Genomic DNA, 57,671 nt, shown 5'->3' with positions numbered 1-57,671 from the left:
CGACAGCTGTTTCTCGAACCAAGTCTTTAACGCGGCGATTATGGGCAGCGAGTGCTCCCTGCGCGCGGCCAGCCGGATGTCCGGCGATGAGCCGCGCACCATGGCTTCGATGGCGTAAAGCTGTGCGATGTGCCGAACGGCGGCGTCGGCGATCGGCGATTTGCTGGTACGGGCCAATTTGACGAAGCGCCGGCGCAAATGGCTCCAGCAATGCACGAGCGTCCACGGCCCTTGCGGTCGAGCGACTTCGGTCAGCCGGTCATAAGCGTCATAGGCATCGCATTGCAGGAAGTGTCCGCAAAAGCCATCCAGGAACTGCTCCGCAAAGGCACCGCTGCGACCGGGGGCATATCGGAACAGCACGATCGGCGGACTTGGGCCGCTGTGGCCGCGGTCGTCGGAGACGATCGCCCAGAAGTACCCCTTCTTCGTGTGGCCTCGCCCGGGATCGAGCACCGGCGCCGTGGTTTCATCCATGAACAGACGATCCGCCATGGCTAGGCGCTGGCGCATGTGGTCCGCGATAGGCTGAAGATGGAAGCAGGCGCGGCCGGACCAGTTGCCCAGTGTCGCCCGATCAAGCCGGATGCCCTGACGCGCATAGATTGTCATTCGGCCTGCAATATTGGCTCTGACTCATATGTGGAACGGCCCGGGCTGCAAGATCTTTCGCTGGTTGAACAAGGGATGGCGGTGCGGTCATATGTTCGGCCTGTGAAGCGGCGCCTGGCCGCTGGCCACGATGATATCCGCAGAAGCAATCGCCCAATCAATTTCTCGCGCTCGAAGCGCAGTGAGTCAGGCGGTCTGATTGCTACCGGGAATGACGTTATTCGGGGTTCATCCAGATTTGCACCTTGCCTCCTCGGCAGCTTTCTTCTTCCGCCGGAGACTTCTTAAGATTAGGTTTCAGCATTGCACGCGACGCATGATAGATGCCGCCTCTGACCAGCAAGGCCCAGATGGTGCGCGCAAGCTATTGGCGAACTCCACCGCTATGAGCTTGACGGCCCGTCTTTGCAGCATGGTCCGAATCCAGAGTGGGACTTTCAAGCCTCGTTTAGCAAGCTTGATGATAGAGGTCGCACCAACGATCAAGAGCGTCCGTAGGTGCCGATTTCCACGCTTTGATATCGCGCCGAGCCTTTCTTTTCCGCCGCTCGACTGTGCCCTCGGTGTGAGCCCCGTCCAAGCCGCAAAATCTCGTGCGGTCGCAAAACTGCGAGCATCCGAGACCGATGTCCGAACGGTAGCGGCGATGAGAGGACCGACCCCCGGAATGCTCATCAGGCGCCTGGCATCGGGGTCCTGTCTGACGGCAGCCAAAATCTCGCTGTCGAGCTTCTCTATGCGGATTGTAAGCAACTCAATCTGTTCAGCGAACTGGATCAGGCAAAGCGGGCGGCGCCGGGGATCCTATTGTCTTTTTCGTCCCGGAGAAGCACCAGGAGTTTTGCGATGCTTGCCATGCCTGTGCCGGCGATAATGCCCAATTCGGCCATATGAGCACGTAGGGCATTTGCAGTCTGGCTGCGCTGCCTCATCAGCAGCTCTCGCGTTCGCAAAATCATGCTGGCCGCTTGTTGTTCGGCAGTCTTCACCGGTATGAACCGCATTGTCGGGCGGGTGACCGCCTCACAAATGGCTTCAGCATCCGCCACGTCGGTCTTGTTTCGTTTGACGTAAGGCTTCACGTAGGCTGGCGGCATCATGCGGACAGCGTGGCCCAGCGCCGCGATCTCGCGTGCCCAGTGATGGGCACTCGTACAGGCCTCCATACCTACCAAGCAAGCTGGAAGGCTCCGAAAGAAGGGCAGAACCTGCGATCGCCGCAATGTGCGACGAACCAAGACTTTCCCGTTTTCGGCGATGCCGTGAACTTGAAAGATCGACTTGGCCAAATCCAAACCCACCGTGATAATCTTCTCCATGGAACGGTCCTTCCTTTGTGGCGCCTCTCTACGCGACCACGTTAGGCACTTTTGATGCCGGTTCGAAGGGCCGTTCCACACCATCACTTTTGATGAAGTTCAAGCGTCGGCTCGCGTTGGTTTCACAAAGGAATCAATATGATGCAGCGAGCCCTACGTCCGTCGGCTCTGGTCCCTCACGGGTTTGACGTGGAAAGCGCCTTTTGTGATGGCGCTACGACCGTGATCACCGTGCGTCCCACGAGCGGGACGAGTCTCTGTCCCGGATGCGGGACCAGTTCTGGGCGGATCCATAGCCGATATCAGCGGCGTTTAACCGATCTGCCGCTTGCGGGGCGGCAGGTTCGCCTGGTGGTCGTGGCGCGCCGCTTCCGCTGCGTTACTGTTCTGTGCGGTCGGCGTATTTTCACTGAGCGCTTCGACGACGGCGCTCTGGCACCGTGGGCGCGGCGAACGACCCGGCTCGATCTGATCGTCCATCACCTTGGCCTTGCCTTGGGTGGCCGCCCGGCGGCGAGTTTTGCCCGTCGACTTATGCTGCCCGTGAGCAACGACACATTGCTTCGGGTGGTTAGAAAGCGCGGGTGTCCGCCCTTTGCTGCGCCGAGCGTTATCGGCATCGACGATTGGGCCTGGCGGCGCAATCAGCGGTACGGAACGATTATCTGTGACCTCGAGCGGCGACGACCGATCACTCTCTTACCCGACAGAGAGCCAGCCACTGCGCAGGCCTGGCTCGCGGGGCAGCCACAAATCGCTGTGGTCGCGCGCGACCGCGGCGGCGGTTACGCCCTTGCTGCGGCCAAGGCACTCCCGCACGCCACCCAGGTCGCCGACCGTTGGCACCTCATGGAGAACGCCAGCCACGCCTTCCTGGATGCGGTACGCAAATCCATGCGCCAGGTCCGGATCGCGGTCGGCTCCGCCACCATAAATCCCAACTTGTTGACCGCCGCCGAGCGCATTCAATATGAGGGCTATCTTCGGCGAGAAGACACCAACGCGGCAATTCTCAAACAGGCTGAGACGGACGTCTCCATAAAGGAGATCGTACGGCTCACCGGCCATAGCCGGGGCCTCATCCGCAGGGTATTGCGAGGTCAGCGATCCGACGTGTTCAGGGTGCGCGAGAGCTCGCTCGAGCACTACCTGCCATGGCTCGAAGTTCAGTGGGCCGCTGGCCATTGTAATGGCGCCGACCTTTGGCGTCGCCTCAAGGCGCAGGGATTTAGAGGCTCGGTGCGAGTCGTTGCCGAATGGGCGACACGCCGTCGGCGTGCCGAAACGCCCGATGCTCAGAGCCTGCAGCGGGTACCATCCGCGAGAACGATCGCCCGCCTGATGACCAATGGCCGCGATACGCTATCAAAGTCAGAGACCGTCACCATTGCGGCGATTGAGCAAGGCGTTCCTCTCCTGGTGGAAGCTCGAGAGATCATAGCCACTTTCCATGCGATGATCCGCAAGAAGGCCCACGGAGAGCTTGAACCATGGTTGAAACGAGCATGCGCAAGCCTCGTCATGTCTTTCGCCAATGGCGTCATCAAGGACAAGGCCGCCGTCAGCGCAGCGATCACGACGTCCTGGTCCAACGGCCAGACCGAAGGCCAGATCACCAAGCTCAAACTGGTCAAGCGCCAAATGTACGGACGCGCTAAGCTCGACTTACTGCAGGCTCGGCTAATCGGCGCCACTTGACCAGTGCTGCACCAAAATTGCTCAGAGCGCATTGCCTCACTAAAAATGTTACCGGACAACTTCCCTGTCGAGTCTGGGGCGGAGCTGCCGAATCAGTTCGGTGGCGGCTATGGCAGGGAAGATCAGCATGCGCGCAAAGCGCGAGATCACATCCGCGCTGGCCGAGCGTTATCGGTCGAGCGGGCGGCTCGAGAAGGGACGGATCCTAGACGAGCTGTGCGCCGTCACGGGCTGGCATCGCAAGCATGCGGTACGTGCACTTCGGCCACGCGAGACAGTTGGGCCGGACAAGGTCGAGGCACCGCAAGAGCGCAAGCGTAGATATGGCGCGACGGTCAAGGATGCGATGACAGCGCTGTGGGAGGCGTCGGATCGAGTGTGCGGTAAGCGGCTCAAGGTGATGATCCCGACCTTGCTGCCTGCTCTCGAGCAACATGGCCGATTGCAGCTTGGCCAGTCGGACCGTGATCGTGTTCTGGCCATCAGCGCCGCCACCATCGATCGCCTGCTCGTCGATGTGAAGATCGCAGCGAGCGGCGGCAGACGGCGCCGTGCCGGATTCTATTCGGCAATCCGGCGCGAGGTCCCGATCCGCACGTTCAATGACTGGAACAGCCCGGTGCCCGGCTTCTGCGAGGTCGATATGGTCGCCCATGGCGGCACGTCGGTGGCTGGCTCGTTCATCCAAACCCTGACGATGGTCGATGTCGCCACCGGCTGGACGGAGTGTCTGCCGCTGCTGACGCGGGAAGGTTCGCTGGTCGTCGAGGCGATCAACCGCGCACAGACCCTGTTCCCGTGGCTGTTGCGCGGCGTCGACTTCGACAACGACAGCGCCTTCATGAACGATGTCGTCGTGCCATGGTGTCGCGAACAGAAGCTCGAAGTGACGCGCTCGCGCGCGTACAAGAAGAACGATCAGGCGTTCGTCGAGCAGAAGAATGGTGCCGTCGTCCGCCGCCTCATGGGCTATGGCCGCTTCGATGGCGTCGAGACGGCGCGTATGATGGGCCGCCTCTATGCGGCGGCACGCCTCTACGTCAACTTCTTCCAGCCGTCGTTCAAGCTGAAGGAGAAGCGTCGCGAAGGGGCTAAAGTGATCAAGCGCTATCATCTCCCATCGACGCCCTATGAGCGTGCATTGGCGCATCCCAAGGTGACCGCGGCCGTGAAGAAGCGGCTCCGCGATCAGTATCGCTCGCTCGATCCGGTCGCGCTGTTGGCGGAGATTCGCGCAACCCAGGAGGAACTAGGTAATCGCGTCGATCGTCGTGCCGGACAGGCGCGCGGCCTGCAACCGGCTCACACTAGCGCCCTGCCAGCGACCGCGGCGACGTTCGCGAAGACGCTCGGCAAGACGGTGACCGTCGGCGAGCCGCGTGCCACGCACCGGCGAATTCGTCGGCCCTATAAGACCAGAGTTCGCATGCCGTCCAAGCTCGACCCGCATCTTGCTGCGATCGAAGCCTGGCTCGCAGAGCAGCCGCAGCTGACGGCGCTCGCAATTGTCGGCCGGCTGAGCGAGAATCACCCAGAGGAGTTCGGGACGAGACAGCATTCGATCGTGCAGCGCCTGCTGAGGGCGCTTAGACGGAAGACGGCCGAGCAGTTGCTCGCGGAGGAGCCGCTTGCGGGCGCCACGACCGCTGCCCCATTGCCCGGGGTTGTGGACGGCTCGGGCTATGTAGGGCCCGACCCGCCCACAGCCCCTCTCGTCGAGCAAGCCGGGAAAGCCATCTGGCGCGGCCGATCAATCGACATCGGATCGTCATCGGCAATGGCGCCATCAGGGTAACATTTGCAGATGCGGCAATACGCAGAGCCCTTATTCCATGCCGAAACACAGAACTTCGTCTCCCGGACGGTAATCGTGCCGACCTGAAGATCGATGTCAGCAAGGTCCAAGCGTGCGAGTTCGCCCAGCCGCAATCCCGCGCAATAGGTCAGGACCAGCATGGTGTAGAGACTGATCGGCCGTAACGGTGAACGTGGAGAATGGTTAGGCTCGAGCGATATCCAGGAGACGGCGAACCTCTTCCGGGCTGTAGATATAGGGCCGACGCCATTGCCGCGCGACCTGCTGTGCGGGACGCGGATCCGGGCGTCTTGGCTTGCTACCGGGATCGAGATGATGCTGCGCCTTGGCCAAGGCGCGAGCGAGCTTTTCGCATTCGTCGGCATGGTTGGCGGTTGATCGCGCGGCCGCCCAATGCAGCAACATGGTCGATACCGGCTCTCCCGCCAACTCCGGATGCGCCTGCAAGAAGCGATCGAACCGCCAGAACCAGCGAGCCTGTGTCTGATAGCGATAACCTCTCGCCTGCATCAGCGCGATATGGTTGCGCATGAGGTCGCCGAGAACACTTCCAAACGGCTGGAACTGCCGCAGCGCTTCAAGTGCCTGATCGGGATCGGGCGCGAGCAGCGCTCGTACGATCGCCTTGTCGCTTTTCGCATGGTACTCGGCACGCAAATCAGCAATGGGATTGCTGACGATCAGCGCTTCCCCCACGAGGAAGTCGAGGAAGCGATTGACGATGCGGGCGCGATGCAGCAGCGTCGCCATGGGCCAGTGTATGGCATATTCGCGCAACCACGTTTCGAGCACTTCTCGGCCAAGCTGGCCGGGTGTGCGCTGATCCCGGATAACCACTTCCTGGAAGGTTCGGAGCGCCTGACGGTAATAGATCGGACTGTTCGAGCAGCGTAGCCGGAGCTGACCAAGATAACGGGCAATCGTTCTACCATCGGTGTCGGGCCAAGCGTTCATGAGCGCACCTCCTGTCCCGGGATCTCTAGGGCGATTGCGCGCAGGTCCTCCGTGGCAAGTTTCAGGTAGGGGATCGTCGATTCCGTTGAACGAGGACCCAATACGTCTCCGATTGTGTTTCGGCATGGAATAAGGACCCCGTTTTCGGGGTGATCGGCATCCAATCGGGGCTCTGATGCGCATTTCGCTGATGGTGAGCGGTGATTTCACGCGATGGTGAGCAGGGATTTCGCGCGATCGTGAGCAGCGGCTTTGACCGACATGGGTGATTGGTTCAGGGGTTTGAGTTGGCATCAAGAGTGTGATTGCGGGCGTTTTGTTTTCGCATGCTTTCTCCGGAGAGTTGAAGGCGGTGAGCGTTGTGAACGAGGCGGTCCAGGATGGCGTCGCCGAGGGTTGGGTCGCCGATAACGTCGTGCCAATGTTCAACAGGGACCTGACTGGTGACGATGGTGGAGGCGCGACCGTGGCGATCATCGAGGATCTCCAGAAGGTCGCGCCGTTCGGGCGGATTTAGAACTGACAGGCCCCAATCATCGAGGATCAGAAGTTGAACGCGGCCGATGGTTTTGAGCAGCCGGCCATATCGGCCGTCGCCGCGAGCCAGGGCGAACGCCTCGAACAGGCGCGGGACGCGGTGATACTGGACCGAACGATTGTCGCGGCAGGCCTTGTGGCCGAGGGCGCAGGCAATCCAGCTCTTGCCGAGCCGGGTTGCCCCTGTGACGAGCAGGTTCTCGTTGCGGTCGATCCAGTCGCCGCCGACGAGCCTGGCGAAGACGGCGCGATCGATACCGCGTGGCGTGCGCAAATCGACGTCTTCCACGCATGCGCTCTGGCGCAACGCGGCGAACTTGAGACGGGTCGTGAGACGTTTGGTGTCGCGCTCGGCGGCTTGGCGGCCAAGATTGCGCGGATCGCATGGGTGGTGATGACCAAGCCCGGCGCAAGCTATGAACGACGGGATCCGGCCTTTAGCTGATCCCGTTTGTTCCAGACTGCGAGGTTCGTGAAGGTGATGACGAAACAGTCGATCGGCGCGCCGTAAACCCTGTGCAAAAAAGCGGGCTTCGAGCCCGAACCATTTATCTGGGAACGGCACGCGCGGATCTCATCATGGCCTGGCCGCAACAGCGGCCCACTTGCAAGAGGCCGGATACATTTGTGCAGACTGCATCGTCCTCATTGAACGACCTTGCACGGGCGGGGCGGGTCATACATTCTTTCCCACGAGATCCTTCAGCGCCGCATTGTCCAACATGGCGTCTGCCAGAAGCCGCTTCCGCTTCGTGTTCTCGTCTTCCAGCGACCGCAGTCGCTTGGCCTCCGAGACGTCCATCCCGCCGAATCTGGCCTTCCATTTGTAAATGCTGGCGTCGCTGACGCCGTGCTTGCGGCACAGATCGGCCACCGAAATCCCGGCCTCGTGCTCCTTCAAGATCCCGATGATCTGCTCTTCCGCAAAACTGCGCTTCATGCTCTGGTCCTCGTCTTGGGCCAGAGCGAACTTCAAACTGGATTAAGCCTGAGGGGCAAGGTCACCCGACCTTGCCGTAAAGTCGATCGATGCAGGCTGCTGACTCTCGAATTGAACTCGATGCCATTTTGCATTGCTGCGCTTCAACGCAGTTCCGTCCATCGCCTTCATTCAACTACCAACTTTGACAGGTTGTCGTCCGGCGTTTCACATGAGAGAGTTTGTTGTGGCTCGACAAAGCTCTCGGTCACTTCCTTCGTTTTCTGACGTCTAAGATGTCAAGACATAATGCAAGTGTGTCCACTCAGGTCTTGAAACACTAGCCCCGGACGGGACCGCGTTTTCTTGCGCAGGATCGCATCCGTCACGGAGACCTCGGGGTCCTGCCTCACCAACGAAACCAAGCGACGGAGCAACAGACATGGCCGATCTACGCCAGGACGAAAAGTCCGCCCAAAAAAAGGAAAGCGCCGGCGAGAAGACGGCGGAGCAGACCAGACGAACCCAGGCCGGCGAGGAAGTCGCCCAAGCCAGCACCGATTTGCTGCAACAGAACTTAGAGTTGCTGCAAAACTCGTGCCGCGTCGGGGTCGAGGTGGCGACCGCCATGATGGGCCGCTCTACTGACCAGCTTGGTCGCACGTTCGGTTTGACGGGCGATGAAGCGCAACGGGCGACGGAACGCTCGGCCCGCAACGCCGGAGCAATCATGTATTCTGCGAGTGCCGTCGCCAAAGGGATGAACGGGGCCTCGCGCGAGTACTTTGAGTTCGTTCGACAGCAGATCGATAGGAGCATGGACAGAATGAACGAACTCTGGCGCTGTCGAACTCCTCACGATTTGGCAGTCGTGCAGACCGATTCGGTGCGCGACGCAATCCGCAGCGCAATGGAAACCAGCCGCCGGATCGCCGATATGTCCCTCAAGGTAGCGGACGATGCGGGAAACCACATAGCTCAGAGTGTCGAACGTATGCAGCGCGCTTCATAGCTGAGCCTCTCACCACGAGGGTCAACCGTGAGCGGCAGCATCTGAGCCGCTCACGGAATTGTTGCGCCGATACGCGGAAGTCCGGCATGGCGGCCGGGTGCGGCTGAACAATAATCCAGCGGGCGCGAACTGTCTCGCTACTGCGAGCACGCGGCCCTCGCACGTTGCAAGCGCGATCTTCTGGGCATCATGACGTCTCCGATCGGCAGATTGCCCTGGGGGAGGAAACATAGGCCAACCCTCGGTCGAGGGCTTCGTCACTGCGCAGACGTTTGTCGCGGATCCCGTATAGAACCTGTGCCGACAATGATCGGTGAATTGAGGGAGGCATCGCAGCCCTGGCCGCAATCGCGATCCTATGCGCGGCCCGTGGGGCGCGAGCGCAGACCTGCAATGAGATCCTTGGCATGCCCTGGAGCGAGGCAATCAAACATCTCTATGCGGCCTTTGCGCCGGGATCGTGTGTGGCGCAGGTTGCGCGGGATCACGATATTTCAACGGGGCTGATTTACACCTGGCGGCGTCGGCTTCGCCAGGACCTTGCTGACCAGGGCTTTGTGGAAGCGGCGATGGAAGCGGAGCCGATCAAGGAAGCGGCACCGTCCGGTGAAGTGATCGTGGTGGAATTGACGGGGAGCGGACGGATCAGGATTTGCGGGTCGGCGCCGCCCTTGCTGGTGTCGGCGGTGTTGAGGGCGCTGCGATGATTCCGATCCCCTCTGGCGTGCGGGTATGGCTGGCGACGGGCCATACCGATATGCGGCGCGGCTTTCCGAGCCTGGCTTTGCAGGTGCAGGAACGCGCGGGCGAAGCTGTCGGACAACGCGGCGCTGATCGCGCATCTCGAGTTGCGGATCGAGAAGCTCAAACGCGAACTGTACGGGCAGCGCTCCGAGCGCACGGCGCGGCTGATCGAGCAGTTGGAATTGGAGCTCGAAGAACTCGTCACCACGGCGAGCGAGGATGAGCTTGCCGCGCAGGCCGCAGCGGCGAAGACGCAGAACGTCCGCCCCTTCATGCGCAAGCGGCCGGTGCGCAAGCCATGGCCGGATGACATCGAACACGAGCGCGTCGTTATCGAGGCTCCGACGACCTGTGCCTGCTGCGGTGGATCGCGGCTGGCGAAGATCGGCGAGGATGTGACCAAGACGCTGGAGGAGATCCCGCGTCGCTTCAAGGTCGTCGAGACGGTGCGGGAAAAGTTCACCTGCCGCGATTGCGAGAAGATCAGCCAGCCGCCCGCGCCGTTCCATGCCACACCGCGCGGCTTCATCGGCCCACAATTGCTGGCGACGATCCTGTTCGACATTTGGCATGCACATCCCGCTCAATCGCCAGAGTGCGCGCTTTAAGGAAGACCTGCCGTTGTCGACACTGGCCGACCAGGTCGGCCACGGGACCTTCGCCGTCATGCCGCTCTTCCACTTGATCGAACGCCATGTGCTTGCTGCCGAGCGCCTGCATGGCGACGACACCACCATCCGCATCCTGGCGAAGGGCAAGTGCAAGACCGGTCGGATCTGGACATATGTGCGGGATGACCGGCCCTTCGCCGGACCTGCGCCGCCGGCGGCGGTCTATTACGCCTCGAGCGACCGTCGAGGCGAGCATCCACAGAAGCATCTGGCCGCCTTCGCCGGTATCCTGCAAGCCGATTGCTACAACGGCTTCGAGCCGCTGTTCGATCCGCAGAAGAAGGTGCTGCCGATTACGCCGGCGTTTTGCTTCGCCCATGCGCGGCGGGGCTTCTTCGAGCTGGGCCGACATCGAGAAGAACGCCAGGGAAGGCAGGGGCAAACCGGTCTCTCCGATCGCGCTGGAGGCGGTCAGACGCCTCGATGCGTTCTTCGAGATCGAGCGCGCCATCAATGGCTGCGGCGCCGACGAGCGGCGCGCCGTGCGCCAGGAAAAGAGCAAGCCGATTCTTGAGGGTAAGCGCTTAGCCGGAACCCTTGCTTCGGGATCGGTATAGCTTTGCGAAAGAAGCCTCCGGCTTGGACGGAGGTTTGGGATGGGATTGGACAGCAAAAAGGACGTCCATTTGGACGGCTCATCGGTAGGGCCGGTGAGCCGGCTGGAGGTTCTTGAAGGACCATCGGGGCGCCGCGTGCGTTCGGAAGCTGAGAGAGCTCGGATCGTCGCCGAGAGTCTGTTACCCGGTGCCCAGGTATCCGAGGTGGCGCGCAAGCACGAAGCGACGCGCTGGCAGATCTACGATTTGGCGACGGCGGTTTCGACAGCGAGGCATGTTGCCGCCGTGCGAGGCGTCGCATCCGACATTCGCGCCACTGGTTGCGCATTCCAGGGATGGTGATCAGGTGTTCCAGGCGATGGTGATCACGGATTCCAGTGATCGCGATCAGGTGCGGAGGCGAACACGGCTGACGATTGCATCTGGGCTCGAAATAGTCTCCTCGTCAAGATTGGCGGGTTGGTTTGGAGATCGTCCCGGCGGTCCATGGGCGGGCCCCGTGCGCGGCGCGGAGTGGCCCCACGAGCGACGTAGCGACGCGCGCGGGAGGGGCCTGTGGGCCGGCGGGGCGATCGTGCGCGAGGTGCTCACGGTTTTTTCTTTTCGCCAGCCTGACGCCGTAGACTGTCGCCCTTGAGCTCGATGCGATGAGCATTGTGAATGATGCGATCCAATATCGCATCGCCGAGCGTGGGGTCGGCAATGACATCATGCCATTGCGACACGGGCACCTGACTAGTGATCAACAACGATCCCTTGTCGTAACGATCATCGACGATCTCGAGCAGATCACGGCGCTGGTCGGCGGTGAGCGGTTCGGGTCCCCAGTCGTCGAGGATGAGGAGATTGACGCGCTCCAGGGCAGCGATCAGGCGTCGCCAGACGGCCTTCGCCGCGCGCCTGGGCGAGATCGGCGAACAGGCGGGATGTTCGCTTGTAGAGGACGGAAAAGCCATCGCGGCAGGCCTTGTTGCCGAGTGCACAGGCAAGCCAGGACTTGCCGGTGCCGGTTGGGCCGACAATGACCAGGTGGTTGCTGTCACGGATCCATTGACAGGTGACGAGGTTCTGGAAGAGCGAACGGTCAAGGCCGCGAGCGGCGCGGTAGTCGACGTTCTCGATGGCGGCGGCTTGACGGAGCTTGGCGCTGGTCAAGCGACGCGTGATGCGACGGTTGTCGCGGGCGGTGGCCTCGCGATCGACGAGGAGGCCGAGCCAATCGGCATGCGGCATCTCGGCCGCCTCGGGATTGTTCTGCAGTTCGACGCAGGTATCGGCCATGGCGGCGAGGCCGAGTGCGCGCAAGCGATCGACGGTGGGGTGAATGAGCATGCTGATCTCTCCTGATCATTGTAATAGCTGCGGCCACGGATGTTGGTGTGGAAGAGGATGGGCGCCTCCTCGGCGGGAGGCGCGGTTCTGTCGGTGCCGTTCTTGAGGATGGCAGCGACCGATTTGTACGACCGGGCGTTGAGCAGCAGCGCCCGGGCACAAGCGGCATCGACGCGTTCCTGGCCGTAGCGCTTGACCAGCCCGAGAATGCCGATGGCCGAGCGGAAGCCCTGTTCCGGATGTGGCCGCGATCGCAGGATGACGTCGATCAGCGTCTGGACATCGGGACCGACTTTGGCGGCTTCCGAACGAATGCGCTCAAGGGTCCAGTCGCGATAGCGGCGATGTGAGCTCGGCATATGCTCGGGAATCGTGGTCGGACGATGTGGCAAGGTGCTGCGCAGATGCGAGGCCACCCGCTTGCCGCGGAGAAATATCTCGACGGTCTTTTGGTGATGCGGGCCTCAACCTCCTGATGAACGAGGTTGTGAGGGACGCTGTAGTAATGCTTGGCGATCTCGATGTGATAATCGAGGTTGACCCGGCAGCGCTTCCACTCGGCGTACTCGTACGGCTCATCCGGCAAAGGGGTCAGCGCCGGACGATCGAGCTCCTCGAACAGGTCGCGGCGACTTCGTCCCCAGCTGCGCAACGGTCGATCGTTCAGGTCGACAAGGAGCGCGTGGATCGCCTCATTAAGGGAGGCGAGTGAGAAGAAGTGTCAATCGGCCCTTTAATTGCGGTTTGTTGTCAAGCTACCATTCTTCCTCCTCCAGTGACACGCCGATAGCGATTGCTCCGTCGGAGCTGGTCAGGTTGCGGAGACGGAGCGATCGCGGATGGCGAGACGATTGCTTAGCGGGATTGGCAATCGACGTCGTTGGCGGCTTCAGCGGGTTGGGTTGATGTCGTAGCTGGGGTCATGGTCCTTTCCGAGGTCGCGAGCGCCTCATGATGATGTCCGGATCGGGTGCCTCAACGTTTGCAGCGGAGTGCGGGCGAACCGCCACCAGCCGATTGACCGAGGTCACCACGACCACCGTCCCAGCGGGACATCGCCAGTCCGGCGGACCGGACCAGGAACTTGCGAGCAAATATCAGATTGGCTTCGGCTGGCCCCAGTCGAACGACGTGCCATCGACCCAGATGCAGTGGAGAATCACGGCGATCTTTCGGGCGATGGCGACCTTTGCCTTCTTCATGCCGATCCGCTTGGCGAGCTTCATGCCCCAGGCCTTTAGGGAAGACCACTTTTTGGTTCGATAAAGAAGGACAGTGGCGGCCTCGAACAAGTAAGTTCGGAGAAGCCGGTCGCCCCATCGAGATATCTTTCCGTTGGTGTCGGTTTCGCCGGATTGGCTGCGCCTCGGCGTAAGGCCTAGGTAGGCGCCGACCGTCGACGCCGATCGGAAGCGCGAGGGGTCATCGATCGTGTGGCGGAACGTTAGGGCCGTCACGACGCCGACCCCCGGGACCGTCATCAGGCGACGCGTCGTCTCGTCCAGCTTTGCCAACCGGCGGACCTCGTTGTCGAACTTACCTTGTTGTTGACAAACGTTCTCATGGATCGAGAGCAGCGGCGAAATCACGCTGAGAAGCAAATGATCGACGCCCAAGAGTTCGCTGACCTGGTTGCGGAACTGTTGGCCGATCGCGCGAGGGAACAACAATCCACATTCCTTGATCAAGCTGCGAACCTGGTTCTCGATGTCTCGGCGCATGGACACTAGCCGAGATCTGGCGACAAGGATCGCTCGGATCTTCTGGCTTTCCTCACTTTTGACTTTTACCTCTCGATACCATCCAACCCGCACCAGTTCGGCAAGGCCTCGCGCATCATTCTGATCGCTCTTGTTTATTCGGACGGACAAAGCTGCGTGCGCATGCCGAGCGTCGATGCAGACCACCGGCAGCTCTACCCTGCGGAGTTCATGCCATAGCCAACTTGCCATCGCACCGGTCTCGAAGCCGATACGCTCGGCATGAGGCGCATGTTTGCTAAGCAGTTCAGTCAAGGCACCAGGATTAGACTTGGCTTTTCCTTCGAAGATTACTTGACCAGTCTCGTTGACAACGCACACAGCGGTTTCTTTCTGTGAGACGTCCAGTCCGACGTACTGCTTCATGGGAGCTCCTTCGAATCATTTGATTGCGAGGGCTCAATGATAACGGAGCTTGTCTGCCACGAGCGCCGACCGCAATTACGTCATCGTGTTCAAAATTTGGGTCTGACTCATTTCCGATGAAGTTTGCCGGGCGACTGTGGTTCCAAACGGAGAATCAGCGCCATGCGGACGGGCTTTCAAATCTCATCGCTAGTACCGAGTGGTTTGGTGTTTGATGGTGTAAGTGACTCAATGGATTCGGTTATTCTGGCTGTTCGGTCAGAGGCTACGGAGGCCCAGTGCCCTTTGTGCACGACAGCATCGCGCCGAATCCATAGCCGTTACATCCGGCACGTGGCTGATTTGCCGTCAGCGGGCAGAAGGGTGCGCCTCCGATTGCTCACGCGGCGCTTCACATGTGAGGTGCCGCATTGCCGCCGGCGGATCTTCGCGGAGCGGTTTGGAGAAGACATCGTCCCGCTTCGACGGCGCCGGACGGCACGGCTGGAATACATCGTCCATCACTTGGGGTTGGCGCTCGGCGGCCGGCCGGCGGCAAGCTTCGCCAAGCGGCTCATGCTGCCCGTCAGCAACGATACCTTGCTGCGGGTGGTCCGCCGGCGGACGGCGATGCCGACAGATCCATTGCTTGTTGTGGGCATCGATGACTGGGCGTTCCGGAGAAACCATCGATACGGGACGATCGTGTGCGATTTGGAGCGCCGGCGGATCGTTACCCTGCTGCCCGACAGGGAAACTGCGACTGTTCGGGCGTGGCTATGGACCCCGCCCTTGCCGCGGTGGAATCTCGAGCGTCAACTGCAGCGAAGGAGGATGTTATGCAGGTCGTTCGGATAGGTCTAGATCTGGCGAAGTATGTCTTCGAAGTTCACGGCGTCGACAACCACGGGAAAGTCGTTGTGCGAAAGAGGTTACGTCGCGATGCGGTGGCCGGCTTTTTCGCCAATTTACCGGCCTGCCTGGTCGGCATGGAGGCTTCCAACGGGGCACACTATTGGGCTCGCGTGCTCACGGAGCTTGGCCATCAGGTCCGACTAATCAGCCCTCAGTTCGTGACACCATACGTCAAGTCGAACAAAAACGACCAGAACGATGCGGAAGCCATCTGCGAAGCGGTCGGTCGTCCGTCCATGCGCTTCGTGCCACCGAAATCAACCGATCAGCTGGCGGTACAGGCCGTCCACCGCATTCGCCGGCGCCTGGTCGCCGATCGAGTCAGGCTCGTCAATCAGATTCGCGGTCTTCTGTCCGAGCATGGGATTGTCATTGCCCGTGACATCGCGCAGCTGCGGCGTGGCCTCGCGGTCATCGTAGGAAACATCAATGACGCCCTCAGCGAGATGCTCCGAGCGCTCATGAGGGAACTGCAAGAGGAGTTGTCCGAGCTTGATACCCGCATTGCAGCCTATGACCGGCGGATAAGGGAAATCTTCCGTACGAGTGAGCAGTGCCAGCGGCTCGGCAAAATCGAAGGCGTCGGACCTGTGACAGCAACAGCCTTGGTCGCCGCCGTGGGCGATAGAAGCTGTTTCAAGAACGGCCGACAGTTCGCGGCTTGGCTTGGTCTGGTACCCAAGCAGCGATCCAGTGGAGGGCGGGCCCGCTTGTTCGGCATCAGCAAACGGGGCGATCGATACCTGCGGACGCTGATGATTCACGGAGCTCGCGCCGCTTTAAGCCGTGCTAATGGCAAGCAGGATCCGCGAAGCCTCTGGCTCGGCAAGATGCGGCAACGGCGCCATCCCAATGTCGCGGCCGTGGCTCTTGCCAACAAGAACGCGCGGATCGTGTGGGCTATGCTCACAGGCGACGCGGCTTATGAGCCGGCGCTTTCGGTGAAGGCGGCCTGAAGCGAAGCGGCAATCAAGGAAAGGAGGTCTCACCGGCAATTGCAACAAATGGCAGGAGATGGCGAAACGGTCACCCCGTCGCTTCCCGAACCTGATGTGTGGACCGGCACGGCTTGCGCCGATGTCTCGGGGCCGTTGAGGTGGAAGCGGGCGAAAACCATCGAGGCTCGCGGCGGAGACGTTGTCCAGCCGCATCAAGAAGCCGGATATACGTCAGCAGTTGTGGCCGTCGATCCTGATCAAGCCGGTCGTTGCAATCGGGCGGGGTCCATATACGTTCCACATATGAGTCAGAGCCAAATTTGGACGCCGGTTGACACGATGCCGGTCATCACCTCGCGCTCCGGCAGGTGAGTCAGAGCCAAATTTGGACGCCGGTTGACACGATGCCGGTCATCACCTCGCGCTCCGGCAGGTGACCGTGGCGGACGACGCGCTGGTGGCCGTCCCGGGTCTTCAAATCGGCATGCTGGCCTAGAAAGTCTGCAACCTCGGCCTCGACCGCCTGGGCTAGCAGGGCACGCGCTCCATTGCGTAAGACTTCTGTGAGTTGATCGTCGAAGATTCCTGGCTGAATCAGATGGATGACGTTATCGTTGGACACGGCATATCGCTCCTTCGGTGGAGAAGTGGAGGCGTCAAGCACCCGCACGATATGCCGCCTTTCCGATTCCCGCCGTCACCAACTTTGGGCGATAGCTCGCCATTTCAGGAGTACGGAGGGATGGCTCTTTGGATATCGGGCGAGAAGGGGGCAAGCCAGCCGGGAGGAATGCGGCGGGACCGAAACTGATTAGCTTGATCGCCGGATCGGAAGCCTTAAAGCCTCCCATCCGCAAGTTTTCAACGGCCTCCACGACGGGACACGTCCATCGGCCGATGAGATCAACGAAGTGTTTTCAATTGCCTGACGATAGGATCAACCCCGGTACGAATAGGATCCACGCAAGGCAACTTCAACATGGCACTCGTCGTTGCCAAGGCGTGGCGAGCTTCACCATCGCTCATGGATGAGGTGTTGAGTGATATGCCGACGAACCGTACCCCGGGGTTTGTCAGTCGGGCCGCCGAAAGATGAGTCGAGATGGCCTCATCGAGTTTTACAATGGGAATATGTGGAAAGCCCCCTAGTGACTTGAGGGACGGATTGTGACAGAGAACCAGCGCGTCAGGTTGTGAGCCATGGAGGAGTCCAAGGGAAACGCCGGCATATGCAGGGTGAAACAAGGACCCCTGCCCCTCGATAATGTCCCAGTGATCGGCGTCGTTGGCTGGCGAAAGCGCTTCCGCCGCTCCCGAAATAAAATCGGCCACGACTGCATCGACGGCGATACCGCTCCCTGAAATCAGAATTCCCGTCTGACCAGTAGCACGAAAACGGGCATTCATGCCATCTCCTACCATGGCTTTGGCGATTGCCAGAGCTGCGTATTTTTTCCCGAGGGCGCAATCGGTTCCCACTGTCAGAAGACGCTTCCCAGGACGACGGATACCGCTTCCAACAGGAAAGGCAGTGTCACAGTGTCGAACATCATGGATCTTCCGGCCAGTGTTTGTTGCGCATTCAGCTAGTGTGGGAATCTCCTTCAGCCGCTGATGCAGTCCTGCCGCGAGATCCAGCCCCGCTTTCAGGGCATCTGCCAAAGGAGCGTGCCAGCTTTCCGGCAATTGCCCTCCGGGAGCCGCAATTCCGATAACGAGTGTCTTAACCCCTGCCCGCGCTGCTCTCTCCGGAGTCATGTCGGGCAGGCCAAGACTTACCGCCTTCTCGGTGAACCGGAATTGACCGAAGCAAGCGTCGGCCGCCCAGTCTCGCAGTCCGAAAGCGGTTTTTGCATTCCCCGGCTCATCCATGTCGCCGATCATTAGCAGATACGGCTTTTGGATTTGATGTGTGCTCATGTCGCCCTCACTTCCTGCCAATCTTGTGCGAATAACCCCATAGAGCTTCCGGACAAGTGATATATCCGTCCTCATATTGAGCCCTGATGGACCGATCGCTTTTGAGTAATATCGGCCCATCCAGATCCACAACAGTGCAAAGCTGGCCTACGAGAAAGGCTGGCGCCATGGCAAGCGACGTGGAGATCATGTTTCCGATCATTGCCTCAAGCCCGTACTGGCGTGCCGCCCGGGCCATCGCCAAGCTTTCAGTGAGCCCGCCACTCTTGTCGAGCTTGATATTGACCACACCGAATCGCCCGACCAGGTCCGGAATGTCGCGGAGTGATTGAGCGCTTTCATCTGCGGCGATCGCGATCGGCGAATCAAAGCCGTCCAGAAGCGCCTCGTGTCCTACAGGATAAGGCTGTTCAATCAGCTCCACCTTGCTCTCCACCATGATCGGCATTAGGTGCGTCAATGAATGAGGTGTGAACCCCTGATTTGCGTCTACACCAAGCCACGCGCTCGGCTGCGCCTCGCGAACCGCGCGAACGCGATCGCCGTCGCTGGCTTCTCCAGTCAATTTGATCTTGATAGCCCGAGCCCCGCGATACGCGCGGGCAGCAGCTGCCATTTTTTCCGGGGTATCGGCACCGCACGTAAATGTCGTGACTAGAGGCTGCGGCGGCTTGTGCAGCCCGGCCAAACGCCAGGCCGGCTGCCCGCTGGCCGACGCTTCGAAATCCCACAAGGCGCAATCCAGCGCATTGCGCGCACCACCAAGCGGCAATAGCTGTTGCAACGATCGGGCGGTGAGCCCGCGTTCGACCTTGGCTCGCACTGCTTCGAGTTGCTTGCGCATCGATGCAGTCGTTTCGTTCCTGTAATCGACACCCGAAGCCTCTCCGCGGCCGTCAAAGTCATCGTTCTCCAGAACCACAACAAGAACTTCGGCAGCATCCAGCGTTTGGCCCGTGATACGAAAGGGCGCAACCAGCGGCCATTTTTCCGTTTCCACTCGCATTCTGAGGGGACCAGTGTGTTCGTGCTCCATGAAAGCTCCATCGACAAACTAGACAGGCGTCAAAAAAACAAGCGAGCCCGTATCGTTATAGCTATGGGCTATTGTCCACCGAGCGGGAGATTTTCCAAAACCCATAACTTACAATCCACGTATTTGCGCTCCTAAACCGCATCTTCAGCACTGGCCGTGCGGCCGGAATGGCGATTAAGCAGCGCGTTGATACCGGCGGCCGGGACGGCAGCGCTGAACAGGTAACCTTGCCCTTCTGTGCAACCATTGGCCACTAGATAGGCCAGCTGGCCAGCGCCTTCGACGCCCTCGGCCGTGGTCGTCAAGCCAAGTCCCTCTGCAAGGTCAACGATTGCACGAACAATCACCTGGCTCTCGATACTGTCGTCGAGATGCGACACGAAGCTGCGGTCTATCTTGATCTTGTCGAGACGAACCGAAAGCAGCTGGCTAAGCGTAGCATAACCCGTTCCGAAATCATCGAGCGCGACGCGGACTCCGGCTCGACGGAGTACTTCAATCACGGTCTTCGCAACGTCGGTCTTTTCAACGAACGCGCTCTCGGTAATTTCAATCTCCAGGCGGCGCGGACTGAACCTGGTTTGCCTAAGGATCGATAGAATGCGATGCGCAATCGCGGGTCACGCAACTGAACGGGCGAAATATTGAAGGCACGCGTAAACATCTCCGGCCACGTACTGGCATCGAAACAGGCACGGCGAAGAAGCTGATCTCCGAGAGCGTTTATCAGGGCCGCTTCTTCTGCAATCGGAATAAACACGTCGGGCGGAATATGCCCAAAAGTCCTGTTTTTCCAACGCGCCCAGGGCTTCGAACCCGCCGATGCAATTACTGCTAAGCGAAACGATCGCCTTGTAGTGCGGCTCGATAATATCTGCCGTGATAGCGCTGCGAAGCTGAATTCGTCGCCTCCAATCCTCGCCAGGACGCCATCCGCGCGCAAGACGTCGCCGAGCCTGTCGGCAAATTCGCATAGCGCCTTCTCTCCCGCTGCGTGGCCATGCGTGTCCTTGATCCTCTTGAAGCCAACAAGGCGAAGCATCAGAACGGCCACCCGCCGAGTGTTCCCGGCGAGGCGAAGGCACGCATGAAGTTTTTCATCAAACGAGCGACGGTTAGGCAGGCCCGTCAATTGATCATGTGGCGCCAGATCGCGCGCTTCTATTTCTGCAATAGTCCGCGCTTTCGTTTCCCGGGCGAGGTCTCCATAGCGGCGAACGGTAAAAAGTGTCAGCGCAACGCTCACGAAGAATGCGACGATTATGATGAACACGATGCCATCGAGTGTCGAATCCGAATAGCCCGGTCCCAGCTGAAACAAACGAGGGCCAAGTTCAGAAAAATACGCCAAGATCGACGCAAGAACGACGCCCCCAAAGAGAGCAATGAAATCTCGTTTGGCCGAACTACGCCAATCGATCGCCATCCGCGTTTCACCCCGTACTTCACGCCCACCTCATCCACATGGCTCAATGCCGTCGAAGGAAAATTCGCCAAGTTCTCCAGACGCCGCCTCAATCGCGCCGCGGCTGATCGGTCCGCGAACTCAACGCCGCCATTAACCGCTTCCTGCACGAAACCAGTAGTGATCGCCTTTTAACATTCGTATCCTCTAGCGCGAACTCGCCAGCCCGGGTGAGAACCGGCCTCACCGCCGAAGCACCTGAGACGGAGCGCGGGACTGAACGAACCCCTATGCGACAATCACACGATTGCGACCTCCAGATTTCGCGCGATAGAGCCGATGATCGGCCACGGTCAGGAATTCGTCAAGCGTGTCTCCATCGGCCCCGAACTCCGACACCCCAACACTGATGGTGACGCCGACTGACGGATGGGCTCCGACGTCGAATGCGGTGCGTTCGATGGTCGATCGAAGGCGTTCGGCTACCGCGCAAGCCGTGTCGAGCGTCGCCCTCGGCAGCAGCACCATAAATTCTTCACCGCCCACGCGCGCGACAGAGTCGTAAGGGCGGATCGCCTCCAGACACGTTCGCACGAATGCGCGGAGGACTTCGTCGCCGACACTGTGACCACGTGAGTCATTGATATCCTTGAAATGATCGAGGTCGATCGACAGCAGAGATAATGGAGCACCGCTTCGTTTGGCCCGCGCAATCTCGGCGCTGATATGCTCGATGAAGTGGCGCCGATTTCCGGCACCGGTTAGTGGATCGGTTGCGGCCAGGCGTTCTAATCTTTGATTGCTCAGTTGCAGTTGCTGTAGCGCCCTTTTGGTCTCTCCCATCGATTCGGCCAGGCGGGCCATCATTTCTTCCTGGCTATAGATCGTCGAAAACGACTGCGTGGTTCGGAACGCCTGGACAACGCCATAGCTGAGCAGGAAGAAGCCGCCAGCAAAGATCGCGTGGGCGAGCCACCACATATGATTCCAGGGCGCCGCCAGAATGAATGCTAGCGACGATAGCCCAAACCATGCGACTGAAATGCCGAAAATAACCATGAGCGGCGAGTGAAGCCGCCGAATAAGCATGGCCGTGACGTTCAGCGCGCTGAACACCAGTGCGCCGCCCTCCATGGACAAGCGGATCGCGGGGTGTCCCGCATAGGGGGAGTAGGCGATCAGAGCGACGGCTATGTCCATAGTCAGGAATAGGCCGATCCAGATCAGCCATGCGCGCGGAACCGAACGCCTCTCGACCTCGTCTGACGGCTGGTTGTAGCTGAGCAGCCCGACGAAAAGCAGAATCGACATTGCGAGACGCGACGCTGGCCCATAGAGCAGAAAAAGCCAAATATTGCGGTGTGCCATCTCGGTGAAGGCGCCGTGCGGCGAATAGACCAGCACGAAGCCCAGAAAACCCACCGTCAACCAACGCAACAGAGGTTCGCCTGAAGACTGGTAGCAACGCCACGTCACATAGGTGACGAACAGCCCTTCGAGGGTGGCGACGGCAATCGCCAATTCGTGGAACAGGTGATTCTCGAATTTTAGCGTGGGATCCTGCTGGAAATACAGGTAGGCGATGAACTGGGCTGGCATCAGGGCGAAGGCGATGAGGAGAAGGCTCATATACGCCTGTGTGACCAGCCGGAGCGCGTTCGTCGGTTCGTGTACCGGAAGATGAGCGTTCATATGCATACACCGTCTCCCAACATGAGCTGCGCGGTCGCTCAGGGACCCTTGGGCGGCTCCGAGCGAGACTCTGTCCCAGAGCACCTTCGTCCTTACTGTACTATCGAGATGAGGAATCAGGGCTCGCGCGGTCCGAAGGCCCTTCAACTCGATACGGACAGCGCTGCACCGGTGAAGACGCACACATCGAGCTCCAGTTTTCGTTGGATCTGCGGGCCTTCACTCGACCAGGTGGCGGCGCGGACAACATCGGCGTTGTCGACGAGGACCGGCGAGCTCGCGCCATCGCGATCACCAGCGTCGTGTACCGCGTGTATATGGATTCGACTCTCCGCGTCAGACCGCCCGCTGCGTTGATGGTCAGCGTATCGTGTGTGTTCGGAAGATTGTTCCGGCGGCTGCCGCGGGTCGTCACGTCTGTGAGGCGCTCGAGAACGCCCATCGGAAGACGAGGAACTGACTAGCCTGCTGAAAAAAGGACTTTGCCTATTCACCGTACTCAACCTTCGGCCTGCCGCCGGCGGGTAGCGGCGCCGCAACAATCGATCCCTTGCTGGGGTAACACGCCTAAAGAGTGACACGGAAGGCGTCCCGCTTTGATTGGCGAGTTTCGTGTAGGCGATCTGCGATCTCCCTCGTCTGAATGTCCCCGCACTGCACGACCGAGGCCGTAGGATACCTGAGCTTGCTGCGTTAGCCGCCTGCCAAACCTTGTAGGTTCCGTTCCAGCCTTGCCTTCGTTTCACCGTCACCATCAGCCCAGACCGACGAAATCCCACGACTACCTTGCAGATCTATTGTCGCTCGGCTCATTCAAGCAGGCTCCCGTAACCATCAAGAACCGCAATTCTAGAGCCTGACTGCGTCACCCTGTTTCACGAGCGGGTTGAGTCGGAACGCTGCCTCGAAGCTGCCCTTCGTTCCCTGCAAGCTTCTGGACAATTCCTTGAGTTTTCAATTAATGGCGAGCAGGACGATGGTAACTCAAACTGCTGTCCGTGACAGATTCCTCGAACTAACTTTAGAGCCGGCTCCGCGAATTTGAACAGGTTGCGGCGTCTCGAGCGGCTGCACCTGGAGTTTCCCTTCGCCGGCTCGCGCATGCTGAGACGCCTGCTGGCTGCCGAGGGCGTGCAAGATCGGCCGCCCGCATGTGAAGACGCTGATGCGGCGGATGGGGATAGAGGCGCTCTATCGCCGTCCGCGCACCACCAGGCCAGAGCCCGGCCACAAGATCCATCCATACCTGCTGCGCGGCATGGAGATCACGCGGCCGAACCAGGTCTGGGCGATGGACATCACCTACATCCCGATGGCGAGTGGCTTCGTCTATCTCGCGGCGGTGCTGGACTGGGCGACCCGCCGTGTTCTGTCATGGCGGCTGTCGATCACCATGGAAGCAGCCTTCTGCGTCGAGACGCTGGAGGACGCCTTGGCTCGTCACGGCAAGCCGGACATCTTCAACACGGATCAGGGCGCGCAGTTCACGGGACAGGCTTTTACCGGCGTGCTCGCCGACAACGGCATCGCGATCAGCATGGACGGCAAGGGCGCATGGCGGGACAACGTGTTCTCGAACGGCTCTGGCGCAGCATCAAATACGAGGAGGTGGGGAAGTAAGTTCGCGGAAGCCAGGTACGGGTGGGGCGGTGAACTTCCAGGCTCAAAGTGCTGGTCAGCTATCCGGATGGCTTCGCCGCCATGGCGGACCTTAAGCGCGACATGGCGATCCTGGCGACCAGTGGATGGGACTGGACCGAACGCTCGAAGCGATTGGCGGCCCGGCGTGCCCGACCTGGATATCTTCTCCCAAGGTCTTATCGAGCGGACGAACGGCGGCTGGCGTACCACGCGGCAGGCGTTGGCGATAGACCACGCGACCTTCGTCCAACCCGCCGCCGCGGGTGGCCGCGTTGCGCCGCAGTTCACGGGAGACTGTCGAAGCAGCCCGCCCCAGGCGACGTCCAATCTCCTGTATGGAATGGCCCTGCACCTTGAGAAGTGCGATCTCCTCGCGCTCAATCAACGAGAGGTACCGCCCGGAGAGCGCCTTTGCCGAAGATCTAAACATCGCTGGTGGCATGCCGCCCGCCTTTCGGAACAATCTGCTTCCGACAGGTTGTGACAATCCAGCTTCGAGCGCAGCATCTTCGCTGCTCAACCCCCCCGGCAATCGCCTGCGGGATGAGCTTTTGAATGAGACGCCGTTCACGTCGTTGGCCCAAGCCCCCGTTGCGCTTGGATGCTGGCGCGCCGATTACAACCTCACAAGACCGCACTCGCAGCTCGGATAAGAGCGCGTCGAGATCACAAGCCATGAGTCAATCTATCGTTTTATCTATCATCGGACGGCCCAGAACGATTACCGGTACCGTCTTCTGCCGCGTCACAAGAAAATACAAGGGCGCCGGCGACGGGGCGGCAGCTCCGCGAGCCTGATAAAACACCGGCGCTCGATCCCGAGCGGCCTGCCGCGGTCGATGGTCGCAAGGCGCCGGCCATTGGGAGGCCGGCTTCATGATGTTCTCCCGATGTGGTCAGGGCTGATGGTTCTTCACGAACGACAAAGCCGTTTCAGCATGGTTTGTCGTCCGGCCGATCGAAACGCTGTTCCCACGGCCCAGACCATCGCTCGTCAGCTCGGCACTGCCACAGCATCTGCGTCGGACTATCAGCTTCGCCAATGGAAACGGGTTCGCCGAACACCACCAGCTCCACATGACGCTCGGCGTCCAGATGTTCTTCTTCGATCCTCACAGCCCTTGGCAGAAAGGCGGCGTGGAAAACTCAATCGGCCGCTTGCCACGCTCGCTGCCTCGCAAGACCGACCTCAATCTCCTGACCGCCGCCGATCTCACGACGTACACAAAGCGCCTCAACGATACGCCACGCAAATGCCTGGACTCAAGAGACCCGCCGAGGCATTCTCTGAGCTCAAATCAACCGTTGCACTTCAAACGTGAGTCCATCCACCCCCTCTGAGTTGGCCATGGCCTGCCACCCGCCGCCGAACAGGCAACTCCAACGGCAGGGGCGAACTCATTACCCGATAAAACGTGGGGCAAGATCAGCTTGGATCCAAAGATCGTGGAGTGGGGAGCGCATCTTGTTCCTCAGTACTCGGTCAAGTTTGGTCATTACCGGCGACCACGATCGACATCCGCGCGTGGACCGATACGGTACGATCTTTCGATCACAATGCCAATTCTCGTTCGCACAATGAAGCAGAAGCTTGAATATATCCGCAACTCCTGCTTAGTGCCGATTACTCCGCGGAGTACAATGGGGAGGGCGTGAAGTGGAAATGAGGCAGGACGATCCGACTGCGCCGTACGTCACCAACTTGTTGGCGTATCACTTAAGAGAGCTGCGCAGCGTCATGGGCGAGCACGCGCAAGCACTGGACGCGAGCGGCCTATCGGACCCAGCCAATACTTTCTGGACGGCCTGGCAGGGCCAGGAACTGGTTGGATTCGGCGCTCTCAAGCAACTGGACGACACGCATGGAGAGGTGAAGTCGATGCGAGCTTCGCCCGCGGCTCGGCGAACCGGGGTCGGACGCATTATTCTGCACCACATCATTGCTGAAGCGCGCAAGCGAGGGTATACGCGGCTCAACCTAGAGACTGGTACCGCGCCGCTGCACGCTCCTGCGGTCGCGCTCTACCGCAGCGCTGGCTTCATTTCCTGTGAGCGATTCGCGGACTATCAGGAAAGCCCGCACAACCAGTTCATGAGCCTCGACCTGACCAAGTGAATTCCCTCAGCTTGCAGGTTGGCGGGGAGCTTGCCCGCGCCGCGCTCGCGTCTTCGGTTTTGCCCTTCCGCGCGGAATCGATAGCGTCCTTGAGCGCGGCGAGATCGCCGGTCAGGGGCGGGCCTGCCTGCTTGTCCGAGGGCGCGTCCGCAACGGACGAACGGCTACGCACCCCAACCAGCTGCGCCGATCAACCGTTGCTCCACACCCGCCACTTGGCGTACAAATCCGAGACTCTAACTGCCGCCGGCTGACACTTCAGTGGCAGGTCACTCCGCGTCAGGATGAGTTCGACGAGCCACGTCTCTCACTGCGAGCGCAACGAACGCGCTACAGAGATGGCGCCTGAAAGCTAGAGAGGAATCGGAAGTTCCAGAACAGCCGAGCGCTACCCGGAGCAAGCGCTCCACCACATGGTTGGCCTCGACAGCCTTAAGGGTCAGTCTTTGGTGAACGCGACGACCAGCACGTCACGGTACGCGACTGACATTCTCCTGTTAATGATTTGGATTGGACTCACACCGTGCATGATGATGTTGTCATCAGCGACCATGATATCGCCCGGCATCTTCAGCGTGAAACGGACGAGTTCATTTTGGTTCACATCAGTTACAATTGTTTCGCCGCCATCCACGTTACATTTCCGCACCATTAACGAGCAGATGTAGTCAACGCCGTCGCGATGCAACCCCTCTGGACTGGGCTGCCCAGGCCCCTGGGTCGCGACAATGCGGTACGGGTGCAATTTGATGTTCCAGTTTCGATGGCCTGAGGCCGCACTGTAGCTATTCCCCATCCACTGCATCAGCCCTTTCAAAAACCTGTTCTCCAGAAGCCGATCCTCGATTGCCCCGAAGTGCCTTTGGAAACCTCCGTTGAGCCGGTTGATCACCGCCGGCTGTTCGTACGGAGCGTGAGGAAGCAGCCTTAGATCGCCATCGTTCGCGCTGTAGAAAAGCTGGCTGTAGCGCCGAAAGCGATATGTTCCGCCGTCTCGCATATACTCGTCGAGCAGCAAATCATCCCAACACCTCGCGAAATCATGCCATGTCCGAGGATCGTAGAAATCCCAGCCTTCGAAGTTCTTTGCGCCATGTTCTACCCAGTAACCGACGCTAGTCAACGCATCGACAAGCGGGGCGCCGATCTTTTCGGTATTCAAAGAAGTCAACATCAAGTGAAACTTTCATCGAGGGGAGAACTTTGAGGTCCTTGAGTCTCGTCGAAGCAATTCCGCAGAAAAGGCCCGCGGACCCGTGCCGCGCTCGCGAGCCTTTTTGATTTCCCAAGCATCACGATCAGTGATGTAAAGAGGCTGGTCAGCACGGATTGAGCTTGGCAGGCACGATTGATGATCGATGTCAAAGCGGATGGTTCCGGTCACGCGTTGAGCGAGCGACAATATGCCTGCTTCCGCGGCGGCCTTTACGTCGGATTTCCATCGCCCTTCCACAGCTTCGAGCGTCCAACTTCTCTCCAACGCTTGCTTCAGAATGATGGAGTTCGCAGACAAAGTTGCCGTTTCCAGGTGCCGAAGCGCCTGCATCAAAATGAACGCAGCTGGGGCCTCACGCACCTCCAGAACCTTCTCGCCTTCGTCCAGGTGCTCCAAGCCCAGGAATCGGCCAAAGCCGTAGGAGCCGACCAGCGCATTCAGGTGAGCAATCGCATCTACAAACGCCAGAGCTCCACCGTCGATCCGGACGAGTTCACCCTCCTCGATCCCGAGGGAAACCGAGCAAGGGGCAAGGTCAGGCTGGCGCCGTGACCAGGTGAAAGCTTCCTCTGGAAGCGTAAAGCCTTCGGGGTTGTCCAATGGGCCCGATTCAAATTCTCGGCACCAAATGTTCGCGTCACCGCTAAGCTTTCGACGAGTGTAATCCGTCAAACCGTAGCGCGCCAATCCCCTCGCCTTGGTTTCGCGCGACAGGGCGCTGTATTCGTAAGGGCTGCCGAAAAGCCCAAGAAAGTTTTCGGCAGATATCGCCGTATTCAAGCGGCGCAGGCTGTTTTGAGACTGGTTCGCGGTGTGCAGCACAGCGCCCGCATCGCGCTCCAATGCGACACAGACCGCGCGTTGCGCGACCAACGGGCGCGCGAGAGATGAACTCACGGGGTAGATGTCGAGATATTTCGCGTGCGCCTTAAGGGCTAACTTCACGTATCGATTTGCAAACTCAACCTTACCGTCTTCGACCAGCAATTCCGCCCCAAATCGGCGGGCCGTCCTCTCCAGCGCCCCAACGTCGACACTCTCGCCCAGGTCAACACAAAGCGCCGTTACACTCGTGAAACCAGCCTCGTACAAGAAAGAAAGGAGGTACGAACTATCTAGGCCGCCGCTAAACAATGTCACGACTGGCGCGCTCTTGTCTGGAATAGAGAGAAGGTCGTCGAAAGATCGAATCTTTCTGATGGTCATCTGTGACTGCTCTCCAGTTGGCCCCGGCTCCTTGCATCCAGGTCGTTTTGTGCCGATCGACGTAGAAGTTGCGAAGTCTCGTTGAAGACACCACGAGAGCAAAGATATCTAACTTCGTTAGGATTGCCATGCAACCTACCAAAAAGAGCTGGGAGCTATCGCACATCTGGTGACGACCTGGCCGGTCAGGCGGCGGCGGTTATGGGCTGACGGTCGGTCGGCTTGGCGATGACCTGGATCCCATCATTGAATGTCACACCGACAACGAGTTTTGGCAACTGGTTGTGGCCATCGAGACGACGCCAGCTTCTCTGCGCGGCCTCGAGCAGTTTGAAGACCATCGCGAGTGCCGTCTTGTTGGACAGGCAGCCCTTCGATCGGATGGTGCGGTGGCGAACGGTGGCGAAGGTGCTTTCGATGGGGTTGGTAACCGGTATGAGAGTTTCTCGGTGCCGATGTTCCGCTGCGATTTTCAAGATCGTAGCGTATGGTGCGACCATCGGGACAGAGGCACCGGGAGCACGAAGGTGCGGGCAGGCCGATGCATTCGATGAGCCGCGAGCTCGAGTTAGTAGCTGGCCGCCTCTGCGACTCGCCCGGTTGCGCTGGGAGCGCGAATCCGTAGTTGTCGTGTCGCCCGCAGCTCCCGTCATATCAACAGGAGGTGCAAATGCGACGGGTGATTGGCATCGACGTCCACCGAACTTTCGGGGAGGTGGTGATTTGGGAGGATGGCAGGCTCCGACATGCGGGCCGCATTGATATGACGCGGACTGCGTTGGAGGGATTTGGCAAGACCCTGCTGGCCAGTGATGAGGTGGTGGTCGAAGCGACCGGCAACAGCATGGCGGTATCGCGGGTTCTGGCACCGTTCGTGGCACGGGTGATTATCGCCAATCCGCTGCAGGTGAAGGCGATCGCCCAGGCTCACGTCAAGACCGACAAGATCGATGCCGGCACGCTCGCCAGTCTGCAGGCGGCTGGGTACCTGCCGCAGATCTGGACGCCTGACGCGGAGACGGAACGCAAGCGTCGGCTGGTGGCGCGGCGCTACCAGGTCGTGCGCCATCGCACGCGGCTCAAGAACGAGGTGCATTCGATCCTGCACGCGCACCTGATCCCGAAGTGCCCGCATGCCGATCTTTTCAACGGCCGCGGCCGGGCGTGGTTGGCCGCCCAACCGTTGCCGGACGATGAGCGCGCGGCGATCGATCGGCACGTCCGCGAGCTTGACCGGCTGGCGGAAGATCTGGCCCTGCTCGACCGCGAGATCGCGCAGGACGCCATCGACGATTCCGCGGTCAACAGATTGATGACGATCACCGGCGTCAACTTGGCGGTCGCTGCCGGCATCATGGCGGCGATCGGCGACATCAGCCGGTTCAACAGCCCGCAGAAGCTGGTGAGCTATTTTGGGCTGAACCCGCGGGTGCGGCAGTCCGGACTTGGCGCCGCCCATCACGGCCGCATCAGCAAGATCGGCCGCAGTCACGCGCGCGCCATGCTGGTCGAGGCGGCCTGGGCAGCGGCCAAGGCGCCCGGTCCGCTGCATGCGTTTTTCGTGCGCATCCGCGCCCGGCGCGGCCATCAGATCGCCGCGGTGGCCGTGGCCCGGAAGCTCACCGTGCTTTGCTGGCATTTGTTGACGAAGGGCGAGGATTACCTGTGGGCGCGCCCGGCACTGGTCGCCATCAAGACCCGCGCGATGCAACTTCAAGCCGGACATCCGCAACAGAAAGGCAGCCGGCGTGGGCCAGCGTATGCCCACAACATCAAGGCATTGCGCGACCGCGAGATGTTGATTGCCGCACAGGCGGAGCAAAGCTACGAGCGCTTGGTGAGGCAATGGAAACCACGGCGGCCAAAAACCGGCGCGCGGGCGCCTCAGCTCGGCAAGACAAAATAGGGCAGCCTGGTGGCGCTTGCAGCCGATGCGCCACGCTTCGCCACGAGGTCGCCCGCCCACCCAGGATAATCCCGCCTGACGGCAAGTGCCAGCCAGGAATGCAGTCCCGTTCCACGCCAGCATGCCGCCGTGCTCGGGCCGGTCAAGGCCAAGCCTTGCGGTGGCCGCAAACGCGGCCAGCCTTGACCGCCTCTGCGCGCGGCGGCTGCGAGATCGATGGCCGGGACGGAAGAATGGCCCGCGGCGCAGCCGAACAAAAGAATGGACGTACGCGATTTCTGCAATCGTCATCTCGGTCATGAAAAAAATCGCTTGTCCATCTCATCCGTCGTCCGCAAGTGTTTCCAGTGCTCGGCCGGGAAGTTCCGGCGTCGCGCCGATCAGCACCGATGCACTCTTTTCGTCTTCGAGGCGCGCTTGGAGATGGATGCCATCGGCCCAGATGTAGACGTAGCGCTTCGCCGACAGATCGCGCCTCTGCCACGCGGCGTGCTCGTCGAGCCAGCCATCCTTCAGGCGACCGATGGCGGATGCCGACAACCCGGCAGCATCCTTGCCGAGCAGCGCAGCCAGCGCCTCAGAGAAGTGGCCGGTCGAGATACCCTTCAGGTAAAGGATCGGCAGCAGCGTCTCGATCGACTTCGACCGGCGCATGTCGGGCGGCAGGATCGACGGCGAGAACCGGATGCGGCCAGGATCGGCGGCGTCCGCTTCGCGATCGCGTACACGCGGCTGGCGGACGGCGACCGGACCGATGCCGGTCATCACCTCGCGCTCCGGCAGGTGACCGTGGCGGACCACGCGCTGGTGGCCGTCCCGGGTCTTCAAATCGGCATGCTGGCCTAGAAAGTCTGCAACCTCGGCCTCGACCGCCTGGGCCAGCAGGGCACGCGCTCCATTGCGTAAGACTTCTGTGAGTTGATCGTCGAAGATTCCTGGCTGAATCAGATGGATGACGTTATCGTTGGACACGGCATATCGCTCCTTCGGTGGAGAAGTGGAGGCGTCAAGCACCCCCACGATATGCCGCCTTTCCGATTCCCGCCGTCACCAACTTTGGGCGATAGCTCAAGAGCTGGTCCCGGTTGTCTGAACAGAATCTCCGCTTTGATAAGTTGAGCCTCTGCCGGGACTAGCACTACTTTGGCAGAATGTGTTTTCGCCGCTGTTTTTCAAGGATTTGCTTTCGGCAATATGGGCACTGCTGGGGCGGCGGCCGAAGGATGAGATCGACGATGGCGTGACGTACGGCGGGCATAGTCGGTTGAGGCGGAGGCCCGTTGATTCGTTTTTTTTCGCCCCGCGTTTGCGAGGCGACGATGTTGCAGGAAGGCGTAGGCAATCATTGTCATAAGGGCGTGGCGATGAAGACCTTGCCATGATCGCCCTTCGAAGTGATCAAGTCCAAGTTCCTCCTTCAACTGTTGATGCGCCTGCTCACAAATCCACCGTGCCTTGATGGTGGCGGCCAGCGTGCGCAGATCCGTCGTCGCCGGAAGATTGGCGAGATAGTATTTCTTCTCCCCGGAGGCACGTTGCTCGCCAATGAGCCAGGCTTCGTCGCCTGGGAGATGCTGCTGACCTTTATCCCATATCCGCTGCGGAGGGCCGTCGGCGGTGCGGACACGGAGAGCAGCAAATCGGGCTTTGAGCCGACCTTTCGTCCCGCTGCGCCAACTCACGGTTTTCCATTTGGCGCTGGCCAGCATTTGTTCTGCCGCAATCGATAAGATATCGGGCACGTGGTGCTTTCGTGGTTTGCCACGGGCTTTGGTGATCGGCCAAATGAGCTTCACATCGACCGGATACACTTTCTGGTGCCGAGGGATACCGACCGCCCAGGCCAGCCCGCGCTCTGTTAGCCCTTGTCGAAACGGCGCGCTGAGGCCGTATCCTGCATCCGCCAGCACACATCCAAAGCGTATGTTGGCTGCCATCGCGCGGTCAATCTCGGCCAAAGCGATCTCCGGCTTGGACCGCGGCGTTCGGTGTTCGACTGGCACGCGAGCGCGCTTCAAGCGAGGCATGTCGCTTGTCCAGCTGTCAGGCAGAAAGAGACGTAACGCGACCATCACGGGCACTTCCCCGCGCGCAAGCGTTAAAGACACCAGCGTTTGGCAATTTGCAGTTTTACCGAGAGCCGACGCGTATTGAGCCGCAACACCGACCGATCGCTCACCCTTTTTCGGCAGTGAGGTGTCATCAATAACCAGCACCGCATCCCTGCCGCCGACAAGTCGGTCCGCCTGGTTGAGCAGCTCTGTCTCTAGCGGCGTCGCGTTCCAGACGCCGTCCGCAATGAAATGGTGCAACTGGTCGTAGTTGCTCGTGGCAAGGCGTTCCGCCATCGGCTGAACGCTCTTGCGATCGCCAGGACCGATCAATCCCGCAACATATACCATCCGCTGTCGGGTCTTATGACCCAGCCGGTCCAAGAACGGCATCAGCCAGCGTTCGAGTTCGTCTTCCCATCCCGGCATGGTCAGCCCTCCAAGAGCCGACCACCCATGAATCATTGAAAAATTGATTCGGGAATCCTATAAATCGCGGCAAAATCAACAATCTGCCAAAGTAGTGCTAGGGTTCAGACTCAATTGATCCAATAAGCGACGAGAGCGGCGAGGTGGACGGCGGCCAAGAAGTTTCTGGCAAGTTTGTCGTAGCGAGTAGCAACACGCCTGAAATCCTTGAGCCGGCAGAAACAGCGCTCGATAACATTGCGCCCTTTATAGAGGCGCTTGCTGAAGCTGTGGAGGGTTACCCGGTTGGATTTGTTTGGAATGACGGGTTTCGCGCCGCGATTGACGATTTCGGCGCGAAAGCCGTCGCCATGGTAGCCTTTGTCCCCAATGAGGGAAGACATGGGCGGCGCGAGCTTCAAAAGGGCCGGCCCTGCGGCAATGTCTGCGGCTTGTCCCGGAGTGAGATGAAATGCGCAAGGTTTGCAATCAGGGTCGCTCAGCGCGTGGATTTTCGTGGTCCGCCCACCGCGCGAGCGGCCGATCGCCTGTTCACACTCCCCCCTTTTCCGCCGCTCGCCGAGCGATGCGCTTTGATCGAGGTGGAGTCGATCGACAAAGCCACTCGGTCCTTGCCGCAGCGGGCGAGCGCTTCAAAGATCGCCTGCCAATGTCCGCGCTTAGCCCAGCGATTGAACCGATTGTAGATCGTCGTGTAAGGGCCATAGTCGGACGGGCAATCGCGCCAGCGTGCGCCGCACTGGAGCATGTGAATGATACCGCTGATAATGCGTCGATCGTCTTGGCGCGCCGGGCCGGTCTGGTTCGTTGGCAGATGCGGCTCTATCTGAGCCCACTGCTTGTCGTTGAGCCAGAACAGTCCTTTGCGCATCGAAGTCCCCCGTGCCGAATCAACTTGGCACCAGGGAATCAGAACTCGCTAATTAGGTACAGACCCTAGCATTACAGTTGCTTTTGTTGCGGGCTTCTGAATCCATGGGCAACCATGATTCGAATGTCGTGGGCGCGGGCCGCGTCGGTTGAGGCGACGCTTGCGTTGTGGGCGGCGTCGCTTCGAGAGATCAAGCAACGGATACGTCCGTTGTTCACGCAAGAGCGTGTTGCGACGAATGCAGGTCTGTTCCTGGAAGGTCTGCTCGGAGATGAGCAGCGCAAGACCGGTTGGATGCGCGCGGAGGCGGCTGGCGATCCCGGCCCATGGCGGCAGCAGGCGATTCTGGGTCGTGGAGACTGGGACGCTGATGCCCTGCGCGATATCGTGCACGACTATGTCATCGAGCATTTGGCGGATGACGATGCGGTGCTCGTGATCGACGAGACCGGTTTTCTCAAACAGGGCAAAGCGTCATGCGGAGTGGCGCGGCAATACACTGGTTCGGCAGGAAAGATCACGAACTGCCAGATCGGCGTCTTCGCTGCCTACGTTTCGCGTCATGGCCATGCGTTCATCGATCGCGCGTTGTATCTTCCGAAGGAATGGACCGACGATCCAGATCGTCTGGAAGCCACATATGTGCCTGCCGATGTCGGCTTTGCGACCAAACCAAAGCTTGCGACGAGAATGATCGCACGCGCGATAGCCGGGTCTGTACCATTCAAGTGGGTTGCCGGTGATACCGTCTACGGTGTTGGCAACATCGAACAGCAACTACGTCGGGCAGGCAAAGGCTACGTGCTTGGGGTCAGCAGCGCTCATGTGTTTCGATCCTGGGGCAAGCGACCGCCGGTCGCCGGTACGGCTGCAGACCTCGCCCGGACGCGGCGCTCATCCGACTGGAAGCGCCTGTCGGCGGGAGCCGGAACCAAAGGACCGCGGCTGCACGATTGGTGTTATCTCGAATTGGCGGATCTCGAGGCCGAGCAGTCCAACAGTGCAAATGACGGTTTGTGGACACGCGGTCTACTGATCCGTCGTCGCATTGCCGATGATGACCTCGCCTTCTTCACCACCTGGTGCCCAGCGGGAACAGCCATTGAAACGCTGGTCGCGGTCGAAGGCCATCGATGGGCGATCGAGGACAGCTTTGAAACGGCGAAAAACGAGTTCGGGCTCGATCACAACGAGAGCAGATCCTGGCATGGCTGGCACCGTCATGTGTCCTTGGTGATGCTCGCCTTCGCCATGATGGCCGCGATCCGACATCGCGCTAATCCGCCACCGCCCAAAAAAACGAAACGGCGCCCCCCGGCAAAAGCCAAAACATAACCACCCCACCACTGATCCGTTGGTCAATCCAGGAAATCCGCCGCATTGCTATCAGACTTGCGCGGAAGCGGATTCAACCCGCACACATCATCGCATGGTCCTTCTGGCGCAGAGCTCACCAGGCTGCCGCTCAACGCGCCCACTTCAAATCAAAAAAGCAACTGTAATGCTAGCATTACAGTTGCCGTTTTTGCGGGCGTCTGAATCCACGCGCAACCATGATTCCGATGTCGTGGGCGCGGGCCGCATGAGGTGAGGAGGCGCTTGCGTTGTGGGCGGCGTCGCTTCGAGAGATCAAGAAACGGTTACGTCCGTTGTTCACGCAAGAGCGGGTTGCGACGAATGCAGGCTTGTTCCTGGAAGGTCTGCTCGGAGATGAGCAGCGCAAGACTGGCTGGATGCGCGCGGAGGCGGTTGGCGATCCTGGCCCATGGCGGCAGCAGGCAATTCTGGGTCGTGGAGATTGGGACGCTGATGCCCTGCGCGATATCGTGCGCGATCATGTCATGGAGCATTTGGCGGATGACGATGCGGTACTGGTTTATCGACGAGACGCGCTTTTTCAAGCAGGGCAAAGCGTCATGCGGAGTGGCACGGCAGTGCACCCCGCCTTCTTCATCACCTGGTGCCTAGCGGAAACATCAATTGAAACGCTGGTCGCGGTCGAAGGCCATCGATGGGCGATGGAGGACAGCTTTGAAACCGCGAAAAACGAGTTCGGGCTCGATCGCAACCAGAGCAGATCCCGGCGTGGCTGGTACCGTCATGTGTCCTTGGTGATGCTCGCCTTCGCCATGATGGCCGCGATCCGACATCGCGCTAATCCGCCACCGCCCAACAAAGAAACGTCGCCCCGCGGCAAAAGCCAAAGCGATCGGATTAGGTCGAGAAGTCATCTCACGGCAACATGCAACGTTCAAGACGAGTGCACGACACTTCTATGACGGCTAAAACAGACATATCATTTACTTTCGATGAGGAATTGTTTATAGACACCCCCTGAACATGAGCAGGATGCAAAAGAGCCGCGGCTATAAACGGATTGTCTTGAATCTAGTTGGGCCGCGAATTCGGGCAGCTGCGGCGCGATCTACGATAGCCGATTCCAGCCACAGAGACCATTGGCTGAAGCAGTCCGTGCTGGAGCTCTTAGAGGGTCCGAAACCGACAACTGAACTCTTTAGCGGCGTACCGATTTTGTCTCGAGCAAACGCCGAGTATCGCATTATTTCCGCTTCGGTTCGCCTGCGCTCGCAAGACGTGCGAACATGATGCTCAAGGGCAGTGCTTATGCAGGCGCGATTGGGGCTGCTGCCTTGTGGGGAGGCAATTTCGTCGCGGTGCGACTTGCTCTTGACCACTTCGATCCGTATCTGCTCACCGCGTTGCGGTTCTCGATCATCGCGATGCTCGTCCCTTTTGTCGGTTGGCCGCGTGTGCCTGCGCGAACCTTGCTCACTTACACTCTAGGCTCTGGCATCGGCCAATATCTGCTCTCGACATTGGCAATCGATTTCGGTTTGTCCCCCGGCCTCGCGGCGTTGCTGATCCAGTTTCAGGTCTTCATATCCTTAGCTCTTAGTTTCCTAATGCTGGGAGAATCGGTGCGAACTACTACGATTGTTGGAAGCGCGCTGGGCGTAGTCGGCCTTATCGGCGTGCTGGCGACGGGTGGCAGCAAGGCGCCTTTGGTCGCAAGTTCCATATGCTTGCTCTCGGCTGCGGGCTGGGCGATCGCCAACATGACCCTCAAACAAACGTCTGAAAGGGTTATCCGTCTGCAGTGCGCGAGTGCGTTGATCTGTCTGCCTGCCGTATGGGTTGCGCGTGCGCTGGCGCGGCCTGCTGCGCCAGCGGTGGGCGAAGCGCTGACGCAAGCGTCGCTCGCCGGCTGGTTGGCCGTGGCTTACGTCGCTATTGCTTCTTTCGCCCTAGCACAGATACTTTGGGGCCGAGCCATTGCTTCCATCGGTCTGGCTTCGACCTCCCCGATCGCACTCTTGATCCCAGTGTTCGGCGTAGCGCTGGCGGCGTTAGTGCTAGGAGAACATCTGAATCTGCAGGTACTGACTTCGGCTGCGATCGTCCTCGTGGGTGTAGGCGTGCATGCCGTCCCGATGGCGTTGAACAGAGCCCCTGTCGCACGCGATGGAATTGTCCTTCGCCGTCGGCTCGACTGAGCGAACGACGCGCAGTGTCTCAGTGCTGCTGGTTGCTGGATTGGCTCGCAACGTGCGCGGTGGCGATACAACATGCTGCACAAGAAGGGGTTCCCATGGAATTTCCGGATCGACCGATAAATAGGATCGCAATCACCAGTGTGGATCCGAATGAATCCACGAGAGGCGTCCGGTTCAGGGGGCTAGACAATCAAGTATTCCGGACAACCCGGGCCGGCATGGTTTTCAAAATCAACAGCATTCGGATTCTGCCGCTCTCTTTTGATGACATGATGCCTCGCTTTGCAGGAATGACCTTACCAGAAGAACTTCTGGCCCTGCGTGATGATCCGGATCGCCACATTGGCCTGATGGGACGCACCGACTCCCGCACAGGACTGGAAAGAATTCCGGATGTCGAAGGCGACGTAATCGCTCAGACAAGCTTCTGGTTGGGGAATGCAGTTCCTTCCAATCGAAGGAAGTCACCATCACGAGTTCGCAGCAGGTCAAGCCGCACTCTATTCTGAGAATGGCAACAGCTTGCACCTACCCACCTCTCTTGTTTATAGCAACCTATTCCTACCGAGCTGGATAGTTGCTGTCAGTTGCGGTTTCTGTATGAGCTGGTCCCGGATCTGAACGGAGATTCCGCGTGGATAGGTGGGAGCCTAAAGCGTCCGTTGATGGTTTCGGCGAGAGCATTGTCATAGGAATCTCCGACGCTGCCGACAGAAGGCTCCATGCCTGCTTCAGCCAGGCGCTCGGTGTACTTAATGGATACGCATTGGGCGGATTCAAATGTCAATCGGCCCTTTAATTGCGGTTTGTTGTCAAGCTACCATTCTTCCTCCTCCAGTGACACGCCGATAGCGATTGCTCCGTCGGAGCTGGTCAGGTTGCGGAGACGGAGCGATCGCGGATGGCGAGACGATTGCTTAGCGGGATTGGCAATCGACGTCGTTGGCGGCTTCAGCGGGTTGGGTTGATGTCGTAGCTGGGGTCATGGTCCTTTCCGAGGTCGCGAGCGCCTCATGATGATGTCCGGATCGGGTGCCTCAACGTTTGCAGCGGAGTGCGGGCGAACCGCCACCAGCCGATTGACCGAGGTCACCACGACCACCGTCCCAGCGGGACATCGCCAGTCCGGCGGACCGGACCAGGAACTTGCGAGCAAATATCAGATTGGCTTCGGCTGGCCCCAGTCGAACGACGTGCCATCGACCCAGATGCAGTGGAGAATCACGGCGATCTTTCGGGCGATGGCGACCTTTGCCTTCTTCATGCCGATCCGCTTGGCGAGCTTCATGCCCCAGGCCTTTAGGGAAGACCACTTTTTGGTTCGATAAAGAAGGACAGTGGCGGCCTCGAACAAGTAAGTTCGGAGAAGCCGGTCGCCCCATCGAGATATCTTTCCGTTGGTGTCGGTTTCGCCGGATTGGCTGCGCCTCGGCGTAAGGCCTAGGTAGGCGCCGACCGTCGAAGCCGATCGGAAGCGCGAGGGGTCATCGATCGTGTGGCGGAACGTTAGGGCCGTCACGACACCGACCCCGGGGACCGTCATCAGGCGACGCGTCGTGTCGTCCAGCTTTGCCAACCGGCGGACCTCGTCGTCGAACTTACCTTGTTGTTGACAAACGTTCTCATGGATCGAGAGCAGCGGCGATATCACGCTGAGAAGCAAATGATCGACGCCCAAGAGTTCGCTGACCTGGTTGCGGAATTGTTGGCCGATCGCGCGAGGGAACAGCAATCCACATTTCTTGATCAAGCTGCGAACTTGGTTCTCGATGTCTCGGTGCATGGACACTAGCCGAGATCTGGCGACAAGGATCGCTCGGATCTTCTGGCTTTCCTCACTTTTGACTTTTACCTCTCGATACCATCCAAGCCGCACCAGTTCGGCAAGCCCTCGCGCATCATTCTGATCGCTCTTGTTCATTTGGACCGACAAAGCTGCGTGCGCATGCCGAACGTCGATGCAGACCACGGGAAGCTCAACCCTGCGGAGTTCATGCCATAGCCAACTCGCCATCGCACCCGTCTCGAAGCCGATACGCTCGGCTTGAGGCGCATGTTTGTTAAGCAGGTCAGTCAAGGCACCAGGATTAGACTTTGCTTTCCCTTCGAAGATCACTTGACCAGTCTCGTTGACAACGCACACAGCGGTTTCTCTCTGTGAGACGTCCAGTCCGACGTACTGCTTCATGGGAGCTCCTTCGAATCATTTAATTGCGAGGCTCCACGATAACGGAGCTTGTCTGCCACGAGCGCCGACCGCAATTACGTCATCGTGTTCGACTGGGGGTCTGACTCATTTCTGATGAAGTTTGCCGGGCGACTGTGTTCTCAAACGGAGAATCAGCGCCATGCGGAAAGGCTTTCGAATTTCATCGCTCGTACCGAGTGGTTTGGTGTTTGATGGCGTAAGTGATTCAGAGGATTCGGTTATTCTGGCTGTTCGGTCAGAGGCTACGGAGGCCCAGTGCCCTTTGTGCACGACAGCATCGCGCCGAATCCATAGCCGTTACATCCGGCACGTGGCTGATTTGCCATCAGCGGGCAGAAAGGTGCGCCTCCGATTGCTCACGCGGCGCTTCACATGTGAGGTGCCGCATTGCCGCCGGCGGATCTTCTCAGAGCGGTTTGGAGAAGACATCGTTCCGCTTCGACGGCGCCGGACGGCACGGCTGGAATACATCGTCCATCACTTGGGGTTGGCGCTGGGCGGCCGGCCGGCGGCAAGCTTCGCCAAGCGGCTCATGCTGCCCGTTAGCAACGATACCTTGCTACGGGTGGTCCGCCGGCGGGCGGCGATGCCGACAGATCCATTGCTTGTTGTGGGCATCGATGACTGGGCGTTCCGGAGAAACCATCGATACGGGACGATCGTGTGCGATTTGGAGCGCCGGCGGATCGTTACCCTGCTGCCCGACCGGGAAACTGCGACTGTTCGGGCGTGGCTATCGAAGCACCCAGCGATCAACATTGTGTCGCGAGATCGCGGTGGTGGATACGGCGAGGCAGCAGCCAAGGCGCTGCCGAACGCCATCCAGGTCGCCGACCGATGGCATCTGATGGAAAATGCGAGCGCGGCCTTCCTTGATGCGGTGCGCCGCTCCATGAACAGAATCCGAACCGCAATCGGAGCGACGACGATCACCCGGAATTGCTGACCTGTGCGGAAAAGCTGCGCTATCAGGGCTATTTGCGGCGGCAGGACAGCCATGCCGTAATTACGGCTCTCGTCAGCGACGGTGTGTCGCTCAAGGAGATCGTCCGCCGCACAGGACATAGTCGCAATCTGGTTCGCCAAATTAGCCGCGGCGGCGGTACGGATATGTTCCGCACCCGTCAAAGCACCCTGGACGGGCATCTGCCGTTCCTGGACGCGCAGTGGTCAGTCGGCTGTCGCAACGGTGCCGAGCTCTGGCGCCGCTTGAAGGGACAAGGCTTCAAGGGATCGCTGCGCGTCGTGGCGGAATGGGCGACGCGACGGCGACGTGCCGAGACTATCAGCCATCAACAATTGCAGAAGGTCCCCGCCGCCAGGACGATAGCGCAGCTGATGACGACGAAGCGCGACCACCTAACCAGGGCCGAGACCGTCACGCTTGCGGTCATCGAACAAAACGTTCCTATGCTGGCCGATGCCCAAGCTCTCGTTGGCCGCTTCCACGCGATGATCCGAAAGAAGGCCGAGATGGAGCTCGAACCTTGGATTGATGAGTCCAAGCGGAGCCTCATTGCCTCGTTCGCGAACGGCATTGCCAACGATAAGGCCGCGGTGCACGCGGCTATCACGCAACCATGGTCCAATGGCCAAGTGGAAGCTCAGATCACCAAGCTCAAGCTGGTCAAACGGCAGATGTACGGGCGCGCTAAGCTCGATCTCCTTCAGGCTAGGCTGATTGGCGCGCCATAAAAACAAACACGATCATCGAATATGCGTCAGAGCGCATTGCCTCACTAAAAATGTTACCGGACAACTTCCCTGTCGAGTCTGGGGCGGAGCTGCCGAATCAGTTCGGTGGCGGCTATGGCAGGGAAGATCAGCATGCGCGCAAAGCGCGAGATCACATCCGCGCTGGCCGAGCGTTATCGGTCGAGCGGGCGGCTCGAGAAGGGACGGATCCTAGACGAGCTGTGCGCCGTCACGGGCTGGCATCGCAAGCATGCGGTACGTGCACTTCGGCCACGCGAGACAGTTGGGCCGGACAAGGTCGAGGCACCGCAAGAGCGCAAGCGTAGATATGGCGCGACGGTCAAGGATGCGATGACAGCGCTGTGGGAGGCGTCGGATCGAGTGTGCGGTAAGCGGCTCAAGGTGATGATCCCGACCTTGCTGCCTGCTCTCGAGCAACATGGCCGATTGCAGCTTGGCCAGTCGGACCGTGATCGTGTTCTGGCCATCAGCGCCGCCACCATCGATCGCCTGCTCGTCGATGTGAAGATCGCAGCGAGCGGCGGCAGACGGCGCCGTGCCGGATTCTATTCGGCAATCCGGCGCGAGGTCCCGATCCGCACGTTCAATGACTGGAACAGCCCGGTGCCCGGCTTCTGCGAGGTCGATATGGTCGCCCATGGCGGCACGTCGGTGGCTGGCTCGTTCATCCAAACCCTGACGATGGTCGATGTCGCCACCGGCTGGACGGAGTGTCTGCCGCTGCTGACGCGGGAAGGTTCGCTGGTCGTCGAGGCGATCAACCGCGCACAGACCCTGTTCCCGTGGCTGTTGCGCGGCGTCGACTTCGACAACGACAGCGCCTTCATGAACGATGTCGTCGTGCCATGGTGTCGCGAACAGAAGCTCGAAGTGACGCGCTCGCGCGCGTACAAGAAGAACGATCAGGCGTTCGTCGAGCAGAAGAATGGTGCCGTCGTCCGCCGCCTCATGGGCTATGGCCGCTTCGATGGCGTCGAGACGGCGCGTATGATGGGCCGCCTCTATGCGGCGGCACGCCTCTACGTCAACTTCTTCCAGCCGTCGTTCAAGCTGAAGGAGAAGCGTCGCGAAGGGGCTAAAGTGATCAAGCGCTATCATCTCCCATCGACGCCCTATGAGCGTGCATTGGCGCATCCCAAGGTGACCGCGGCCGTGAAGAAGCGGCTCCGCGATCAGTATCGCTCGCTCGATCCGGTCGCGCTGTTGGCGGAGATTCGCGCAACCCAGGAGGAACTAGGTAATCGCGTCGATCGTCGTGCCGGACAGGCGCGCGGCCTGCAACCGGCTCACACTAGCGCCCTGCCAGCGACCGCGGCGACGTTCGCGAAGACGCTCGGCAAGACGGTGACCGTCGGCGAGCCGCGTGCCACGCACCGGCGAATTCGTCGGCCCTATAAGACCAGAGTTCGCATGCCGTCCAAGCTCGACCCGCATCTTGCTGCGATCGAAGCCTGGCTCGCAGAGCAGCCGCAGCTGACGGCGCTCGCAATTGTCGGCCGGCTGAGCGAGAATCACCCAGAGGAGTTCGGGACGAGACAGCATTCGATCGTGCAGCGCCTGCTGAGGGCGCTTAGACGGAAGACGGCCGAGCAGTTGCTCGCGGAGGAGCCGCTTGCGGGCGCCACGACCGCTGCCCCATTGCCCGGGGTTGTGGACGGCTCGGGCTATGTAGGGCCCGACCCGCCCACAGCCCCTCTCGTCGAGCAAGCCGGGAAAGCCATCTGGCGCGGCCGATCAATCGACATCGGATCGTCATCGGCAATGGCGCCATCAGGGTAACATTTGCAGATGCGGCAATACGGGGGGTCCCAGTCGGGCTCTGACGCATATTCGATGATAGTGATTGTTTTTATGGCGCGCCAATCAGCCTAGCCTGAAGGAGATCGAGCTTAGCGCGCCCGTACATTTGCCGTTTGACCTGCGCATTTCGCTGATGGTGAGCGGCGATTTCAGGCGATCGTGAGCAGCTGTTTCGCGCGATGGTGAGCAGCGGCTTTGACCGACATGGGTGATTGGTTCAGGGGTTTGAGTTGGCGTCAAGAGTTTGATTGCGGGCGTTCTGCTTTCGCATGCTTTCTCCGGAGAGTTGCAGACGGTGAGCGTTGTGAACGAGGCGATCCAGGATGGCGTCGCCGAGGGTTGGGTCGCCGATAACGTCGTGCCAATGTTCAACAGGGACCTGACTGGTGACGATGGTGGAGGCGCGACCGTGGCGATCATCGAGGATCTCCAGAAGGTCGCGCCGTTCGGGCGGATTTAGAACTGACAGGCCCCAATCATCGAGGATCAGAAGTTGAACGCGGCCGATGGTTTTGAGCAGCCGGCCATATCGGCCGTCGCCGCGAGCCAGGGCGAGCGCCTCGAACAGGCGCGGGACGCGGTGATACTGGACCGAACGATTGTCGCGGCAGGCCTTGTGGCCGAGGGCGCAGGCAATCCAGCTTTTGCCGAGCCCGGTTGCCCCTGTGATGAGCAGGTTCTCGTTGCGGTCGATCCAGTCGCCGCCGACGAGTCTGGCGAAGACGCTGCGGTCGATGCCGCGTGGCGTGCGCAAATCGACGTCTTCCACGCATGCGCTCTGGCGTAGCGCGGCGAACTTGAGACGGGTCGTGACACGTTTGGTGTCGCGCTCGGCGGCTTCGCGATCGACGAGAAGCCCGATGCGCTCCTCGAACGGCAGGGCGTCGAGGTCCGGTGATCGTCGCTGCTCCTCGAAGGCTTTGGCCATTCCGGTCAAGCCAAGCGTGATCAGCCGTTCATGGGTGGGGTGTGTCAGCATTGGAGTCTCCCTGGTTCAGTGGAAATAGCCCTGACCGCGGATGTTGCCGTGGCGCAGGGGCTGGTGGTCGGACGTCTCGTCGAGGAAAGCGCGATCGAGGCCGCTCTTGAGGATCGAACGGATCGAGGCGACGGAGCGAGCCTTGATCAGGATGCCGCGTCGGCAGGCGGCATCGACGCGCGCATGGTCGTAGCTCCTGGCCAGCGACAGAATACCGAGGCAGGTGCGAAAGCCTTGCTCGGGGTGCGGCCGGGCTTCGATGACGACCTGGAAGAACGCCGCCGTCGATGGACCGATCTTCTCGCCGGCGGCGATCAGCCCTCCCGGTGTCCATTTGCCGTAGCGGCGGTGGGCGCTGGGCATATGATCGGCAATCGTGGTGTGGCCGCGCCGGTTGGGCGCACGGGCGTGGCTGGCGATCCTCTGTCCCTTGTGGAAGACCTCGACGGTCTTGTCGGCGATACGGACATCGACGAGTTCACGGATCAGGCGGTAAGGGGTGGAATACCAATGGCCGTCGATCTCGACGTGATAATCTGGGGCGACACGGCAACGCTTCCAGCGCGCAAAGACGTAGGGCTGGTCCGGCAGTTCTCTCAACCTGGGGCGATCAATCTCGGCGAACAGTTCGGTCCGGCTGGAGCCGAAGCCGCGCATCTGGCGGGCGTTGAGTTCGACGACGAGCCCGCGGATGGCGGTATTGAGCTCCGCCAGGGAAAAGAAGCGCTGGTTGCGCAGGCGGGCCAGGATCCAGCGCTGGGCGATCTGGACTGCGACCTCAACCTTGGCCTTGTCCTTTGGTCGCCTCGGCCGGGCCGCCAGGATCGCGGTGCCGTAATGGCCGGCCATCTCAGCATAGGTGCGGTTGATCCCGGGATCGTAGCGATCGGGGTTGGTCACGGCGGCCTTGAGATTATCGCAGACCACGAACTTCGGCACGCCGCCGAGATACCTGAACAGGCTGGCATGCACGCCGATCCAGTCGGACAGGCTCTCGCTTGGGCAGGCCTCGGCATAGGTGTAGTTCGAGGCCCCCATCGCCGCGACGAACAGCTTCATGGCGCGCACTTCGCCGGTGATGGGATCGAAGATATCGATGGTGTCGCCGGCGAAATCGACGAATACCTTCTCCCCACCGGCGTGGGTCTGACGCATGCTTGGCCGGGCCCGCTGCTTCCAGGCCTCGAACGTCGTGCAAAACCAGGTATAGCCAAAGCCGTCCGGATTGGCGGCGCGATACTCTTCCCACAACAGCAGGCGCGTCACGCTGCGGCGGCGCAGCTCCTTCTCGACATAAGCCCAATCCGGTGTCGGGCGCCGGTCGCTTTGCGAGGCTGCCGTCGGCGCCGGAAACAGCAGCAGTTCAAGGTTCTCGTCGTCCAGGCCCTCCGGCAGCGGCCAGGTCAGCCCCGCAAGGCGGGCGCGACGCACATAACCGTGTACGACCCCATTGCTCACTCCCAACGTCCGCGCGATGACGCGCTCGGTCAGGCCCTGGTGCCTCAAACGTAGAACTTCTCGGATCCGGCGCATCGACAATCTCTCGGTAGGCATCAGGCTTCCTCATTGGTTGAATGAGAAATCCGTAGCCCGGTTGAGTTGTCGGTCGAAGCGTCCGGCACCGCCAAACGTTGCTCACGATCGCCTGAAATCGCTGCTCACGATCCTCTGAAATCGTTGCTCACGATGCGCTGAAATCCGTGCTCACGATCCCGCGAAACGCGCATTTGACCAGCTTGAGCTTGGTGATCTGAGCTTCCACTTGGCCATTGGACCATGGTTGCGTGATAGCCGCGTGCACCGCGGCCTTATCGTTGGCAATGCCGTTCGCGAACGAGGCAATGAGGCTCCGCTTGGACTCATCAATCCAAGGTTCGAGCTCCATCTCGGCCTTCTTTCGGATCATCGCGTGGAAGCGGCCAACGAGAGCTTGGGCATCGGCCAGCATAGGAACGTTTTGTTCGATGACCGCAAGCGTGACGGTCTCGGCCCTGGTTAGGTGGTCGCGCTTCGTCGTCATCAGCTGCGCTATCGTCCTGGCGGCGGGGACCTTCTGCAATTGTTGATGGCTGATAGTCTCGGCACGTCGCCGTCGCGTCGCCCATTCCGCCACGACGCGCAGCGATCCCTTGAAGCCTTGTCCCTTCAAGCGGCGCCAGAGCTCGGCACCGTTGCGACAGCCGACTGACCACTGCGCGTCCAGGAACGGCAGATGCCCGTCCAGGGTGCTTTGACGGGTGCGGAACATATCCGTACCGCCGCCGCGGCTAATTTGGCGAACCAGATTGCGACTATGTCCTGTGCGGCGGACGATCTCCTTGAGCGACACACCGTCGCTGACGAGAGCCGTAATTACGGCATGGCTGTCCTGCCGCCGCAAATAGCCCTGATAGCGCAGCTTTTCCGCACAGGTCAGCAATTCCGGGTTGATCGTCGTCGAGGTAGAGCTGGTTCATGGCTTCAACAACAGTAGCCCGTCAGCCGAGCGCGATACCCACGGCCGGTCGCTACCCATGGGTAACTGGGACGGATCGAGCTTGCCGACCCAAGGCTGGGAAAGCTCGCGACCGAGCTGCAGGCAGAGGCGCACGGTCTTGACGCTCGTGCATCGCTTGAGCAAGTCGCGCAGCACCTCGACGCGCAGGCTGTAAGTGCTCTCGACCAGCTCGCGCGCTTCTTGCAGCGGCTGCCGGATGCCAACCTCGCTTAACACCTCCAGCAGTGCGCGCTCGGGCGCCGAGACGAGTGGGCCGCCCTTGCGGTTCTCGAAGGGCCGGACATGAAGCAGCGCGCCGGGCTCTTCCTTGAATAGCCGCTTGCGGTGGTACTCGGCCGGGAAGCGCTGGGTGAACCACTCAGGGAGCCGCCCCGCTTTCCAACCGTACAGATGAAGGATGGGCCGTTGGGAGACGTATTGGCGGATTCCATGCCAGTCGAGCGCGGACTTGCCGCCGACATGCAATCCCTCGAAGCTCCGCTGCAGCAGGACGAGGCTCGGATGTAAGGCGGGCGGATCGTTGGGCCGGCAATAGACACCACGTGCCAGCCGCTGCAGCCAGCCGGCGCGGACATAGTGGACGGCCAGGTCGGCTGATATCCCGAGGGCGGCGAGGTCATCGGAGGTCAGCGGCGTCACGGGTGCCGAGCGGGTATAAAGCCTGTTTAGTTTGTCCCTGTGAGTCGTAGCCATGCTACGATATTATGAACAATTCCAAAATTCCACAAGCTTGAATTGGATACCAAAAATCGTACTCAGGCTACGATAACTAGCACTAATCTATATAGGGGGTGCTTGCGGTCTCAATGGCCGCGCCGTGCTCTAAAGGATTCCCCATGCCCGATAGCGTCCTCGACCGGTCGTCTCGCGCAAGTCGAGTTCGGCGACGAGGTTTTGGGCCGCACGGGGCGTGATCCCGAGCTCCGCCGCGATCATGCCGGCCGAGACGATCGGCCGGGTCAACACGTAGTCAAGGAGAGCTGGCAGTTTTGAAGTGGCGCGCCGCCCGGCGAGTTTGCGAGCGAGCAGGTTTCTGGTCATCAGCCAGCGGTCGTGGTCCTTGCGGCCGGCTTCGGCGGCGGCCGTCATCGCCTCGAGCTGCACGACAAGCCGCGCTGCGCCGTCGCGTGGCCGCCGGCCCTCACGCGGAATGCCCTTTAGCCCGGCATGTAGGCACGGCAGATGCCAGCGTGTCTTGCCGCGGTCGCGCAATACGCTAGCTGCGAGCAGGCGGCCTAGCCAAGGCGAGTGTTCGAGCGGTTCGATCGCGTCCCAAGCATCCGCGGCGATCGCCGCCGCCAGGGTCGGCGGCAAGCCGCGGGTCTGGTTGACCACACCGCGCCAGTGATCCAGACGGCGTTCCTCGTCCCAGTCGGGATCATAAACTAGCGGATCCCGCTCCGGCCGCGACCGAGCCTCGTCGGCGAGCCTGCGCTCTGCCCTGGCGTTCGCGGCGTCGACAGCGGCGAAGGCTGCTGCCAGGTGGGGATCGGTGGCGCCAAGCGGCCCTTCGAAACCCACCTCCTCCCGCTCCGCATCCTCGTCAACCCCGAGACTTTCCTCAACTTCCTTCCGGTTGCCCGTCCCCTCCCCTCGCTCGCCTCGGCCCCGGAGGTCAGCTAGTCCGGCAGCTGACAGCGCCCAATCGGGCTTCGCCTCGGCGATGCGCCGACGGACGCGCAACACGGCATGGGCCCGGGTCAGCTCATGGGTGGGGGTGCGGACATCCATGCCGGCGTCGTGCAGTACCAAGTCGTCGAGGTGGACAAGTTCGCCTTCAAGCCACAGACTGGCGCAGGCGTCGGCGAAGTGCATCCGGCTGATTGTGCCGTCGCGGATTAGGCTTTTGGCTAGCCGCTCGTCGAGCCGGGCGACTGTATCCTCGGCGGCCGCCAGAGGACCGGCGAGTTGAGCCCAGGGCAGCGGATCGGGGATTTTGTAGCTTGTCGGCAAGATCTTGATAACCTTAACGAGAATGGACGAAACGGAAGCTAACATAGCATTGGATTCCGTCATAGCGACGCGGGTTCCCGTCACCCTCACTATCGATAACTACCTCTTATCGATTGGGTTGGTCGTCACTGCGTAATCAACGATTCCGCGCCCGCAGCCCGGTAAAATCATCGCGGCCTAAGCTTCAGATCGCACCACAAGCCTCCGTGCCAACCCCCGGCCCTACTCCGGACAAGCCGCTTCCTTTCCGGATGCCGCGGCCGCCCGGCCGGGTCGCTTAGGCGGCTTCGATATCGGATTGCGGAAAGTCTCGCGCCGGATGCTGGGCGCACAAGCGTAGGCAAAACAGCCCTTGGAATTGAAGCCCGGATGCCGGCCCTTTCCGAAGCGGTCGAAGGCGTCGCCGAGCCGTGCTGTCTCAGGGCTCCACCGCGACCGTCGCCTCCCACACCCAACCGTGGCGTCAGACGTGTTCCGCTCCGCTGCAGGCGGGCCAAAAGCTCACGTGCCCCGTCCTCCTCGGTCAGGAGCGCGATCAAGACCAAAGTGTCAATGAACGTCAGGCGTCCTCATACAGACCGTCGCGGAACGCTATGTCGGCGGGCTGCGCCCGGTGCGGATTGCCCCTGGCGCGCAGATCCCGGCAAAACTGGACGCCGAGTTCGACCAAAGACAGCTTACCTGCTCGCGTACGAGCTCATGGGCGAGTGCCGCGTGCACTGCTTCGGTAACGCCGATTGTTTTTAGCGCCGCCACCTTGCGGGCGAGCGCGTCGGTCTCCGACTTCTCGATATGGAAGGCCATGCGCGCTCCTCCAGTCCTCATCGTGCATCCCTCAATATCTCTACGGACGCACTGAAGGAAGGACCGGCCTCGCCGCTGGTAGGTTTGTCAGGATCTTAGGCCTCGCTGAGCTCGGCCCACTCAGGTCGACGGTGCGGGCAGTCCCCGGTCGCTTGCTTCGATCCAGGGGCATCCCCGGCAGTCCGGCCAAGACGCGCGGCCTTCGCGGCGTGTGAGGTCAATCTTTATGGTTAATTGTCTGTGAACGCCTCCCCTCTCCGCCTCCCGGACGCTGCTTCCCCCTGAGGCAATCCTGGTAGATCATCCGGGCTGACGACGACCTCGTCCCGGTCCTCGCCCGCGCCTTTTCCGGGTTTGAATTCCGCGGGGCGCCGATCGACGGCGACTACTGATGCGATACCGGTCTTGTCTCGGCGAGTTGGAGCCACCGATGACCGGAGGGCACAAATGTTGTCAGCTGACAACATCCATCTCTTGGGGAGCCCCTGTTGTCAGCTGACAACATCCGCTCACCGAGTGATTGGTGGCACCTAGCGCGAGTCGGCGTTCCGCGTGTCAGGTCGGCTTGTCCGAGTGCCACGCAGGTATTCGCGACGGCACCCACCATCGGGAAGATCGGATTCGCTCGACGGCCTTGCTGCTCGCCAAAGGAGTACTGCTCCCACGGCGGACGCCTCGGATCAACCTCCTGATCGGACTGAGGCGGCCGATCGGGAGGCGTGCTCTTCGGCTGGTCCTTCCGGATCATGCACAGTTATGGCATGTCGGCCTGTGATCGCCCAAGATCCGACAGCGGGTTCGCCTGCCCTCACCTCGGCATCCAGCATCATGAGTTGGATCCGGCCCCGCGCAAGATTGATCCGCAACACGACATGCCGGTCGAGGCGACGGCCCGACAGCACGTTGCCGTTCCTTCGCCGGATCGCACGCGCCCCGATGGAGCGATGATTGGCGCGCGGCGGCACCTTGCCTCTTGGCAAGGGCAGGAGGGTCCCTTTGCAGCGCCGAGCCTGAGATCGACGTCGCTGCTGGCGGTCCGACGGTGTGCTCACGGCAGCGCGAAGGGAGAGCAAGCGCGGATGGACCTGGGATGTGCTTGGTCGGTTGCGCGCGAGCTGTTCGTCCAACCGGCTGGTGGACCCCTGCGACCGTGCGGTTCTGCTGCTCGTCTATTCGGGCGAGCGGCGGCGCAGCGAAGTGATGCGGCAGCCCCTCGATAGACACCGAGACGGTCCGACGCGCCGCAGAACCCCAGCGAGCCGACATCGCCACTTTAACCTGCCTCGCCATCCAGCTCGGGAGCCTAAGGGTCGTAGACGAGGCGGGGAGGGTGCTCCTCTTGGACCGGTGCGGCGTCGAATGGCAGGCGGGAACCGACACCACAAGGTGGCGCGATTCTTTGGAGTTTGCAGTACAGGGTCTGGATTGTGCACTCAACGGAGGCTGCGCCGTGGAGCGCGTCCCGTTGCCCGAGCTCCAGCGGCGGCAGCACCGTTCAGCGCAGCAGTTGGTGAGCTACGAAGTGAAGCTTGGAGACTCGTAAAGGCCGGCCGACTCACGCCATAGTGGAGGTTCGCCCGACTCGCTGAAGCCGTTGTTGTCAGCTGACAACAGCAAGGAGGTGCATCAAAAAGGCTCTGCTCGCCGTGGAGCGCGCCATCGAGCGTTAATAAGTCATTAACCCTTTAATTCTTGCTCAAATCATAGAATCGTGGCCATCTCTAAAGACGGAGATTTGGCGTCTGACGCACAGAAACCGTCTTGAGAAAGCAAATGCCGAGCTTAGCGGAAGATACACTTACCATGAGCGAGACGGCGTCTGCCCGGATCACCCGGCACGCCGGCATCCTTTCCGGCCAGCTTCGCTCGCTAGCTACAACGCTTTTCCCGCCTTCAGCCAGTAAGTCTCTCCGCTTGTTCACCTCAGGGGAGGTTGCGCGAATTGCCCGCGTCTCCGATGGGTATCTCCGACAGCTCTCGCTCGACGGACTTGGACCGAACCCGGCGACGGGTCCCGGCGGGCGCCGATCTTACACTCTGGCCCAGATTCATGAGTTGCGCGGGTACCTAGCCAGCGCGCGCCCTCGAGAAGCGTTGGAGTTTCTCCCGCGCCGCCAGCCGGGCGACAAGCTCCAAATTATCACCGTAGCGAACTTCAAGGGCGGCTCCGCCAAGACGACGACGGCACTATATCTTTCACAATATCTCGCCCTTGCCGGCTTTCGGGTCCTTGCGATTGACCTCGATCCGCAAGCTTCGCTTTCCGCGATGTTTGGGTACCAGCCCGAGTTTGATATTGGCGCGAATGAAACCCTCTATGGTGCGATCCGATATGACGAGCACCGCCGGCCGATGCGCGAGATCGTCCGGAAGACCTACTTTGACGGGATAGGTCTCGTTCCAGGCAATCTCGAGCTTATGGAGTTCGAGCACCATACGCCTCGCGCAATGATCGAGCGGCGTGAACGCGGGCACGACTTGTTCTTTCGCCGCGTCGCCAGCGCTATCGACCAAGTTGCCGACGACTACGACGTCGTTGTTATCGACTGCCCACCCCAACTTGGTTACTTGACCATGGGCGCGCTAAACGCGGCCACTGCGATGCTGGTGACCATCCATCCGCAGATGGTCGATGTCGCATCGATGAGCCAATTTCTCCTCATGACGTCGGATCTCATGTCCGTCATCGAGGAAGCCGGCGGCCGACTGGATCACGATTTCATCCGGTATGTCATCACGCGTCACGATCCCAACGACGTGCCCGAAGCTCAAATCGTGGCCCTCCTTCGTAATCTCTTTGGATCGGATGTGCTCCAGGCCACCGTTTGGAAATCGACCGCAATCGCTAATGCCGGTCTCACCAAGCAGTCACTTTATGAGCTGGAGCGCGGCACGGTAGGGCGAGGCGCCTACGACCGGGCACTGGAATCAGTCGACGCGGTCAATGCCGAAGTTGCGCAACTTCTCAAGAAGGTGTGGGGTCGATGAGCAAACGTACTGACACCATCAAGAGCCTTTTCACGGCCCCGCAATCTAGCCCGTTGTCAGCTGACAACATGCCCGGCGCCTTGCCGCGGGTCTCGTCGGGCTCGGTCCGCTCGTTGAAGGATTCTTTTTCCGAAGTCGAGAAGGAGAACGAGGAGCTTCGCGAAAGGATTGCAGCCGGTGCTTTGATAGTTGAAATCGACCCTTCGCTTATTGATCCGTCACCCCTGTCCGACCGGTTTCGCGACAGTGATGATAGCTCGTTCGACGCACTCAAACAGTCGATCGCACAGCGTGGCCAAGAGGTGCCCATCCTCGTTCGAGAGCATCCTCACGTAAAAGGGCGCTACCAGAGTGCCTATGGTCATCACCGTGTCCGCGCGACGCGCGAATTGGGTATTTCCGTCAAAGCGATCCTGCGGTCATTGTCAGATGAAGCGCTTGTCGTGGCGCAAGGACTCGAGAACGCACCGCGCGAAGATTTGAGTTTTATAGAACGCGCGACCTTTGCGATGCATATCGAAGATGCGGGGCATAGCCGGTCAGTTGTGCAGGATGCGTTGTCGATCGATCGGGCGGAGGCCTCGAAACTTCTCGCCGTCGCTCGATCGGTTCCAACCGACGTTATCCAAGCGATCGGGAAGGCTCCGAAAGTTGGCCGCGGCCGCTGGCAGTCGTTCGCTGAACTAATCAAGGATGCCGCGGCGCTCAAACGTGTGAGAGCGGCGATCGTTGAACCGAAATTTGCAGAGCGGGAAACCGACGCTCGATTTCTAGCAGCATTTTCGGCCGCGAGCCGTCCATCCTCCCCGAGGACATCGAAGCTACCAGAAGAGAAGCCAATTTTGTCTGCATCCGGCGAGGAGATTGTGCGCGTCCGTCACGCCGAGCGCGAACTGAAGCTCACTGTCGCCAAGAATGTTCCGGCGGCTTTCGCGGCATTTCTTGTGGACCAACTCCCGACCCTGTTCGACGCCTTTTCCAAGACGAGCGGCGGTCAGGAAACTACCGAGGCCTAATCGCCTCGTCCCGTAAACCCGAACCAGGAGCAGACAAGGGAAAAGAAAAAAGGCCCCCGAAACGTAGTTCCGGAAGCCTTCTCTTCAAGTTTGGCGACTGACAGAGAATCACTTTCGCGAATCGCAGTCAAGAGTTTCTATGCGATTTTATCGCCGTTTCGGCGAGCAGGTTTTCTTTGCCCAGCTGAGGCAAAGACATGCAGTCACACTCCCCAACGACGCCCTTTGGGCGGCGATCGTTGACGCTTGCCCATGTGGCAAGCCAGATGCTCGCAACGGAACGTCCTCCCGAAAAGATCGTGCACAAGTGGAAGATATTCCACGCCATCTGCACGGCGCGGCCGCGCCTTGGTGTGTCGGAGCGCGCGCTGTCGGTATTGAACGCGCTCCTAACCTTCCATCCCGAGACCGCGCTGACGGGGGAGGATGATCTGATTGTCTTTCCCTCGAACCATCAACTCAGTCGGCGGGCGCACGGCATGCCGGCATCGACGCTTCGTCGTCACCTTGCTGTGCTGGTCGACGCGGGCCTGATCGTTCGGCGCGACAGTCCGAATGGCAAGCGGTATGCGCGAAAGGACAATGCCGGCGAAATCGAGCTCGCCTTCGGCTTCGATCTGTCGCCGCTGGTCGTGCGCTCGGAGGAGTTCGAGAGCCTGGCGGCCGATATCGAAGCCGAGGCCCGCGCACTCAAACTCGCACGGGAGCGCATCACGCTGTGCCGGCGCGACATCGCGAAGATGATTGCAACTGGCATCGAGGAAGCCGTCCCAACGCGGAGGGGAGGGCAGGGGCCGGCCGATTGGCAGGTCGTGCACACCGCCTTCCGCGCGATCGTCGATCAGATTCCGCGCACGGCTACGCGCCAGGAGCTCGAGCCGATCGCCGACGAGTTGTCTCAGCTTGCCGACGACGTGCTCAATCTTCTGGAAGAACACATCAAATCCAAGAATCCGGGCGCCAATGAGTCCCATTCTGAGCGTCACATACAGAATTCAAACCCAGACGCCCCTATTGAACTTGAACCTGTCCTTCGAGAAGCCAGGACGGCGGGAGCTGAACCCAAACCTCAAGCCTCGCGAGTCGGGGAGGGGGCCTATCCGTTAGGACTGGTCCTGAGTGCGTGTCCTGACATGGTCGATTATGCGAAGGGGGGGGTTTCGAACTGGCGCGATTTCCTCGCTACCGCGGCCGTTGTGCGATCGATGCTGGGCATCAGTCCGAGCGCCTGGGAGGAGGCGCAAAAGGTTATGGGCGAGGTGCCCGCAGCCATCGTCGTCGCGTGCATCCTGCAGCGCGGGACGGCGATCAATTCCGCCGGCGGGTATCTGCGCGGTTTGACGCGAAAAGCCGAGGTCGGCGAATTTTCGCTTGGCCCGATCCTGATGGCGCAGATCAATTCTCGCCGGCGAGACAAGCAGCGGGCGTAAGGCGATGAGGCGCCGTTCCCAGGTTGCCTTTTTCGTGTGATTAAATACCCGCGCTAATCCGGCTGCTGCGCCGGGTCGACGCAAATCATTCGGAGAGATCGTCATGGCAAAACACCCTCCAATCATCCTCACGCCGTTCTTCCAGCCTCGTGATGCAGGCGCCGCGGAGCAGCGGATGTACGTGGCGGGGTTCGCGGACGAGGCGGGCGAGGCCTGGGGGACGCTGGTTCCGTTGGATGCGGAGATGGTCGAGCACGCTGTTCTGGGACTTCAGACATTCACAGTCTGGTGCAACTCCGACGGTCGCATCCAACCGCAGCCGAGCAGCGACAGTCTGTTTGAAGAGCTCTTGGAGAAAGGCCAATTGGAGGAGACGCCTCTCGATGAGCTCGTCGCCGAAGCCATCGAGCAGGGCAAGAATGAACCCAATGATGACATCCTCGATATGTTCGAGACCCTGCATGAGCGGCTGGTGCGGGCGGAGGGCATGGTCGCTGACGAGATCGCGCGGCGCAGGCGATGACCCTTCGCGGCGCGCGTGCGCGGTTCAGTGCTGTAGGGCCAGCTTGTACTGACGCGTGCACCGCGACCGCGGGCGGCCAACACCCGGACCGGTCGATGAAACATAGAAAACCGACGACCGGGCCGCGCTCCGACTAGTCTTAAGCTTCGCCGGAGCCGGAAAACAGCGCCGTCGGTGGCGTCGCGCGCGGCGGCGGGAGGGTCCGACCGCCCGGGGCTCCCGGTCTGCTCTTGAGATCGTATCGCTGGGCTAGGTCGAGTAGCCGCCGCTTGGTGAACGGGTCCGCGTTCTCCGCCAGATCGCGCGCCCGCTGCGCGAAGCCCCTGTAAAATTCTTCCACTACGCCACCCCGCAACATCACTGAAAATCGGATTTCAGTGTGAGATGCGCTCTACGTCAAGCGGCCTGGTGCATGCGGACGATTTTTGTCGATCCACTTGTGCTCGCGGTGCACGCGGAACTAAGCTGGTCCCGGCAGGCGAAAACCATGACTCCGCTCTACCTCAGCCGGAAGCTGTGCCCGACGTGCGGTAAGCCGATGACGGCCGTGCCAGACGATGTCGCGCCCGGCCGGCCGCGCTACGTCTGCCCGGTCTGCGAGGACGATCCGCTGCGCGATCCCGCCGCCCGGAAGTGGGCGGAAAGCCCGCTGCGACCGCCGGCCAAATAACGTTCGAGTTGAAATCGAGCCCGGCGGCCGGATTGCTGCAGTGGCCGATTGTGCTCACAATCCTCTCGAACGCTCTGGCGTTGCAACCCGAACGCCCAGCTTCGTTCCATCGCGCGTGCCGGCGGAATCGTCCCTGACTCGGGAGGCCGGCATGTCCAGCGACGCTAGCATCTGTTTCACGCCTCGCAGGGCGGTCGGTCGCATGGATGCGGAGGGCGGGGTTGCATTCACATGGCGAGTACGTCGCCAGCCTCATTATTGATCTTGCTATAGCGAGTTCGACAGGTGCGCCGACGTGGCTGAAGCGACGGTTTCCATTGCGGGTGATGACGCGGCGCTCAGATGGCCTGCTTTAAGGTGAACTACGTTTCGCTGCGACGCCCGTTGCCTTGATGCGAATGGCCGAACCGACCAGGGCCGCCTGTCTTCATTCCATGTGTTTTCGCGACGGGCTCACCCATCAGCGTCCTCGATAGAGGCTGGTCTGACCGCAGGGCGATCCCGCTTCGCGGGCTCTCGATCTTGTCCCTGCAACGCCCGTCCACGACTTTCTTCCCCTGGCGCTGCGCACCATTCCTCGCGGTCCAAGAAAGTCGCTACCCGCCGCCCTCCATTTCATTTCGGCCCTCCGGGTGCAGGTCGATCGCCTCCGGTCTCACGACCGCCATCGAGGTCGCGATAGGCGCGGCCCGAGAAAACCAAGGGAATGAGACAATGGCTACCATCGGCACCTTCACCTCCATGGACAATGGCTTCTCCGGCGCGATCAAGACGCTCAACCTCAACGTCAAGGCCAAGCTGATCCGCGTCGACAACCCTTCCGATAAGGGGCCGCACTTCCGCATCTACTCGGGCAACGTCGAGTTGGGCGCCGCCTGGCAGAAGACCGCCAAGGACACCGAGCGCGACTACCTCTCCGTCAAGCTGGACGATCCGAGCTTCCCCGCTCCGATCTACGCCACTCTGATCGAGGTCGAAGGTGCGGATGGCCTCCAGCTGATCTGGTCCCGGCCGAACCGGGACTGAAGCTCCAGCCAGCGGGCTCCGCCGTAAGGCGGGACCCGCTTCCCTTCTACCGGAGATGCGATCATGACTGTCGACACCATTGAAGAATTGCGCGCCGAACTGCGCGAATGCGTGTTCACGCCGGCGGAGCGCAAGGGGCTCGAAGTCGAACTGGCCGAACTCATCCGCCAACGCAACGAAGCGCTCGCAGCCGAGGAGGGGGCATAAGCCCCCTCGTCTTGCGTCTTACGACCCACCAGGGGCCGCCCCTCCGTTGAGAACATCCTTGATGGTTTTAGCAGGCGTAAAGGTCAGCTTCCTGGAAGCAGCGATCGCAATCGTTGCGCCGGTCGATGGATTGCGGCCCTCACGAGCGGGGCTATCCTTGACCTTGAACTTGCCAAACCTGGGAAGGCTCGTCTCGGCTCCGCTCACGGCCGCATCAGCGATCGCCTCGAACACGCTATTGACGATGGTTTTTGCCTGAGCCTTTGTCAGGTCGTTCTCGGCCGCAATCTTTTCGGGCGATCTCATTGGCAGTTGTCATGGAACGAGCTCCGTCTTGTTCGATTTTTCTCGTCTGACACCAAGGTCGTGGAACAGATAGAGCCGACATCACAGGCAGACCGTCATCCCCGAAAAATCGCCAGCCTATGACAGTTTCTCGTCCGCGACAGCGTAACCGCGCCTCCGCTTGGCACGCTCCAAGCGTACGAAGGATTCGATCGTCTCCGTACCATCATCGAAGGTCTGCACCATGGTCTTGCCACTCGTGCCTATCCGGCCCCAATTGCGGATCAGCGACATTTCTCCGAACAAGGTAGGCTGCGTGGACAGCGCATAAAACCGCCGCATATTGCGCGCGGCATCGATGCGGCGCAGATGAAGCGGCTCTGGTTCGGGTTTCGGCATGGACAGAGTCTCGCTTCCGAGGGAAGCGGCGTCCAA

38 protein-coding genes and 21 pseudogenes (1 of these 59 running past the window's edge) are annotated in these 57,671 nt (G+C 60.5%); 27 read left to right on the top strand and 32 right to left on the bottom strand.

Features of this window, described 5'->3' with window-relative positions:
- Both tnpC (IVA93_RS40625) and IVA93_RS40620 read right to left on the bottom strand, forming a co-directional pair.
- Positions 1-606, bottom strand: a pseudogene (tnpC, locus tag IVA93_RS40625) (IS66 family transposase); its annotated part reaches 207 nt to the left of the window's first position; the annotation flags it as partial.
- A 307-nt stretch (positions 607-913) separates the two neighbouring features.
- A pseudogene (locus tag IVA93_RS40620) lies at positions 914-1,931 on the bottom strand (IS110 family RNA-guided transposase); the annotation flags it as partial.
- A gap of 141 nt (positions 1,932-2,072) precedes the next feature.
- Here IVA93_RS40620 and IVA93_RS40615 point away from each other — a divergent pair.
- Together IVA93_RS40615 and IVA93_RS40610 are read left to right on the top strand one after the other, a co-directional pair.
- A complete protein-coding gene (locus IVA93_RS40615) occupies positions 2,073-3,629 on the top strand; it encodes an ISL3 family transposase (RefSeq protein WP_247365396.1) in 1,557 nt (518 codons plus the stop codon).
- A gap of 127 nt (positions 3,630-3,756) precedes the next feature.
- On the top strand, positions 3,757-5,424 hold the full coding sequence (locus tag IVA93_RS40610) for an integrase catalytic domain-containing protein (protein WP_247790132.1): 1,668 nt from the start codon (positions 3,757-3,759) through the stop codon (positions 5,422-5,424).
- 204 nt (positions 5,425-5,628) lie between these two features.
- Here IVA93_RS40610 and IVA93_RS40605 read toward each other — a convergent pair whose 3' ends face one another.
- The 4 genes and pseudogenes from IVA93_RS40605 to IVA93_RS40590 all read right to left on the bottom strand — a co-directional run.
- Positions 5,629-6,399 (bottom strand): site-specific integrase, encoded by a 771-nt coding sequence (locus IVA93_RS40605; protein ID WP_247365244.1) that lies wholly within the window; start codon positions 6,397-6,399, stop codon positions 5,629-5,631.
- Positions 6,396-6,512, bottom strand: a pseudogene (locus IVA93_RS40600) (site-specific integrase); the annotation flags it as partial. The gene IVA93_RS40605 and the pseudogene IVA93_RS40600, both read right to left, overlap by 4 nt.
- Before the next feature lie 161 nt (positions 6,513-6,673).
- Positions 6,674-7,501: an IS21-like element helper ATPase IstB gene (gene istB / locus IVA93_RS40595; RefSeq protein ID WP_524536893.1), complete on the bottom strand. Its 828-nt coding sequence runs from the start codon at positions 7,499-7,501 to the stop codon at positions 6,674-6,676.
- 114 nt (positions 7,502-7,615) lie between these two features.
- Positions 7,616-7,876 (bottom strand): annotated as a pseudogene (locus tag IVA93_RS40590) (transposase); the annotation flags it as partial.
- A 421-nt stretch (positions 7,877-8,297) separates the two neighbouring features.
- On the opposite strand from IVA93_RS40590, the gene IVA93_RS40585 reads away from it, so the two are divergent.
- The 4 genes and pseudogenes from IVA93_RS40585 (at position 8,298) to IVA93_RS41545 (ending at position 11,181) form a co-directional block, all read left to right on the top strand.
- The gene (locus tag IVA93_RS40585) at positions 8,298-8,867 is read left to right on the top strand and encodes a phasin family protein (RefSeq protein WP_247365246.1); all 570 of its coding nucleotides are present in this window, start codon (positions 8,298-8,300) and stop codon (positions 8,865-8,867) included.
- Between the two features lie 407 nt (positions 8,868-9,274).
- Positions 9,275-9,574: a transposase gene (locus IVA93_RS40580; protein ID WP_247790140.1), complete on the top strand. Its 300-nt coding sequence runs from the start codon at positions 9,275-9,277 to the stop codon at positions 9,572-9,574.
- A gap of 90 nt (positions 9,575-9,664) precedes the next feature.
- Positions 9,665-10,797, top strand: a pseudogene (tnpC, locus tag IVA93_RS40570) (IS66 family transposase); the annotation flags it as partial.
- An 81-nt stretch (positions 10,798-10,878) separates the two neighbouring features.
- Complete coding sequence (locus IVA93_RS41545) at positions 10,879-11,181, top strand: transposase (protein WP_247365250.1); 303 nt, start codon at positions 10,879-10,881, stop codon at positions 11,179-11,181.
- Positions 11,182-11,426: 245 nt separating this feature from the next.
- On the opposite strand, the pseudogene istB (IVA93_RS40565) reads toward IVA93_RS41545, so the two are convergent.
- A pseudogene (gene istB / locus IVA93_RS40565) lies at positions 11,427-12,171 on the bottom strand (IS21-like element helper ATPase IstB).
- Positions 12,172-12,218: 47 nt separating this feature from the next.
- Between istB (IVA93_RS40565) and IVA93_RS40560 the strand changes: the two are divergent.
- A complete protein-coding gene (locus IVA93_RS40560; protein ID WP_247790139.1) occupies positions 12,219-12,521 on the top strand; it encodes a hypothetical protein in 303 nt (100 codons plus the stop codon).
- Here IVA93_RS40560 and IVA93_RS41540 read toward each other — a convergent pair.
- The gene (locus IVA93_RS41540; protein WP_524536901.1) at positions 12,440-12,757 is read right to left on the bottom strand and encodes a Mu transposase domain-containing protein; all 318 of its coding nucleotides are present in this window, start codon (positions 12,755-12,757) and stop codon (positions 12,440-12,442) included. The two genes, IVA93_RS40560 and IVA93_RS41540, sit on opposite strands and share 82 nt — an antisense overlap.
- Positions 12,758-13,268: 511 nt before the next feature.
- Entirely contained in the window at positions 13,269-14,297 is a 1,029-nt protein-coding gene (locus tag IVA93_RS40555) for an IS110 family RNA-guided transposase (protein ID WP_247790138.1), read from the bottom strand.
- A 162-nt stretch (positions 14,298-14,459) separates the two neighbouring features.
- Between IVA93_RS40555 and IVA93_RS40550 the strand changes: the two are divergent.
- Positions 14,460-15,056: pseudogene (locus IVA93_RS40550) on the top strand (transposase family protein); the annotation flags it as partial.
- Between the two features lie 59 nt (positions 15,057-15,115).
- Entirely contained in the window at positions 15,116-16,147 is a 1,032-nt protein-coding gene (locus IVA93_RS40545) for an IS110 family RNA-guided transposase (RefSeq protein ID WP_247790137.1), read from the top strand.
- Between the two features lie 367 nt (positions 16,148-16,514).
- Here IVA93_RS40545 and IVA93_RS40540 read toward each other — a convergent pair.
- The 5 genes and pseudogenes from IVA93_RS40540 to IVA93_RS40515 form a co-directional block, all read right to left on the bottom strand.
- Positions 16,515-16,751: pseudogene (locus tag IVA93_RS40540) on the bottom strand (IS256 family transposase); the annotation flags it as partial.
- Positions 16,752-17,032: 281 nt separating this feature from the next.
- Positions 17,033-18,049 (bottom strand): N-acetyltransferase DgcN family protein, encoded by a 1,017-nt coding sequence (locus tag IVA93_RS40535; RefSeq protein WP_247365263.1) that lies wholly within the window; start codon positions 18,047-18,049, stop codon positions 17,033-17,035.
- A gap of 7 nt (positions 18,050-18,056) precedes the next feature.
- On the bottom strand, positions 18,057-19,085 hold the full coding sequence (locus tag IVA93_RS40530) for a dipeptide epimerase (protein WP_247790136.1): 1,029 nt from the start codon (positions 19,083-19,085) through the stop codon (positions 18,057-18,059).
- A gap of 131 nt (positions 19,086-19,216) precedes the next feature.
- Positions 19,217-20,511 (bottom strand): annotated as a pseudogene (locus IVA93_RS40525) (putative bifunctional diguanylate cyclase/phosphodiesterase).
- A gap of 267 nt (positions 20,512-20,778) precedes the next feature.
- Positions 20,779-22,182 (bottom strand): GGDEF domain-containing protein, encoded by a 1,404-nt coding sequence (locus IVA93_RS40515; RefSeq protein ID WP_247790180.1) that lies wholly within the window; start codon positions 22,180-22,182, stop codon positions 20,779-20,781.
- Positions 22,183-23,235: 1,053 nt separating this feature from the next.
- Here IVA93_RS40515 and IVA93_RS40510 point away from each other — a divergent pair.
- Positions 23,236-23,793: pseudogene (locus IVA93_RS40510) on the top strand (IS3 family transposase); the annotation flags it as partial.
- Positions 23,794-24,017: 224 nt separating this feature from the next.
- Here the strand turns inward: IVA93_RS40510 and IVA93_RS41535 are convergent.
- Positions 24,018-24,394: pseudogene (locus tag IVA93_RS41535) on the bottom strand (helix-turn-helix domain-containing protein); the annotation flags it as partial.
- Between IVA93_RS41535 and IVA93_RS40500 the strand changes: the two are divergent.
- The 3 genes and pseudogenes from IVA93_RS40500 to IVA93_RS40490 all read left to right on the top strand — a co-directional run.
- A pseudogene (locus IVA93_RS40500) lies at positions 24,354-24,473 on the top strand (integrase core domain-containing protein); the annotation flags it as partial. The pseudogenes IVA93_RS41535 and IVA93_RS40500 sit on opposite strands and share 41 nt — an antisense overlap.
- 21 nt (positions 24,474-24,494) lie before the next feature.
- Positions 24,495-25,145 (top strand): annotated as a pseudogene (locus IVA93_RS41530) (IS30 family transposase); the annotation flags it as partial.
- A gap of 335 nt (positions 25,146-25,480) precedes the next feature.
- A complete protein-coding gene (locus IVA93_RS40490) occupies positions 25,481-25,939 on the top strand; it encodes a GNAT family N-acetyltransferase (protein WP_247790135.1) in 459 nt (152 codons plus the stop codon).
- A 439-nt stretch (positions 25,940-26,378) separates the two neighbouring features.
- On the opposite strand, the gene IVA93_RS40485 is transcribed toward IVA93_RS40490, so the two are convergent.
- From IVA93_RS40485 to IVA93_RS40475, 3 genes and pseudogenes are all read right to left on the bottom strand, one after another.
- On the bottom strand, positions 26,379-27,113 hold the full coding sequence (locus tag IVA93_RS40485; protein ID WP_247790179.1) for a 2OG-Fe dioxygenase family protein: 735 nt from the start codon (positions 27,111-27,113) through the stop codon (positions 26,379-26,381).
- Between the two features lie 12 nt (positions 27,114-27,125).
- Positions 27,126-28,361, bottom strand: coding sequence for an argininosuccinate synthase-related protein (locus IVA93_RS40480; RefSeq protein WP_247365299.1), 1,236 nt, complete (start codon positions 28,359-28,361; stop codon positions 27,126-27,128).
- A 185-nt stretch (positions 28,362-28,546) separates the two neighbouring features.
- Positions 28,547-28,789, bottom strand: a pseudogene (locus IVA93_RS40475) (IS256 family transposase); the annotation flags it as partial.
- A 260-nt stretch (positions 28,790-29,049) separates the two neighbouring features.
- On the opposite strand from IVA93_RS40475, the gene IVA93_RS40470 reads away from it, so the two are divergent.
- Positions 29,050-30,267 (top strand): IS110 family RNA-guided transposase, encoded by a 1,218-nt coding sequence (locus IVA93_RS40470; RefSeq protein WP_247790178.1) that lies wholly within the window; start codon positions 29,050-29,052, stop codon positions 30,265-30,267.
- Between the two features lie 363 nt (positions 30,268-30,630).
- Here the strand turns inward: IVA93_RS40470 and IVA93_RS40465 are convergent.
- The 3 genes and pseudogenes from IVA93_RS40465 to IVA93_RS40455 form a co-directional block, all read right to left on the bottom strand.
- A pseudogene (locus tag IVA93_RS40465) lies at positions 30,631-31,239 on the bottom strand (transposase); the annotation flags it as partial.
- Positions 31,240-31,439: 200 nt separating this feature from the next.
- Positions 31,440-32,783, bottom strand: coding sequence for an IS701 family transposase (locus tag IVA93_RS40460; RefSeq protein WP_247790134.1), 1,344 nt, complete (start codon positions 32,781-32,783; stop codon positions 31,440-31,442).
- A 74-nt stretch (positions 32,784-32,857) separates the two neighbouring features.
- Positions 32,858-33,618 (bottom strand): annotated as a pseudogene (locus IVA93_RS40455) (IS5 family transposase).
- A gap of 114 nt (positions 33,619-33,732) precedes the next feature.
- On the opposite strand from IVA93_RS40455, the gene IVA93_RS40450 reads away from it, so the two are divergent.
- The 4 genes and pseudogenes from IVA93_RS40450 to IVA93_RS40435 all read left to right on the top strand — a co-directional run bounded on the left by IVA93_RS40450 (position 33,733) and on the right by IVA93_RS40435 (position 37,642).
- Positions 33,733-34,953, top strand: coding sequence for an IS701 family transposase (locus IVA93_RS40450; RefSeq protein WP_247285483.1), 1,221 nt, complete (start codon positions 33,733-33,735; stop codon positions 34,951-34,953).
- A gap of 269 nt (positions 34,954-35,222) precedes the next feature.
- Positions 35,223-35,897: pseudogene (locus IVA93_RS40445) on the top strand (transposase).
- A 324-nt stretch (positions 35,898-36,221) separates the two neighbouring features.
- A complete protein-coding gene (locus IVA93_RS40440) occupies positions 36,222-37,133 on the top strand; it encodes an EamA family transporter (protein WP_247365305.1) in 912 nt (303 codons plus the stop codon).
- A gap of 218 nt (positions 37,134-37,351) precedes the next feature.
- Positions 37,352-37,642, top strand: a complete 291-nt coding sequence (locus IVA93_RS40435; protein ID WP_247365307.1) for a hypothetical protein — start codon at positions 37,352-37,354, stop codon at positions 37,640-37,642.
- A 104-nt stretch (positions 37,643-37,746) separates the two neighbouring features.
- On the opposite strand, the pseudogene IVA93_RS40430 reads toward IVA93_RS40435, so the two are convergent.
- Positions 37,747-37,905 (bottom strand): annotated as a pseudogene (locus tag IVA93_RS40430) (IS3 family transposase); the annotation flags it as partial.
- Between the two features lie 387 nt (positions 37,906-38,292).
- Positions 38,293-39,321, bottom strand: a complete 1,029-nt coding sequence (locus tag IVA93_RS40425; protein ID WP_247790133.1) for an IS110 family RNA-guided transposase — start codon at positions 39,319-39,321, stop codon at positions 38,293-38,295.
- Between the two features lie 160 nt (positions 39,322-39,481).
- Here IVA93_RS40425 and IVA93_RS40420 point away from each other — a divergent pair.
- Together IVA93_RS40420 and IVA93_RS40415 are read left to right on the top strand one after the other, a co-directional pair.
- Positions 39,482-41,037, top strand: a pseudogene (locus IVA93_RS40420) (ISL3 family transposase).
- 132 nt (positions 41,038-41,169) lie between these two features.
- Positions 41,170-42,837: an integrase catalytic domain-containing protein gene (locus IVA93_RS40415; RefSeq protein ID WP_247790132.1), complete on the top strand. Its 1,668-nt coding sequence runs from the start codon at positions 41,170-41,172 to the stop codon at positions 42,835-42,837.
- 238 nt (positions 42,838-43,075) lie between these two features.
- Here IVA93_RS40415 and istB (IVA93_RS40410) read toward each other — a convergent pair whose 3' ends face one another.
- From istB (IVA93_RS40410) to IVA93_RS40385, 6 genes and pseudogenes are all read right to left on the bottom strand, one after another.
- Positions 43,076-43,837 (bottom strand): IS21-like element helper ATPase IstB, encoded by a 762-nt coding sequence (istB, locus tag IVA93_RS40410; protein ID WP_247365695.1) that lies wholly within the window; start codon positions 43,835-43,837, stop codon positions 43,076-43,078.
- Positions 43,838-43,852: 15 nt separating this feature from the next.
- Positions 43,853-45,391, bottom strand: a complete 1,539-nt coding sequence (gene istA / locus IVA93_RS40405) for an IS21 family transposase (protein WP_247789951.1) — start codon at positions 45,389-45,391, stop codon at positions 43,853-43,855.
- Positions 45,392-45,518: 127 nt separating this feature from the next.
- Positions 45,519-46,277 (bottom strand): annotated as a pseudogene (locus IVA93_RS40400) (transposase); the annotation flags it as partial.
- A 12-nt stretch (positions 46,278-46,289) separates the two neighbouring features.
- On the bottom strand, positions 46,290-47,027 hold the full coding sequence (locus IVA93_RS40395) for a type IV toxin-antitoxin system AbiEi family antitoxin domain-containing protein (protein WP_247790130.1): 738 nt from the start codon (positions 47,025-47,027) through the stop codon (positions 46,290-46,292).
- A 129-nt stretch (positions 47,028-47,156) separates the two neighbouring features.
- A complete protein-coding gene (locus IVA93_RS40390) occupies positions 47,157-48,332 on the bottom strand; it encodes an RHE_PE00001 family protein (RefSeq protein ID WP_247365934.1) in 1,176 nt (391 codons plus the stop codon).
- 546 nt (positions 48,333-48,878) lie between these two features.
- The gene (locus IVA93_RS40385; RefSeq protein WP_247365935.1) at positions 48,879-49,091 is read right to left on the bottom strand and encodes a type II toxin-antitoxin system VapB family antitoxin; all 213 of its coding nucleotides are present in this window, start codon (positions 49,089-49,091) and stop codon (positions 48,879-48,881) included.
- A gap of 1,773 nt (positions 49,092-50,864) precedes the next feature.
- On the opposite strand from IVA93_RS40385, the gene repA reads away from it, so the two are divergent.
- The 4 genes from repA (at position 50,865) to IVA93_RS40365 (ending at position 55,048) form a co-directional block, all read left to right on the top strand.
- Positions 50,865-52,079 (top strand): plasmid partitioning protein RepA, encoded by a 1,215-nt coding sequence (gene repA, locus IVA93_RS40380; RefSeq protein ID WP_247365936.1) that lies wholly within the window; start codon positions 50,865-50,867, stop codon positions 52,077-52,079.
- Positions 52,076-53,095, top strand: coding sequence for a plasmid partitioning protein RepB (repB, locus tag IVA93_RS40375; protein ID WP_247365937.1), 1,020 nt, complete (start codon positions 52,076-52,078; stop codon positions 53,093-53,095). The genes repA and repB overlap by 4 nt, the downstream gene beginning before the upstream one ends.
- Positions 53,096-53,292: 197 nt before the next feature.
- Entirely contained in the window at positions 53,293-54,525 is a 1,233-nt protein-coding gene (repC, locus tag IVA93_RS40370; RefSeq protein WP_247790129.1) for a plasmid replication protein RepC, read from the top strand.
- A 103-nt stretch (positions 54,526-54,628) separates the two neighbouring features.
- Positions 54,629-55,048, top strand: a complete 420-nt coding sequence (locus IVA93_RS40365) for a hypothetical protein (protein ID WP_247790128.1) — start codon at positions 54,629-54,631, stop codon at positions 55,046-55,048.
- A 139-nt stretch (positions 55,049-55,187) separates the two neighbouring features.
- Here the strand turns inward: IVA93_RS40365 and IVA93_RS40360 are convergent, their stop codons facing one another.
- Positions 55,188-55,388, bottom strand: coding sequence for a hypothetical protein (locus IVA93_RS40360; protein WP_024342295.1), 201 nt, complete (start codon positions 55,386-55,388; stop codon positions 55,188-55,190).
- Between the two features lie 147 nt (positions 55,389-55,535).
- On the opposite strand from IVA93_RS40360, the gene IVA93_RS40355 reads away from it, so the two are divergent.
- The 3 genes from IVA93_RS40355 (at position 55,536) to IVA93_RS40345 (ending at position 56,951) form a co-directional block, all read left to right on the top strand.
- Positions 55,536-55,718 carry a zinc ribbon domain-containing protein gene (locus IVA93_RS40355; protein WP_247790127.1) on the top strand — a complete coding sequence of 61 codons (183 nt, stop codon included), beginning with the start codon at positions 55,536-55,538 and terminating at the stop codon, positions 55,716-55,718.
- Positions 55,719-56,432: 714 nt separating this feature from the next.
- Entirely contained in the window at positions 56,433-56,744 is a 312-nt protein-coding gene (locus IVA93_RS40350) for a DUF736 domain-containing protein (RefSeq protein WP_247790126.1), read from the top strand.
- 63 nt (positions 56,745-56,807) lie between these two features.
- Entirely contained in the window at positions 56,808-56,951 is a 144-nt protein-coding gene (locus tag IVA93_RS40345) for a hypothetical protein (protein ID WP_247790125.1), read from the top strand.
- 18 nt (positions 56,952-56,969) lie between these two features.
- On the opposite strand, the pseudogene IVA93_RS40340 reads toward IVA93_RS40345, so the two are convergent.
- Together IVA93_RS40340 and IVA93_RS40335 are read right to left on the bottom strand one after the other, a co-directional pair.
- Positions 56,970-57,270 (bottom strand): annotated as a pseudogene (locus IVA93_RS40340) (HU family DNA-binding protein).
- Between the two features lie 104 nt (positions 57,271-57,374).
- The gene (locus IVA93_RS40335) at positions 57,375-57,635 is read right to left on the bottom strand and encodes a WGR domain-containing protein (protein ID WP_247790124.1); all 261 of its coding nucleotides are present in this window, start codon (positions 57,633-57,635) and stop codon (positions 57,375-57,377) included.
- Positions 57,636-57,671 lie beyond the last annotated feature (36 nt).

Source organism: Bradyrhizobium sp. 155 (assembly GCF_023101105.1).
Classification (GTDB): domain Bacteria; phylum Pseudomonadota; class Alphaproteobacteria; order Rhizobiales; family Xanthobacteraceae; genus Bradyrhizobium; species Bradyrhizobium canariense_D.
The sequence above is the reverse complement of the archived record's forward strand: the minus strand, read 5'-3'. Positions and strand labels throughout refer to the sequence as shown.

Coding starts and splice junctions, on each gene's coding strand:
- IVA93_RS40615 (WP_247365396.1), top strand. CDS start 2,073: ATGCAGCGAGCCCTACGTCCGTCGGCTCTGGTCCCTCACGGGTTTGAC.
- IVA93_RS40610 (WP_247790132.1), top strand. CDS start 3,757: ATGCGCGCAAAGCGCGAGATCACATCCGCGCTGGCCGAGCGTTATCGG.
- IVA93_RS40605 (WP_247365244.1), bottom strand. CDS start 6,399: ATGAACGCTTGGCCCGACACCGATGGTAGAACGATTGCCCGTTATCTT.
- IVA93_RS40585 (WP_247365246.1), top strand. CDS start 8,298: ATGGCCGATCTACGCCAGGACGAAAAGTCCGCCCAAAAAAAGGAAAGC.
- IVA93_RS40580 (WP_247790140.1), top strand. CDS start 9,275: ATGCCCTGGAGCGAGGCAATCAAACATCTCTATGCGGCCTTTGCGCCG.
- IVA93_RS41545 (WP_247365250.1), top strand. CDS start 10,879: ATGGGATTGGACAGCAAAAAGGACGTCCATTTGGACGGCTCATCGGTA.
- IVA93_RS40555 (WP_247790138.1), bottom strand. CDS start 14,297: ATGAAGCAGTACGTCGGACTGGACGTCTCACAGAAAGAAACCGCTGTG.
- IVA93_RS40545 (WP_247790137.1), top strand. CDS start 15,116: ATGCAGGTCGTTCGGATAGGTCTAGATCTGGCGAAGTATGTCTTCGAA.
- IVA93_RS40535 (WP_247365263.1), bottom strand. CDS start 18,049: ATGAGCACACATCAAATCCAAAAGCCGTATCTGCTAATGATCGGCGAC.
- IVA93_RS40530 (WP_247790136.1), bottom strand. CDS start 19,085: ATGGAGCACGAACACACTGGTCCCCTCAGAATGCGAGTGGAAACGGAA.
- IVA93_RS40515 (WP_247790180.1), bottom strand. CDS start 22,182: ATGAACGCTCATCTTCCGGTACACGAACCGACGAACGCGCTCCGGCTG.
- IVA93_RS40485 (WP_247790179.1), bottom strand. CDS start 27,113: ATGTTGACTTCTTTGAATACCGAAAAGATCGGCGCCCCGCTTGTCGAT.
- IVA93_RS40480 (WP_247365299.1), bottom strand. CDS start 28,361: ATGACCATCAGAAAGATTCGATCTTTCGACGACCTTCTCTCTATTCCA.
- IVA93_RS40460 (WP_247790134.1), bottom strand. CDS start 32,783: ATGATTCATGGGTGGTCGGCTCTTGGAGGGCTGACCATGCCGGGATGG.
- IVA93_RS40450 (WP_247285483.1), top strand. CDS start 33,733: ATGATTCGAATGTCGTGGGCGCGGGCCGCGTCGGTTGAGGCGACGCTT.
- IVA93_RS40440 (WP_247365305.1), top strand. CDS start 36,222: ATGATGCTCAAGGGCAGTGCTTATGCAGGCGCGATTGGGGCTGCTGCC.
- IVA93_RS40435 (WP_247365307.1), top strand. CDS start 37,352: ATGGTTTTCAAAATCAACAGCATTCGGATTCTGCCGCTCTCTTTTGAT.
- IVA93_RS40425 (WP_247790133.1), bottom strand. CDS start 39,321: ATGAAGCAGTACGTCGGACTGGACGTCTCACAGAGAGAAACCGCTGTG.
- IVA93_RS40415 (WP_247790132.1), top strand. CDS start 41,170: ATGCGCGCAAAGCGCGAGATCACATCCGCGCTGGCCGAGCGTTATCGG.
- istB (WP_247365695.1), bottom strand. CDS start 43,837: ATGCTGACACACCCCACCCATGAACGGCTGATCACGCTTGGCTTGACC.
- istA (WP_247789951.1), bottom strand. CDS start 45,391: ATGCCTACCGAGAGATTGTCGATGCGCCGGATCCGAGAAGTTCTACGT.
- IVA93_RS40395 (WP_247790130.1), bottom strand. CDS start 47,027: ATGGCTACGACTCACAGGGACAAACTAAACAGGCTTTATACCCGCTCG.
- IVA93_RS40390 (WP_247365934.1), bottom strand. CDS start 48,332: ATGTTAGCTTCCGTTTCGTCCATTCTCGTTAAGGTTATCAAGATCTTG.
- IVA93_RS40385 (WP_247365935.1), bottom strand. CDS start 49,091: ATGGCCTTCCATATCGAGAAGTCGGAGACCGACGCGCTCGCCCGCAAG.
- repA (WP_247365936.1), top strand. CDS start 50,865: ATGCCGAGCTTAGCGGAAGATACACTTACCATGAGCGAGACGGCGTCT.
- repB (WP_247365937.1), top strand. CDS start 52,076: ATGAGCAAACGTACTGACACCATCAAGAGCCTTTTCACGGCCCCGCAA.
- repC (WP_247790129.1), top strand. CDS start 53,293: ATGCAGTCACACTCCCCAACGACGCCCTTTGGGCGGCGATCGTTGACG.
- IVA93_RS40365 (WP_247790128.1), top strand. CDS start 54,629: ATGGCAAAACACCCTCCAATCATCCTCACGCCGTTCTTCCAGCCTCGT.
- IVA93_RS40355 (WP_247790127.1), top strand. CDS start 55,536: ATGACTCCGCTCTACCTCAGCCGGAAGCTGTGCCCGACGTGCGGTAAG.
- IVA93_RS40350 (WP_247790126.1), top strand. CDS start 56,433: ATGGCTACCATCGGCACCTTCACCTCCATGGACAATGGCTTCTCCGGC.
- IVA93_RS40345 (WP_247790125.1), top strand. CDS start 56,808: ATGACTGTCGACACCATTGAAGAATTGCGCGCCGAACTGCGCGAATGC.
- IVA93_RS40335 (WP_247790124.1), bottom strand. CDS start 57,635: ATGCCGAAACCCGAACCAGAGCCGCTTCATCTGCGCCGCATCGATGCC.